Here is a 45,385-nt window from a genome sequence, read left to right as displayed (position 1 = left end):
TGGCTCTGGCTCTGGCTCTGGCTCTGGCTCTGGCTCTGGCTCTGGCTCTGGCTCTGGCTCTGGCTCTGGCTCTGGCTGAGGTTCGGATTCGGGTTCGGGCTCAGGTTGCGGCACAGGTTTTGGCTCCGGGGCAGGCTCTGACGATGCCTCGGCTGCTGGCGCCCCGGCCAGCTGGATCTTCAGGGCGGGTGCCGTGGTACTGGCGTTGCCTTCCGTGCGCAGTTCCAGGGTGGGAACACCGGGCAAGGCCAGCCACAGGGTCATGGCGGTCAGGGCGATGGCGACGGCGAGGATGATGGCCCTGGCGGTCTGGCTCATTCCGCGGGCTCCGTCAGCAGGATCACCTCGCTGTACCCCAGCTCTTCCAGTGCGCGGAACAGCGCTTCCAGGTCATTCATGGCGGTAACGCCTGCTGCCCCAACCCGGAGCGGCTCCATCACCTCATCAGGGGCAGGCAGTGCATCAGCCAGGGCCTCTCGGGTGACGGGCTTGTTGGCCACCAGGTACTGCCCCTGTTCATTCACCACCAGGTCCGCCTCGGGTTGTTCGTCGGTGTTTTCCGCCGTCATTTCCGGCAGTTCGGGCAAGACAGTATCGGTCAGCTGCCCGGCCACGATAAAAAACATCAACAGCAGGAAGACCAGGTTGATCAGCGGCAACAGGCTGTCTTCGACGCGCTCCAGCAGTGACTTGCTGTCTTCGAAGGGTTCCGGGGTCAGTGGTGTCATGGTTGTTGTGTAGTGGGGCTGTCCGGTGCGGTGCGTTTCCAGTGGGCCTTGATGCCGGCGCTGTCGAGGGTGCTCAGGGTCCGGGTGAACTGATCCAGGGGTACGTCGCCGTCGGTGGCCAGGCGTACCTCCTGTTGCCCCTGACTGGCGAGGCGTTCAGTAACCTCGGCAAGGCTCCAGTCCTGACTGTCCCACTGTAGCTGGCCATCCGCCTGGAGTTGTAGCTGGGGCAGGGGCTCGCCGTCACCACCTCGACCCTCTGCAGTGTCGTTCTCCAGCTCCAGGTACCCGGTGGGCAGCAAATAGCTGGTGACCATGAAGAACACCAGCAGGATGAACACCACATCGATCAGTGGTGTCATCCGGATGGGCATGGGGCGTGCGGGTCTGGGCTTAACCAGCGGCATGGGCGACACTGGCCGGCTGATAGGGGGGCTGGCTGCTGCTGTCGGCAGTCCGGGCGGTACTGCGGGGGGCGTCCACTACGGTTTCCGTCTGGGCCGCATTGAGGATGCCCAGCAGCCGTTCATTCATCTGGCTGTTCAGGCGACGCAGCCGGAACTCACACCAGGCGGCGATGGCTGCGAAGGGAATCGCGATCACCAGGCCGGCGGCGGTGGTGCTCAGGGCCTCGTAAATGCCGCCGCTGAGCTGGCTGGCGCTGGCACGCCCTTCCGTTGTCGCCATGGCGCTGAAGGCTTCCATCATGCCCATGACGGTACCGAGCAGGCCCAGCAGCGGGGCCAGGGCGGCGATGACTTCGATGATTTTCAGGGGCGCCTCAAATGGCTGCAGCGCCTTCTGAGCGCCCTGAGCCAGGTTCTCCCGCAGCATGTCGGCCGGTTCGCGCTGGGTGACCCCGCTCATTGCCCGGCGGGCCAGGCCATGCATCGGATTACAGCGAGCGAAAAAGCCCGCCGGCTGGTCCGGTATGTTTGTTCGTCCGGCCTGCTGCCACCGTTCCACATCTCGGCGGACGCGACCGCCTGAGCGGGGGGAGAAGAGTGTGCCGGTGATGATCAGGTAAAAAAATGTGAGCAAGCCCAGAACAGCCAGCGCGATCAGGACATACATGACCGGCCCGCCCGTATCGACCAGGGACGCCAGTGGGCTTTGTGCAGCAGAAAGTTGGGGAGATTCAGGCATGGTGTCAGTCCTGATGGATAATTTAACGCAAACGATAACAATTTTTATTAGTAAGATCCAGTGTTCGTGCAGTCCGCGCAGGGGCGGGGCTGGTCTGTTAGACTGTTGCAAAGTTGATGTAATTCAGAGAATTCCAAGGAGAGAAGGCCTGCCTTTAATGATGTATTTGGACAGGGGAGACTGCGCCAGCGGCAAGGGAGGCCCGGCTTGATCCGTTCCTGGTTTGACCGTCTGGCCAACCGTGGCCTGGCACTGTTTGTCAGCGCCATCGTGCTGACCGTGGTGGCGGTCAGCCTGGTGAACATGGCGATCAGCCGCCAGGAGCTCGAAGAGCAGGCCCGCAGCCAGGTGGCCACGGTGGCTGAAATGCTGGCCTATGAGCTGGACCGCAAGCTTATTGAGCGCTTCGGCGTGCTTACGGAGGCGGCCTCAGCGGTGAGCATGGATGCGGTCTCATTTCGCCAGTTCTCGGGACTGATCATGGAACGCCAGCGGCCGGTCTCCCACCTGTTTGAACACCTGTTTCTGTTCGACCCGCAGGGTCGGGTGCTGGAAAGCTATCCTGAAGTCGCCGAACTGGAGGGCGCGAACCTCTCCGGCAGGGCCTATTTCAGGGATACGATTGATCAACTGACTCCGCAGATTTCCGAACCTTTTACCTCCTATATCCGCGAGCTGCCCACCGTGGTTATGACGGCACCGGTTTTTGACCATAACGGCGCCCTGGTTGGCGTGCTCTCAGGCTCCATTGTACTGACCTCCAATAACTTCCTCAGTGAAATCAGCACCACCGGTATCGGGAATGAAGGTTATATTACGCTGGCCTCCCGGTCTGGCCTGGTCCTGGTGCAGGAAGGCTATCTCAGCGGCATACAGACGGTGGCCCCAGACAACCCGGCTGACCGGGCGGCGACTGAGGGCTTCGAGGGTGTAACCGAGGGCGTGTCGCGGGACGGCGAGCCAGCCATGGTGGCGGTGCAGCAGCTGAACATGGCGCCCTGGTTTGTCTCCGCCACCTGGCCACTGGACGACGCCTATGCGCCTGCCAACCGGCTGGGTGAGAACCTGGCCTGGATCGCCATCATGGTGGTACTGGTGATGCTGCCGTTCTCGTTTTTCCTGTTCCGGCGTTACCTGAACCCCCTGCGGGAGCTGGCCGACCAGATCCACGCCCGACACCTGGGCATCCGGGAACAGCCTGTGGAGGAAGTGGGCTACCAGGAAATCCGCGAACTGGCCGAGGCCTTCAACCGGGTCATGTCGGACCGTACAGAGGTGGAAGCCAGGTTACGGGCCGAACAGCAGCGGGGCGACAGCATTCTCGGTGCCCTGCAGGAAGGCGTGGTGATGACCGACACCCTGGGCAACATCCGCTATGCCAACCTGGCTGCAGGGACGTTCCTTGGTCGGGTGGATGACCTGGTGGGCGCCCATTTATTCGAGCTGGTGAGCTTCGAAACCGGACATGAGCAGTGGAGCGCCGCACACTTCCTCGACAGCGACGAGATCCATGGCATGGACGGGGTGCTTCGCAATCAGCGCGACCAATCGCTGGATGTGGAGATCACCGTGCTGCATGTGAGCCGGGGCGAGCCGGATGAGCGCCTCGTCTTCGTGATCCGCGATGACAGCGAGCGCCGGCGCCAGGAACAGCAATTGTCATGGCAGGCTACCCACGACAGCCTGACGGGGCTGCTCAACCGAAGGGCTTTCTCGGCCGAACTGGTCAAGTGGCTTGCGCAGGCTTCCACTCTGGAGGTGCCGACCGTACTGATGCTGATCGACCTGGACCACTTCAAGCCGGTAAACGATGAGGGCGGGCATTTGCTGGGGGATGAGCTGTTGCGGAAACTGGCCGACATCCTCCGCCAGGCGGTGCGCAAGACCGACGCCGTGGCCCGCTTCGGCGGCGATGAATTCGCCATCCTGCTGCCGGCCTGCGGCCTGGATCGGGGTACGGGCCTGGCTGAACAGGTGCGGTCGGACATCGAGAAACTGAAACTGGCGCAGCAAGGGCGTCAGTTCGGTGTGACCGCGAGTATCGGACTGACGGACCTTAGTGCCGGCGACAGCAGTCCCCGGGAAGCCCTGGCCCGTGCCGACGAGGGCGCCTATGCGGCCAAGGCCCGGGGACGGAACCAGGTGGTTGCGGTGCCGTCTGCCGACGCCTGAGCGGTAAACGGCGCAGAAGGTGCCGGCTGGCTGATTGGACCGGCTAACAGCAGCGATCAGTGATGGTCGACAATGTCCCCTTCGCTGTAGAGGAACTCCTTGAGGAAGCCGGCAAAGTCGTCATTGTTCCGGCGCAGCCATTCGATGACCATGGCGGCGTGTTCCATCTCTTCCCGCATATTGTGCAGCAGGATGGCTTTCAGGGATTCATCATCACAGTCGTCGGCCCGCTGCTGATACCAGTCAACCGCTTCCAGTTCTTCCATCAGTGACACGATGGCATGGTGCATGTGCAGGGTTTTCTTGGACAGTTTCTCGCGAGGGGCGTGCAGGTTATCGCTGGCCATGGGGCCTCCTGTGTTGGTCGGGTTGGGTCTTTGTGCTTAAGGTTATTCCTGACTGTAACAAGCATAGCCGGGACTGCTGGCCTCTGGCCAGCCCGCCCTGTAATCAGGGCCTATCCCGCCCATTGCAGCCAGGCCAGCCAGAGCAGTCGCAGTGCCAGCAGGGTCAGCAGCAGGTTGAATACACGCTGAAAGGCCTGGTTGCCCAATCGTCCCAGGACATGCAGCCCCAGCCAGGTGCCCAGGAAACCCATGCCAACCATGGCGGCCAGGAACCACAGCCAGTCACGGAACACAAAGCCGGCCAGGCCGAACACCAGGGCCTTGGGCAGGTGCTGCAGGGTCATGGCTGTGGCAAAGGTGGCCACGGTGGTGAACCGGTCGGTATGGATTTGCTTGATAAAGGCGGCTACCAGCGGGCCCGTGGCTCCAACGAACAGGGAGATAAAACTGGTAAGGGCCGAGGCTACGAAAATCCCGGTTCGCCCCATGGCCAGCGGTGGCAGCTTTGGCCCCCAACACAGATAGAGTACGAATACGGCGATGGTCACTTGCCACACCCAGGCTGGCAGGCGCACCAGCAAAAGGCTCCCGGCCACGGCGCCGAGAAGGACGCCGGGCACGAAGGCTGCAATTACTCGCCAGTCAACGTGGCGCCAGGTCATGCCCATGCGCCCCGCATTGGAGCCCAGCTGGATCATGCCCTGGACCGGTATAATGGCCGCCGGTGGCACCCACATGGCCATCAGGGCCAGCAGCATTACCCCGCCACCCGCGCCGAGGGCAGCCGTGATCAGCGAAGTCAGGGTAGAGCATGCCAGTAATATGAGGGCAATTTCCGGGGCCAGGCCCGGGGGCAGAAGTGACAGCAAGGCATTCTCCACAACGGTAATGGCGGACCGGGAACCCAGCGTCACGCAGTAGGTCAGCGAATTAACCAAACGGGACACTAGTACGTCAGGGCGTCTGGCAGAAGGGTGTTTGTGCCAGCGCGGGCTGGTTGCACAGGACCTGGGTTGCCAGTTCTACATCGGCCACATAATACAGCGATGCCAGCCCCAGTCGATCCCGCCCGAGGTTGTGGAACACCATGCCAAAGGCGATATCGCCGGCACTGAAGCGTTCATGGTGTTTGGCAAAGTAGCGGGCCGGGCCACGCAGGTCTTCGTTTTCCATCAGGCGCCCTATGCGGGCGGCACCGCCGTGGTACGCCTGGATCAGCAACAGGGTAAACAGACGCTGGCGCTTGCCTTCCGGCAGTTGCTGGAAGTGTTTGTTGATCACCGGTTCCAGCACCCGGGCATTGTGGTTCATCAGCTTCATGGCACAGTCGAGCTGGGCCAGCCGGTGCCAGTGGTTGCGCTCCGCCACGCCGCAATCCCGGAGCACGACGGGCATAAGCTGCATGATGCCCCGGGCACCCGCCGCTGAATGGGCGCGGGTTTGTCCCCCGCTCTCGATCAGCAGCATGCCGGCCAGGTAACGGGGAAGTTCCGCTGGCAGCGACAGGCGCTGTTGCTGCCGGCGCGTCTCGTAGACATAGGTAAGGGCTTCATGAAGGTTGCCGGGGCCGTCCTGGCTGGCGAAATCCAGGTCGTCCCAGCGTCCCCACAGGCGGTCAGCGGGCGCCTTGCCCAGGTAGCGATCCAGGGCCTCGTTAAGCCGTGCATGGGGCTGGTCACAGCCAAGGGCGAAGGGGTAGCCGGTGGTGTTGGCATCGCCTGGTGTCCAGCCGGTGGCGCGACCCTGGCGGGCAAGCTTTTCCCGCTGCTGGTTCAGCTTTTGCTGGGTTTCTGCGCTGGTCTTTCCATCGCTGATATAGCCGATGAACTGGCCGCGGTGACCGAACAACAGGTGGCGGTCGGAGTCCGAGCAATAAGCGGATTCTTCCAGCACCCAGCGACGGATATCCAGGATATTGCTGAAGACACCCTGACTGCTCCAGTAGGGCGCGCTGCGGATGATCGCCTGCCAGTCTTCCACAGGTGCTGGCGCTTCACTGCGGGCCACCGGGGGCAGAGCGCAAAGCATGAACAGCAGCACCTTCAGCATCGGGTTGCGAATGGGCCAGGCAGTCATGTGGTTCCTCTGGGCTGGTAACAGACCAACGGGATTGGTGCGTTGTGTACCGGATTCGTCGGCGTGTGAGTTTGGTGCTGCTAACCTCGTAACAGCAAAAGGATGTAACCTCGACTACCTATACCGCAACACCCCGAAGAATCAAAACGACAACGGATTAACACCATGAAAGTTTCGGACTATCTGCAATACGACGCCACCGGCCTGGCCGACCTGGTACGCCGGGGTGAGCTGCCTGCCTCCGAAGTAACTGAAGCGGCCATCGCCCGGGCCGAGTCAGTGAACCCCGCCCTGAATGCTATCTGCCTGCCCCAGTATCAAGAAGCCCGGAGCCAGGCGGTCCATGCGGGCCCGTTCACCGGTGTCCCGATGTTGCTGAAGGACCTGGGGCAGGAGCAGGCAGGCCAGCCCTGCACCATGGGTAGCCGGGGGTTGCGAAACCGGGTAATGCCGGAGGACTCCGACTATGTGGTGAAGGCCAGGGAGGCTGGCCTGGTGTTTATCGGTCGCACGGCGACGCCGGAATTCGGACTCAAGGCGGTCACCGAGTCAAAGCTTTGGGGGCCTTCCCGAAACCCCTGGAATACCGACCTGACGCCGGGGGGCTCCAGCGGTGGTTCCGGTGCGGCGGTGGCCGCCGGTGTAGTGCCAGTGGCCGGCGCCAACGATGGCGGGGGATCTATCCGTATACCGGCGGCCTATAACGGCCTGGTCGGACTCAAGCCGTCCCGGGGCCGGGTTTCCTGGGGGCCCTATGCCGGGGAGAGCTGGATCGGTGCGGCCGATAACCACGTGGTCACGCGCACCGTGCGGGACGCCGCTGGCCTGCTGGATGTTCTGGCCGGCGGTACGGCCGGTGAACCCTTCCGCATTGCCGCTCCGCAAAGGCCGTGGGCGGAACTGGCCGCTGAGGCGCCGGGCCGCCTGCGCATTGGTGTATTCACCCGTTCACCCTATGGTGGTGAGGTCCACCCGGACTGCGTGGCTGCGGTTGAACAAACCGCCCGGCAGTTGGAGGCCCTGGGGCACCACGTGGAAGAGGCCGCCCCGGAGCTGGACGGTGACGCCCTGGCCCGGTGCTACCTTGGCATTTACTTTGGCGAAGTGCCGGTATTCATGGATATGGCCAAGGCTGAGGGCGCCGGCAACGAGGATGTCGAGCTGGACACCCGTCTGCTTGCCATGCTCGGTCGCAGTTTTCCGCTGCCGGAGTACGTGGCTATGCGCCAGCAGTGGAACGGGTTTGCCCGCGCCCTGGGCCAGTATTTTGGTCAGTACGACCTGTACCTTTGCCCCACCACCGCCCAGCCCCCGGCGCGCATTGGTGAGCTGGACCTGCCCCCGGCCATGCAGATGGTCTCGAAACTGCTGGTGCGGGCCCGTGCCGGCAAGCTGATGCTCAAAACCGGCATTGTCGACCAGCTGGCCATGGAGAGCCTGGCCCACACGCCGTTTACCCAGCTGGCCAACCTGACCGGCACACCTGCCATTTCCCTGCCCCTGGGCTGGAGTGATGAGGGATTGCCAGTGGGTGTGCAGTTCGGGGCTCCCCACGGCGAGGAGGGTCGGCTGTTGCAGCTGGCAGCACAACTGGAGGAAGCCGCGCCCTGGTACAGCCGGTACGAAAGCCTCTGGAAACGCGGCGTTGATGAAGTTTAATGACGGGCTTGTGATCTGCTGCCTTCATTCCCACGTTTATTTTTCAGGGTAGAACAGGCTATGCTGTATCTGACGGACAGCCAGCCTGGCTGCCCGTTTTCTGGAGCTGGCACCCGCACCAGCTCCCCTTTCAGATGGCATCGAGGAGGCGAGTACCATGAACCAACCGATGGCAATCGAAGAACTGGTTTCAGTAGCACAGGCGGAAGCCATGGGTGAGCTGGATGCGCCGATCATGGCCATCGTACTGTCCAGTGAACAGAGCTACGACCTTCCCATCAACTCCCTTGAGACCGATGCCGACAAGGCCCGTTGGGCCCTGATCCTGCGCGCTGCCCGGGAACATGTGGAGGCCGACGCCGTGGCGCTGCTGTACCCGGCCTGGACCACCATTCGCCAGCGCAACGCCGAAGCTGAGGCAGAAGCACGCCGGGAAAAGGAAGACACCCCGGAACCCATCGACACGCTGTTCGTCCAGCTCCATACCCGCGACCGGATCTACTGGCGCGGATTTGAGCAGATCCGTGATCCTCGCCATCAGCGGATCATTGGCTTTCGCAGTATCGGTGCCCTGTCGAACGATTACGAGCGGGAAGAGGCGCCCTCAGTAACCTCGTGGCTCAACACCCTGTTCGAGCCACTCCCCGAAGAGGGGGAGGAAACCGAGGTGGACAGGGAGCTGGCAGACCTGCTGGAAGAGCCGGAAGTGAGCGCGGCGCTTTACCCCCGGCAGATGCGTGCACTGCACTGAGGTAGCCATCATTTCACCTGAAAACCTGCCTGCCAGTTAGTGAGTGGTCTCATTGACTGGACAGCAGCGTCAGGCATAACTGGGCATGCTGCAGGAAATGACTGAACGCCTGCAGGTGTTCATCCGTTGGCTCGCTACCGGTAGCCCCGAAATCGGCATAGAACATACCCAGCATCCGGCCATTGGCCAGCAAGGGCCCGGTGAGTGCCGGCACACGCCCCAGCCAGGGGTCGAAACCCTGCTCGACAGTGTTGCGAGGCGGATGGTAGATGGTGCTGCTACCCAGGGGCAGTAACTGGCCAAGAGGGCCACTGCCGTCCCGGTTGATATAGAACTCCTCACGCCAACTGTCGGTCTGCGGCCCCACGCACTTGCGCAATGTCAGCCGTCGTCCTTCACGGTCAGACATCAACAGGGCAACCCGGGTCAGGCCAATGCCCCGGTGGAGTCCTTCGAGCACTAACTGGAAAACCGTATTGAGATCCGGTTTCTCGGTGAGGCTTTGGGCCAGGTCCCTCAGTATCCGCAACTGCAGGCCAGCGTCGATGGCCGGTGGTGAGGGGGCCTCCAGGTCACCACTGCCACCGGGGAGCAGTGCCTGGATCTGGGGAATGCCCAGGGATACCGCCACCTTGCTGGCTTCACCGGCATTCAGCCGGGCCAGCTCGCTGGCCTGTTCGGTATCACAGGCCCAGAAGGCGAGTTCGCCGATGGTCATCAGCAGTGCGCCGATAAACACTTCTTCGAGGGCCTGTTCGTTGCGCTTCGGTAGCAGGCAGCGGGCCTGCACAGCGGCGTGGATAGCCCGGGCCAGGCATTTGAGCAGCTGGGGCGGGAGCTGCGACCAAGCAGTGAGTCGACGATCAGCGAAGAAATCGCCATGGACTTCACCGAATCGAAACCGATCAGGGTGATCGCCCGGCTGACGGTGCTGCTGTTGCTGTCGGTTAGTTCATTGATACGCTTGAGTGTATTGGCCAGTACCGGCAGTTCAACACGGCTGAGGTAGGAAACCCATGCCTGGGTGGATGTCATCCTTGAGCCTGGCGGTGTGGTATCAGTCACGGTGCACAGAGCCTCTGGATCAATGGTGGATCGGTAATGTCACAATTGATTCATGGTACTACACTTCCGGTTTGGCCCCAGCGCACCGCGCCCCGCGGATACAAAAACCAACATTCGGGTTTCCGTATTGATTGCGTTATAATCAGCGGCTTTTCGTGCCGCGCCCACAAGGCGTCGGCCAGTGCCTGACGGAAGGTTTGTGATTTGTGATTGAACTCGACCAGGTTCAGAAATCCTACCAGGTGGGCGATCGGGCGATCCCCGCGTTGCACCCCACCGATCTGACCATCGACACCGGCGAGGTGTTCGGCATTGTGGGCCATTCCGGCGCCGGCAAGTCGACCCTGGTGCGGCTGATCAACCTGCTGGAGCGGCCCACCGGCGGCCGGGTGCTGGTGGATGGCGAGGACGTTACACACTATGACGCCGCCGAGCTGCGGGCTTTCCGTCGCAAGGTGGGCATGATATTCCAGCACTTTAACCTGCTGTCGTCCCGCACCGTTGCGGACAACATCGCCTTTCCCATGAAGCTGGCTGGTATCTATTCGAAAGCGGAGATTCGCGACCGGGTGGCGGAATTGCTGGCACTGGTCAGTCTGACCGATCAGGGCAACAAGTACCCGTCCCAGCTTTCCGGTGGCCAGAAGCAGCGGGTAGGTATTGCCCGGGCGCTGGCCTGCCGGCCGACCATCCTGTTGTGCGACGAGGCCACCAGTGCCCTGGACCCGCAAACCACCCAGTCGGTGTTGCGCCTGTTGGCGGAGATCAACCGGGAGCTGGGGCTGACCATCGTGCTGATTACCCATGAAATGGATGTGGTGCGGCGTATCTGCGACCGGGTAGCGGTGATGGACGGCGGCCGGATCGTGGAGATGGGGGCGGTCACCGATGTGTTCCTGCACCCGGAGCATCCTACCACCCGGGACTTCGTGTTCGAGAGCGAGAATGTGGACCGGGATGAGCTGCAGCAGGACCTCCAGCATGCCCCCGGCCGGATTCTTCGACTGACCTTCAGGGGTGAGTCCACTTATAAGCCATTGCTGGGTCATGTTGCCAGGCAATCCGGGGTGGATTTCAGCATTCTCTCGGGGCGTATCGACCATATCAAGGATACGCCCTATGGCCAGCTGACGCTGTCGCTGGTGGGCGGTAACCTGGATCAGGCCATGGCCGAGTTTGAGGCGGCGGATGTCCATGTGGAGGTGGTGCGATGATGGATTCCCTGCTGACGAACGTGGACTGGGTGGAGATTGGCTGGGCCAGTTGGGACACCCTGGTGATGGTGGGCATGTCGCTGCTGTTCAGTGTGCTGATCGGTCTGCCGGTGGGGGTGCTGCTGTTCCTGACCGGCAAGCGGCAGTTGCTGGAGCAGCCGGTGGCCTATGCCATCCTGTCGTTTATCGTGAATGTGTTGCGGTCGGTGCCGTTTATCATCTTGCTGATCGTGATGATTCCGGTGACGGTGATGATAATCGGCACCTCCCTGGGTGTGGCTGGGGCGATTCCGCCGCTGGTGGCTGGCGGTGCCCCGTTCTTTGCCCGGTTGGTGGAGACGTCCCTGCGGGAGGTGGACCGGGGGATTATTGAGGCGACCCAGGCGATGGGGGCCAATGTGCGGCAGGTTATTTTCGGGGCGCTTTTGCCGGAGGCCCTGCCGGGTATCATCGCAGGTATTACGGTGACGGCGATTACGCTGGTGTCCTACGCAGCCATGTCTGGCGTGGTTGGCGGCGGTGGTCTGGGTGACCTGGCCATTCGTTTCGGTTATCAGCGGTTCCAGACGGACGTTATGGTGATTACTGTGGCGTTGTTGGTGGTGTTTGTGCAGCTGTTGCAGATGCTTGGGGATCGGCTGGTTTTGTATTTTAGCCGGAAGTGACTGTTACGGTTTTTGGTAAGTTGATTGGTGGCTTCGGTGGAGAAGCCTTCCAGCCGATAAGCTTTCCCCGGACACGCCTCGCAAGTACGTCCATGTAGGGCTCCGTCGCGCCATCCATGGCGCTCCAGGGTCCGGGGAAAACTTCTCAGCCGGAAGGCTCCCAAAGTTAGGAGTTGCCTTCGGGTTTGAACGAATTTTTGTCGTCAATTGGGAGAGTTTTATGAATTTCAAGAAAACACTGGTTGGTTTGACCGCGTTTGCGGCCTTTTCCGGCGCACAGGCGGAGGAAACGCTTTCTGTTGCGGCGACGGCGGTTCCCCATGCGGAGATCCTGGAGTTCGTGCAGCCGGCTCTGAAGGAGAACGGTGTGGACCTGCAGGTGAAGGTGTTTACCGATTACGTGCAGCCGAATATCCAGGTGGACCAGAAGCGGATGGATGCGAACTTTTTCCAGCATCAGCCGTACCTGGATGAGTTCAACGATGGTAAGGGCACGGATCTGGTGACCGTGACCGGTGTTCATATCGAGCCGTTCGGGGCCTATTCCCAGAAGGTGGACTCGCTGGATGCGCTGGAAGAGGGCGCTACCGTGGCGATCCCCAATGACCCCACCAACGGTGGCCGTGCGCTTCTGCTGCTGCAGGATGCCGGGCTGATCAAGCTGAAGGATGAAAGCAAGATTACCGCCACGCCGCGGGACATTGCCGAGAATCCGAAGAACCTGGACTTCAAGGAGCTGGAGGCTGCCACGCTGCCGCGTATCCTGAACCAGGTGGACCTGGCGCTGATCAATACCAACTATGCCCTGGAAGCAGGTCTGAACCCGTCGGAAGATGCGCTGGTGATCGAAGGTGCCAACTCTCCTTACGTGAATATCCTGGTGGCCCGTCCGGACAACAAGGACTCCGAGGCCATGCAGAAGCTGGCAGAGGCGCTGACGTCCGAGGACGTGCGTGCGTTTATCGAAGAGAAGTATGAAGGGGCGGTTGTGCCGGCGTTCTGATCCGGCCCGCTTTCTTCAGGTTCAAAAAAACCGGCCCGCGTAGAAACGGGCCGGTTTTTTTGTCTGCGAGCGCCGCACTGCACAGGCAGTGCGCGGTACGACGCTGGCGAGGTTTTAGTCGCCTGACCAGTTGGACTTGGGGTCCGGGGTCATGCGCAGGTAGGACTTCACGGCTTTGTAGCCCTTGGGGAAGCGCTGTTTGATTTCGTCCTCGTCCTGCAGGGACGGTACGATCACCACGTCATCGCCGCGTTCCCAGTTGCCCGGAGTGGCCACTTTGTGGTCGTCGGTCAGTTGCAGGGAGTCAACGACCCGCAGCACTTCGTTGAAGTTGCGGCCGGTGCTGGCGGGATAGGTGATGATCAGGCGAATCTTCTTGTTCGGGTCGATCACGAACAGGGAGCGCACCGTCAGGCTGTTGTCGGCATTGGGGTGGATCATGTCGTACAGCTCGGACACCTTGCGGTCCTCGTCGGCGATGATCGGGAAGTTCACCGAGCAACCCTGGGTTTCGTTGATGTCGCTGATCCACTCCTTGTGGGAATCCACCGGGTCGACGCTCAGGGCGATGGCCTTGACGTTGCGCTTGGCGAATTCGTCCTTGAGCTTGGCGGTCAGGCCCAGCTCGGTGGTGCACACCGGGGTGAAGTCGGCCGGGTGTGAGAACAGGATTCCCCAGCCGTCACCGAGCCATTCGTGAAAACGGATGGTACCTTCACTGGACTGCTGTTCGAAATCAGGTGCGGTATCACCAAGACGTAAACTCATACCTTCTCCTCCGTTGTCGGTACTGCGGCCTGCAGTGATCTGCAAGGCTCTGTTAGATGTCCGTAAGGCTGCCGGTAACCGTTGTCAGCCGGCAGCAGGGTCTTATACCCAACAGTTATGGGACCGAAGGCGCCACTCCACAAGGGGGCAGGCGCCCCGGTGTTATACGATTTCGTAATCGGGTTATGCCGACAGCGTCATCAGACCCCGATCTTTCTCTGGTTTTCAAAGTGCTCCCGGGTCAGGCGGAATACCACCGGGCTGAGCAACACCAGGGCCACCAGGTTGGGTAGTGCCATCATGGCGTTAAGGGTGTCAGCAAGCAACCAGACAAAGCCAAGGTTAAGGGTAGCACCGATCGGGATCGCCAGGATCCAGAGCACCCGGTAAGGCACGATCGCCTTGACACCGAACAGGAACTCCACGCTGCGCTCGCCGTAGAAGGACCAGCCCAGGATGGTGGTAAAGGCAAAGATCGCCAGGGACACCGCTACCACGTAGTTGCCGCCGGGGATGCCCAGGGCGAAGGCGTTGGAAGTCAGTGCAGCACCGGATTCGCCACTGCTCCAGGCGCCGGAGGTGATGATCACCATACCGGTGATGGTGCACACGATGATGGTGTCGATAAAGGTACCCAGCATCGCTACCATGCCCTGGTTAATGGGGTTGCGGGTCTGGGCGGCGGCGTGGGCGATAGGGGCGGAACCCAGGCCGGCCTCATTCGAAAAGACGCCCCGCGCCACACCAAAGCGGATAGCAGCCCATACGGCGGCGCCGGCAAACCCGCCCTCGGCAGCGGTGCCGGTGAAGGCATCGGTGAATACCATGGCAAAGGCAGCTGGCAGTTCAGTGGCATTGACCGCCAGCGCGACCAGGCCGATCACCACATAGGAAACGGCCATCAGCGGGACCAGGGCGCTGGCCACCTGGCCAATACGACGGATGCCACCGATCAGGACCAGACCGACCAGTACGGCAAGGATGACGCCGGTCAGCCAGTGGGGCAGGGCAAAGTTGGTTTGCAGGACGTCCGCCACCGAGTTGGCCTGCACGGTGTTGCCAATGCCGAAACCGGCGATGGCGGCGAAGATGGCGAACAACACGCCCAGCCACGCCCACTTCTTGCCCAGCCCGTTACGGATGTAATACATGGGACCGCCGACATAGTTGCCGCGCTCGTCCACTTCCCGGAAGTTCACCGCGAGTACCGCTTCCGAGTACTTGGTGGCCATGCCAACCAGGGCGGTCAGCCACATCCAGAACAGGGCCCCGGGGCCCCCCAGGAAGACGGCGGTGGCGACACCGGCAATGTTACCGGTACCGATGGTGGCCGACAGGGCGGTCATCAGCGCCTGGAAAGGCGGGATGTCACCTTCATTCTCTGCGTCACCACCCGTACGGCCTTTCCACATCAGGCGAAACCCTTCACCCAGCCGGAGGATGGGCATCAGCTTGAGACCCAGGCTGAGGAACAACCCCACCCCGAGAATCAGCACCAGCATGGGCGGTCCCCATACCAGGCCGTTAATGGCCGAAACGAGATTGCTTATGGCTTCCATGAGTGTCTCCGTCGCAAGCCCCTTCCTGCAGCGTCTGTTGCGCGGGGCTTATTGATTCTTTTTAAGGTCCGCTTGAAGTTTAGCCGGTCAGGCGTGTATGTAAATGTTTCAAATCAGTGAGTTGGGAACTTTCTTCGATTTTGGTGAGAAACTGAACATTTCGTTTCGCCAGCTTCTTGCTAAGGTTATAGGCAAGCCGGTTGTCCCGGGTGCCTCGCAACACGAAGCCGGTGCGGCCTGGACCGGTCAGCGAACTGGCCGGTGGAACACAAGGAACAGGAAGACGATCATGATGCGATCACTGAAAGCCTCGGACATCATGTGGAACCACATTGAACCCGTACGGCTGGGTACGCCGTTGCCAGCATTGGTAAAGCATCTGTTACAGAACCATGTAACCGGTCTGCCCGTAGTGGATAAGGACCGCAAGGTGGTGGGCTTTGTGTCAGAGCAGGACTGCATCCATGCCCTGCTGGTCAGTAACTACCACAGCGAAGGCGAGCCCTCGGTGGATGACGTGATGAAGGGAGAGCCGGTTACCATCAGTCCGGAGATGTCCGTGGTCGACCTTGCCCAGAACCTTGGTCACGGCAAGCCCAAGGTTTATCCTGTGGTGGATCATGGCCGGCTGGTGGGCATTGTCACCCGCACGTCCATTCTGGCGGAGCTGGCCCGGGTTGGTGCCGGTATTGATGTAGGCCGGTTTGCCGGGGCTGACTGACCGGGAATATTCTGTTCGGCCTGCCCTCCACCGGTTTATTCTGAAAGTCTATCGGAGGTTAGGTATGGAACTGTTGGCAAGCAATGTCTGTTTTGGTGGCGAACATCGCCGGTATCGTCACCGCTCTGAAGTGCTGGACTGCGACATGGAGTTTGCCGTTTTCCTGCCACCTGCGGCCGTCGCCCGGGAGCCGGCATCGGTTCCGGCGCTGTACTGGCTCTCCGGGCTTACCTGTACGGACCAGAACTTCATGCAGAAGGCCGGCGCCCAGCGCCGTGCCGCCGAGCTGGGGATGGCCCTGGTCTGCCCGGATACCAGCCCCCGGGGCGTGAACCTGCCCGGCGAAGACGACAGCTATGATTTCGGATCCGGGGCCGGGTTCTATATCAACGCCACCAGGGAGCCCTGGTCCCGTCATTACCGCATGTACGACTATGTGGTATCCGAGTTGCCGGCATTACTGGAGAGGGAGCTGCCGCTGACCGGCAAGCGCAGCATCAGCGGCCATTCCATGGGCGGCCATGGTGCGCTCATCTGTGCCCTGAAGAATCCGGGGCGGTACCAGTCGGTTTCGGCCTTTGCGCCTATCGCGAATCCCACCAACTGTCCGTGGGGACGCAAGGCCTTCAGCGGTTATCTGGGTGAGGATGAGGAAGCCTGGAAAGCGTGGGATGCCACCCTGCTGATTCCGGAAGCGGAAGAAAGGCTGCCGCTGCTGGTGGACCAGGGCACGGCAGATGATTTCCTTGAAGAACAGCTGTCACCGGAGGCCCTGGCGGATGCCTGTGAGAAGGCCCACCACCATATCGACCTGCGCATGCACCGGGGTTATGACCACAGCTACTTCTTCATTGCCTCGTTTATTGATGATCACCTGGACCACCACGCCCGGGGACTGGGGCTGGCGTGACCACCACTCAAGCCTGGTAGTCCCACAGCGCCTGGAAGTCCATGGGGGGCATCATGTCGACTACTTCAACCGCACGTATGTTGAACTCCAGTAAGTCCGTAGTGCGCCGGAAACCGGTCAGGTAGGCGCTGCCCCGAGGGTCGTTGATGGCTTTCACGACATGCCTGCTGCGTTCTACCGGACGGTGGGTGACCACGGCAATCTCGTTGTTGGCCAGGCGGACCAGCGCCCCTGGCGGGTAGGGGGTGAGCGCGTTAAGCAGGGCCTGGAAGAGTTTGGGGCGGGTGCTCTCCCGGGCGGCATCCGCGATGGCCTTGCGGGCCTGGGTGATGTTTCTCCGGGGCCGGTAGCCACGACGGCTGATCAGGGCCACGTAGTGCTCGGAAAGCGCCAGGATGCTGGCCTCCGGCAGGATGGTGTCACCCTCAAGCCCCTCGGGGTAGCCACTGCCGTCAGAGCGCTCATGGTGCTGCATGATGATCTTCAGTAGCAGGCGGTTCTCAATGCCCGCATCGTGGAGTGCGCGGGCGGCCAGCTGGGGATGGCGGTGGATGATCGTGCGCTGCTGATCCGTAAGTCCGTGGCTGGAGGCATTCAAACGGTCCAGGATTGGCATCAATGCCAGGTTAGCGGAAAGCGCGGCTGCCATCAGTACCACCCGCCGGCCCTCTTCCATGCCCAGTTCTGTGGCGGTGAAGTGGCAGACAATCGAGTAGAAAAGTGATTGCTCTGTGGCCGTGGGTTCCACCGAATACAGGTGAACCAGCGCCAGGGTGGGGTCCGGTGCTTCGCGGCAGATCCGGTCAATCAGCCGGGCCAGGCCCAATAGCTTGAGGCGGGCCTCCGGGTCGCGGGCCGAAATGGCCTGGTGTGTGCGCTTCAGGGTTTTCAGCAAGGCGCGGTAGTCCGAGAAGGGGTTGCGCTCACCTTCGGCTACATCTTCCTGGACTTCCTCGTCCGGGTTTTCCGCCTGGCGGGGATAGAACATGCCCCGTTTGTAGAGCTGCTCCAGCTGGGTGTCACTCTGAACAACGTAACCCTGGGCCAGCAGTACCTCACCCTGGTTGTCGAAGACCGGCCACGGCAGGGGTTTGCCCACAACCAGGACGCCCGGGGCGACCCGGACAAGACCCTGGCTGAGGTCGGCAGACTTACTCTCCGGCATGGCTGACCACGACACCCTGGCCGGCGGTGACCATCCGTTCACGGACGTCGTCGGGAAGGGTTTTCTTGCTGAGGGTAGCCGGGTCAATCATGACGTAGACTACGTCCGCCGTGGCGATGGGCGTCTCATCCGGGTATCGGACAAAGTTCACCTCAAGGGTAAACGAGGTATTGCCAAGCCGCTTCACACTGATGCGGGCACTGAGCACCTCGTCAAAGCGAGCCGGCGCGGACCAGTTGAGGGTCATACTGACCACCTGCATGTCCAGGCCGGCATCGAGCATATTCTGGTAGTGGCCGAATACGGCGCGGATGTATTCGTTAACGGCAATGTCCACATAATCGGCGTAACGGGCGTTGAACACTACCTGTTGGGCGTCGCATTCGCCGTAGCGGACCCGGAAGCGGAATTCCATAGGGGTATCACTCATGACCTCTCCTGTTGTTCCCGTAAGCTCACAGTGTAACCGGCCCGGACCGATTGTCATCCACCCGGCACTCACCTGAGTGCCGGGTGGAGCAGCAACGGGTTGTCAGAACTGGAACTTGCGCACCAGCTCGGACAACTCTGTTGCCAGCCGTGACAATTCCTCGCTGGAGGAGCGGGTCTGGTTGGCGCCGGTGGCAGACTGGGCGGCCAGGTCACGGATATTGGTCAGGTTGCGGTCCACGTCCCGGGCCACCTGGGCCTGCTCTTCGGCGCCGCTGGCGATACTGGCGTTGCGGTCGTTGATGTCGGTCACCGCCTGGGCAATCCTGGCCAGCGCCTCGCCGGCTTCCCGTGCGATGCCCAGGGCCTCATCGGAGCGTTCGCTGCTCCTGGTCATGGCGTTACGGGCGTTCTGGCTGCCGTCCTGGACGGCGCTGATCATGGTCTCGATCTCTGCCGTGGAATCCTGGGTGCGCTGGGCCAGGTTGCGCACCTCGTCGGCCACTACAGCAAAGCCGCGTCCCGCCTGGCCAGCACGGGCGGCTTCGATGGCGGCGTTCAGGGCCAGCAGGTTGGTCTGGTCGGCGATCTCCCGGATCACGTCCAGCACGGTGCCGATGCCGCTGGCCTTGCTGGCCAGTTCCTCGACATAGTGGACCGTCTGTCCTATGTTCTTCGCCAGGTCTTCCATGGCCAGCACGGTATCCGCCACTTTCTCGCGCCCACCCTGGGCCTGCTGGTTGGCTTCGCGGGAGGAGTCTGCGGCGGCACTGGCGTTCTGCGCCACGTCATCAATGGCAGCCGTCATCTCGTTAACGGCGGTGGCGGCCTGGTCCAGCTCGTCGCTCTGCTGGTTCATGCTACGGCTGGATTCGTCGGTAACGGCACTCAGTTCTTCGGAAGTGGATGCCAACCGGTCGGAGGAGCCGGCGATGGTGCTGATGGTGCCTCGCAGGTTGTCCTGCATGGTGCTGACTGCCTGCATCAGCTCGGCCATTTCATCCTTGCCGCGGGTATCGATGCGGGCGTTCAGATTACCGCCGGCAATGGTGCGGGCCACGTCGAGGGCATGGCGGATCGGACCAGTAAGGGAACGGGTGATCACCAGGGCCAGGAGCAGGGTGAGGGCTACACCCACCACTACCGCAATGATAACGCCGTTGCGAACGTTGGCGGCCTTGCGGTCTGCCTCAGTCGAGGCTTCCTGGACCCGCAGGGTCTGCAGGTCCATTAGCTGGTCAAGTATGCCGGTCATTTCCTCGGTTACCGGCTCCAGCTCGTCATCGCGAACCTGTCGGGCACGGTCGGACTGGCCTCGCTCAGCATAGGAAATCACATTGCTGTGGGCTTCCCAGAAGCGTTGTTCGGTGGCCAGGAACTGGTTGTAGATGGACTGGTTCTTCTCACTCTGGATCAGCCCCTCGTAGGTTTTCTGGGCCTTGTTGAGTTTGTCGCGGGTGTCCACGAGCCGACCGATCAGGGGCGCTCGGGTGGCCATGCTGTCGGCGCCAATCATGGCTTCGGTATGGATGCGAACCCGCTGGAACAGCTGGTTCATTCGGTTGACCGCCATGATGGTCGGCGCCCGGTGATCGGTTACCGCCTGCAACTCCTGCTTGAGCTGGCTGGTCTGGAATAGCGCGTAACCGCCCAGGGCCACCAGTATCGCCACAAGGAAGCCGAACGCCAGCGACAGTCGCAGGCCGACACGTAGATGTCTGAACATGGATTGAATCCCGTAGATTAATAGAGCGAATAAAAAAGGGTCGTCATCATACCGGTAAGTTTTATCGGCCTCTGTTCCAAAATGTTAACTGGTTCCGGTTTGCGTCTTCGGTCTCCCCGTCAGCCGATTAACCTTATCGATATTTGATATTTGTCACCGCCCGGGCAGCCCCTTATCATTGCGCCCTTTTTTGGTGCAGGGGTGCTCATGGGGGCAAGGAACGAACGACTACGCTGGCAGCTCACAGCCGGGGTGCTGCGGGCGCTTCACCTGGAGAGCCTGGCAACCCGCTATAGCCGCAAGGCGGTAATGGCCGGATTCAGCCTGATCAATGGCGGGGTGAGCATTGCGCTGGTGGCATTTGTGGCCCTGGTCACCCAGGAGGCGTTTATCTTTCCCTCCCTCGGGGCCACGGCGTTTATCCTGTTCCATGTGCCCATGGCGGAGCCGGCCTCACCACGCAACACCCTGTGCGGTCACTTCCTGGGGGCGGTAATGGGACTGTTGAGTCTGTACGTGTTCGGCCTGCAGAACCACCCCTCGGCCTTCCTGGAAGGGGTGGACGGTGCCCGGGTCGGGGCGGCGGCACTGTCCCTGGGCCTTACGGGCTGCCTGATGGTGCTGTTCCGGGTCCCCCATCCGCCGGCGGGTGCCACGGCACTGATCGTCTCCCTGGGTCTGATGCCCGACCCGGCCCAGCTTCCCATTCTGATGGCCGGGGTGCTGATCCTGCTGGCCCACGCGTTCATCATGAACCGGCTGTCCGGCATTCCCTATCCGCTGTGGCGTTCCCGGGGCAACGGGGCTGCCGGGGCGGCGCTGGCGAAGCCGCTGTGATCAGGCCCCATATTAAAGCCTGGGTTGAAGCTGGTCCTTTCAATCCCGCTCCTCCGCCTCCTCTCGTAGCGTATCGGCCACATTGAATGTTTTGCGCACCCGCTCGGCAATCCGGTTTTTTTCGCCGCTCAGGTCCAGTTGTTCCAGGACTTCTGCCAGGGGTTCTGCCAGTTCGGCGTGGCGGCGGTGGAGGTAGTGGTAAAGGGTGAAGCGGGTGACCGGTTCCGGAAGGATGTACAGATGGTCCCAGTGCTCATCTTGCAGGGGAGAAAAGCCCTCGACGCTGGATATTAGTGCGAGGTCGACGCGGCCCCAGTCGAGCATGGCCCGCATTTGCTGGTAGGTGTCAGCACGTACCGGCACCATGCCCAACGCTTTCGCCGTTTGTTCCGCTATGAGGACGCCTCGGCGGACCGCGACTCTCAGTTTCCTGTCACCGCTGTCTGCCTTCAGGTCCATGCCTGGAACGGCGGTCACAGCGAGTACTTCGCCTTCAAGGAGGGGATAGGGCACGCGCACCAGGTTCGGATAGCGATCGCCAACCTCGGCTATGCGAAAGAGGTCGCCGTCTACCTGACCGATATCGGCCATCATAAGGGCTCGGCGGGAAGGCACTTCCCTGGTGAATACATTGATTCCAAGGTCACCATAGGCCGCACGAAGCAACTGCTCCGCGAGCGCGGTGCTGGGAATGTCTGCAATGGTGGCAAAGCGCAATTCGACCGGCTTGTCGGTCGGGTCCCCGAGGACCGGGGGGGCGCTAGCCAGCAGCAGAGTGACAATGACGCTCTTCGCCCACATGGTGGTGTACCGAAAGAGAATGGGAATATTTCTTTCTAGCGTAGACAATAAGGGGCGAAATTTCCGTTCGGATTTGTAAGCCCCGTCAGATGCTGGCGTTACCAGGGCGGGTATACAGATACAACCGGGTACCCAGTAGAACGGCGGCGGTGGCCAGTCCGGCGGTGATGCCGACCCAGAATCCCGGCGCCCCCATGGCGCTCACGACGGCATCCGTGAAGGTGAGCACGTATCCCAGGGGCATGCCCACGCCCCAGAAGGAGAACAGCATGATGAACATGGGAATGCGGGTGTCCTTGTAGCCCCGCAGGGCGCTGATGCAGCTGACCTGGATGACATCCGCAATCTGGAACACGGCAGCGTATTTCAGCAGTAGGGTGGTGACCGCCTGTACCTGGGGATCACTGGTATACAGCCGGGAGATGGGGCCGGCGAACAGGAATAGGGTGACTGCAAACACCAGGGCGGTGGCAGAGGCCAGTAACAGGGAGCTGCGGGACAGCAGGTGCGCCGTGGCCGGGGTATTGGCGCCCATCAGGAAGGCAACCCGCAGCGTGAGCGCCATACCGATGCTCAGGGGCAGCATGAACAGCAGAGACGTTACATTGAGGGCGATCTGGTGCCCGGCCACTACCACTGGCCCCAGTGGCGCCAGGAACAGGGCGATCACCGAGAACATGCTGGCTTCCACAAAGATGGTGAAGCCAATGGGCAGGCCGATGCGCAGGATGTAACGGATATTCGCCGGGTCTGGCCTCACCCAGTCAGCCACCAGGTGGAAGTGTTTGTAGACCGGACTGCGATTGAGGTAGAGCACCATGGCCACCGCGGCGATGGCGTTGGAAATGGCGGTGGCCCAGCCACAGCCGATACCGCCCATCTCCGGCAGGCCGAACTTGCCATAGATCAGTGCCCAGTTCAGGGGCAGGTTGATGAGCGTGCCCAGTACAGAGAACGCCATGATCACCCGGGTGTGGCCCAGGCCGTCGGTGAGGCCTCGCAGCGCCACCATCAGCAGCATGAAGGGCACGCCCCAGGCGAAGGCGTCCAGGTAACCCTCGGCAATATCCGAGGTCTGCTGGTCCAGGTTCATCAGGTTGAACACCGGGCGCACATTCACCACCAGCACAATCATGATCACCGCACTGATAGCACCGATGTACAGCCCCTGCCACGTTGCCGGCATGATCTTCTGCACCGCGCGGGAACCGTTGTAGCCGGAAATAATGGGTTGCAGTGCCCCAAGCAGTCCCATAAAGAACAGGAACAGGGGCATCCAGATGCTGCTTCCGATACCGACCGCTGCAAGGTCCTCGGCGCTGGCATGGCCGGCCATCACGGTATCGATGACGCCATTGGCCATCTGGGCAATCTGCGCCACCAGGATGGGCCCGCCCAGCAGGGCGAGGGTGCGCCATTCCCCCAGTATGCGAGGGATCAGTGGCGCCCGGGTGTCGGGGACTGGCTGGTGTTCGTGGTCGAGCATGGTGCAGCGGGTAATCCGGCGGGTCGGGAAAGCGCCCTACTATACACCTTCCGGTGGTAAGTGTGGCCTGCCTGGGTCATTCGTTAACGGTGACTGACCAGCACCGGTACGGGCCCGGCAGTGTCAGCCAGGCATGGTGCAGGCGAGGGCCGTAACGTCCTTTTTCAGGCTGGCGATGCTTTCCTGCAGGGTTTCCCAGTGACGGTCGTCAGCAGCCTGCAGCAGGTCGTGGGTCAGGCGGGTCAGGTCACGGGTGTTAGTTTCCAGCATGTTTCTGTAGGCCTCGCCCTGATAGTCCGGTGCGTTCAGGATCAGGTCCCGCAGGCGGGGCTGGAAACCCTGCTGGTCACGGTCCTCGAGCAGCTTCGTCAGGGCCTGCTGCCAGCGGCCGCGCCCATCCAGCCAGGTCCGGGTCTGTTCCTGGCGGCCCTGTGTCCACTCCTTAATGATGGTTTGTTGGCGCTCGTTGAGTGAGCCCAGCCAACGTTCAGTCCGCTCGGCTATACGCTCGGCGGATTTTTCCTGGCTATCTTCGCCCAGATATTCCTGTTTTCGCTCTTCCTGCTCGCGATCCATATTGCCGGTAAGCTCAGTAACCTGTTCATCGCTCAGGCTGCCCAGCAGGCCAGTGGCCAGGGGTACGATTCGTGCGGCAAGGGGTTCTGCAAAGTCAGCGACCTGCTTGCGATGGTGTTCAATACGTTCCGGGGGCAGTTCACCGGCGGCCATCTCGCGGCGTAGCTCGCCCAGCCAGTCAGAATAACGGGGTAGTTCCTGTTCACAGTGCCAGTCCTTGAGAACCGCCAGTTCACGCTTGAGCCTGGATTTTTGAACACGGGTCAGGGTTACGTAGTCCTCCACCCACCACAGGATTCCCTGATCCGCAAAGCGATAGGCCAGGCGTGTGGAGCTGCAGGCCCCCAGTACACTGGCGATCAACAGGATGCAGGCTATACGGAGAACGTAAACAGGTATGAGTGCTTGCACTGGCGGACGTCCTTTTGATAATTCGCTACCCTGTGGATTCCATGGCGGAGGGCGACGGGCGTTCCGATCATGGTAGTTCAGGATGTACCCAAGAGAAACTGCGGCCCTGTCGGGCAGGCGGATCCATAAAACAGCAGGAGATGATGCTTGGCCAACCAACCTTCGATGAAAGTCCAGCAGCTGGTTTTCGCGTTCTACATGTCAGGGCTCATGTCGCTGCTGATGTCCGGTGTGATCACCGCTATCAATACGGGCCTGGCCGACGGGTTTGTGCAGCGGTGGCTGCCGGCGTGGGTTGTGGCGTGGGCGGTGGCGTTTCCACTGGTGGTGCTGGTGGCGCCCCTTGCGCGTCGGATGACAGACGGGACTATCCGGGTACTGTCGCGACTTCGTGGACGGGGCGCCCGGTGAGACTGGCCCTGCTGGCGGTCCTCTGGCTGGTGCTGACCAACGGTGATCCCTCGGGCTGGGGTTATGGCCTGGTTGTCGTGCCCCTGGTCTGGATACTTGTGGTGAGGATATTCCCGCCGGGAGACCATCGGGTGCAGCCGTTGTACCTGCCCCGGTTCGCGGCATGGTTCCTGGTGCAGTCACTGGCGGCGGGCTGGGACGTAAGCCGCCGGCTCCTGGCGCCACGACTTGACGTTGCGCCGGGTGAGCGGGAGGTGTCCTTTACGCTGCCGGAGGGTAGCCCCCGCTGGCTGGCGGCCAATATGCTGTCGCTGATGCCCGGCACCTTGAGTGTGGAGGTGCATGGCGAAACGCTGTTGCTCCATTGCCTGGATACAGCGCAGGATGTGGACAGGGAGGTGGTAGAGACCGAACAGCAGGTTGCCCGCCTTTTCGGCATTACGCTGCCAGCCAGGGAGGGTCAATGACACTGGCACTGCAACTCACCGTCATCTGGCTACTGCTGACGCTGCTGCTGGGGCTGGTGCGCATCTGGCAGGGGCCGCGTCCGGCCGACCGCATCCTGGCGGCCCAGTTGTTTGGCACAACCGGTGTCGCTGTTTTGCTGGTGCTGGCCACTGTACAGGAGATGCCCGCCCTGAGGGACGTGGCCCTGGTACTGGCCTTGCTGGCGGTCCTGGCGACCGCGGCCTTCGTTACCCGGGAGGTCCGTCTGGACAAGGAGGAAGGCAGTGACTGATTTTCTGCCCTGGTTACAGGTTCCCTTGCTGGTGGCCGGGTGTCTCTTCTTCGCCATCGGTACCCTGGGGCTGTTTCGCCTGTCCGACACCCGGGACCGCCTGCACGCACTCACCAAGGTGGACAACCTGGGCCTGGGACTGATCGCGCTGGCCCTTCTTCCATCGGCGCCGACCCTGGGCGACGGGGCAAAGATTGTTCTGGTGTGGCTGGTGGTACTGATGGCCAGTGCAACGTCGGCCCACCTGATCGCCCGCGCCGCAGGCCGGGATACCGGGCAGGAGGAGCCGTGACCGCCTGGCTGCTGGACGGTTTGCTGGCCGGCATGCTGGTGGTTACGGCGGTATCGGTGCTGGTATCGCAAAGCCTGTTCCGGGCGGTGGTGATGTTCATTGCCTTTGGAATGCTGATGGCCCTGGCCTGGATGCGCCTGCAGGCGCCGGACATCGCCCTGGCTGAAGCAGCCATCGGTGCCGGCCTGACCGGGGTTCTGTTACTGGATGCCGTGGCCCACTTCCGGCGAGGTGGCGGCACCGATAGCGGCGGAGATCAGGGATGAGGCGCTGGGCCACACCAAGCCTGCTGGCTGTTTGTTTTGCCCTGGTTTGCGTGCTTGGGCTCGGCCTCTGGTCCATTGCATTCGATCCTGTGGGGAAGTCGTTACCGGAGCGGGTCCGCGATGCCATGGGCAGTAGTGGTGTGGATCACCCGGTTACTGCGGTGCTGCTGAACTTCCGCAGCTACGACACTCTACTGGAGATCGGTGTACTGGTTATTGCAGCCATTGCGGGCATATCCATGGCCAGGCTTCCCTCGCTGGAAGATCCCGCCTTCCGTACCCATGACGCCCTGTTGGGCGCCCTGCAGCGCTGGTTCGTCCCCCTGATGTGGCTGGTGGCGGGCTACCTGGTCTGGGCCGGCGCCAAACAGCCCGGCGGTGCCTTCCAGGCCGGTGCGGTGCTGGCGGCAACTGGCGTATTGATGCGGCTCGGGGGTATGCCCATGGATTTCCTGCAACCGGGCCGGTTGCTCCGTGTAGGCCTGGTGCTGGGGTTTGCCGTATTCCTGCTGGTCGCCTTTGTGACAGCGCTGGTGGGAGATGCCTTCCTGGCCTATCCGGAAGGGATGGCCAAGTCCCTGATACTGCTCATCGAGGTATCCCTCACCCTGTCCATTGCCATGGTGCTGCTGTCGCTGTTCGTTGCCGCGCCGGTGACGGATGCTACCGGCAATCAGGAGGGTGGCCATCGATGACACCCCACCTGCTGTACGCGTTTACCGGCCTCTTGCTGTTTGTCACCGGGCTGTTCGGCATGATTGCCCTCGATCACCTGCTGCGCAAACTGCTGGCGCTCAACCTGATGGGGTCCGGCACCTTCCTGGTGCTTGTAGGGCTGGCCCAGCATCGCAATGGTGTCGACCCGGTCGTGCAGGCGCTGGTCCTTACCGGCATCGTCGTGGCCATCGCCGCAACGGCCCTGGGTCTGGTGCTGATCCGCCGCTATTACCATCTGAGTGGCCGGTCATCGTTGGAGCCCGACACAAATGATGAGGCCGGCCCATGATGGCCTGGTTGATGGCCGGCCTGCTGTTTACGCCACTGGCCTGGGCGGTGATGTCGCTGATGGCGGGTTTTCGCGCCGGCTGGCGCCTGGCCTGGCTGGGCATGGCGGTGCAGGGACTGGTGTCCGTGCTGCTGTGGCTGGCCATTGCCGACCAGGGCGGTTTCTACTATGCACTGGGCGACTGGCCGGCGCCGCTGGGCATCGAGCTTCGGGTGGACGGCCTGGCGGTCACGTTCATTTTACTGACGGCTACCGTGGCAACCGCCTGTGGACTGCATGCCGGGGTCTACCTCGACCCGGACAAACCCTGGCAACGCTATTTCTGGCCTTTGTTCTGGTTTCTCTGGGCCGGGCTCAACGCAGTGTGGCTGGGCGCGGACCTGTTCAACCTCTACGTGGGGCTCGAACTGATCAGCCTGTCGGCGGTTGGTCTCGTGGCCCTCGGGGGCGCCGGGGATGCCCTGCGCGCCTCCCTCCGTTACCTGCTGGCGGCGCTGGTCGGGTCCCTGTTCTATTTGCTGGGGGTGGCACTGATCTATGGGCAGTTTGGCACCCTGTCACTGGGTGGCGTTGCACAGCTGGCTGAAGACCATACCGCGCTGGCAGGCGCCGGTATCGCCCTTGCCCTGATGCTGGCGGGCCTGGCCCTGAAAACCGCTTTGTTCCCACTTCATGGCTGGCTGCCCCCGGCCCATGGCATTGCCCCGTCACCGGTGAGTGCGTTGCTGTCCGCCCTGGTGCTGAAGGCGTCCTTCTACATTGCCGCCCGTCTCTGGCTGGCGCTGGGCGAGACCCAGGGCAGTTATGGCGTGGCGCAACTGGCGGGGGCACTGGGTGCAGCTGCCGTGTTGTGGGGCAGCTGGATGGCGTGCCTGCAACCGAGACTCAAACAGGTGGTGGCCTATTCGACCGTGGCGCAGGTCGGGTATCTGTTCCTGTTGTTCCCGCTGACCTGGCAGGTATCCGACCAGATATCGCAGCAGGCCCAGGAGGGTATGACCCTGCAAGTGATCAGTCATGCACTGGCGAAGGCGGCCATGTTCCTGGCGGCGGGCAACCTGGTTCTCTCCACAGGTAGCAGCAAGGTGGAGGACCTGGCCGGGGTCGGCCGGTTCCTGCCGTTTTCCCTGTTCTCTTTCGGCCTGGCGGGCGTGTCGTTGATGAGCCTGCCACCCAGCGGCGGCTTTGCCGCCAAGTGGCTGTTGCTGCAGGCAACCATTGGCAGCGGCCAGTGGTGGTGGGCCCTGGTGCTGATCGCCGGTGGTCTGCTGTCCGCCGCCTATGTGTTCCGCATCTACCGGGCGTCGTTCCAGGAGGCCTCCGGGCAGGATGATTTCCACCATCCGCCCCGGCGGCTGGAAGCGATTCCCATGGCCCTGGCGCTGTTGTCCCTGGGGCTCGGGCTGGCGGGTGAGCCGGTACTGGCGATCATGGGGCTGCCCTTTGAGGAGGACGGTTGATGGCCGAGGACTTCTGGCTGAATCCCTGGCTGCTGGTGATGGCGCTGGCCACCTCCATGGTTGCCGCACTGGGGATTTTCATGCTGCCCGAGGAGCGGCATGGCCTGCGCACAACGCTTAACCTGGGGGCGGCTGCCCTGAAGCTGGTGCTGGTCATTGTCATGGTTTGGGGGGTATTCCAGGGGCTGGAGTACCAGCTGTCTTTCACCATGCTGCCGGGTATCGAATTCGAGCTGAAGGCAGACTCCCTGTCGATGATGTTTGCCGGGCTTTCTTCGGTGCTGTGGCTGCTCACCACCGCCTATGCAGTGGGCTACCTCGAGAACTCGCCCAATCGTAGCCGGTTCTTCGGTTTCTTCAGCCTCTGTGTGGCCAGTACCACGGGCATTGCGCTGGCGGGTAACCTGTTCACCTTCTTCCTGTTCTACGAAATGCTCACCCTGTCCACCTATCCGCTGGTGGTGCACCGGGGCACGGCGAAGGCCCTGAAAGCAGGGCGGAGCTATATCATCTATACCCTGTCGGGCGGCGCAGTTTTCCTGCTGGGTATGGCCTGGCTGTACGCAGAGACCGGAACCCTCGACTTCGCTCCCGGTGGCGTGGTGGAAGGTGAACCGACGCCGGTCCTGGCGGCAATCTTTGTGTTGCTGGTGGCTGGCCTCGGCGTAAAGGCCGCGCTTTTTCCCCTGCATGGCTGGTTGCCCCAGGCCATGGTGGCGCCGGCCCCGGTGAGTGCCCTGCTGCACGCAGTAGCGGTGGTCAAGGCGGGGGCGTTCGGTATTGTCCGGGTAATCAGCGATGTGTTCGGGATGGGTTTTGCGAACGAGGCGGGCCTGTTGTTACCACTGGCCGGGCTGGCTGCCTTTACCATCCTCTTCGGCTCGGTGAGGGCGTTGTTCCAGCAGGACCTGAAGCGGCGACTGGCCTATTCCACCATCAGTCAGGTGTCCTACATTATCCTGGGCATTTGCCTGGCGGGCCCGCTGGGTATGGTGGGCGGCCTGGTACACCTGCTGCACCAGGGCATCATGAAAATCACCCTGTTCTTCTGTGCCGGCAACTACGCCGAGACACTGGGAGTACACCGGATCGATGAGCTGGATGGTGCCGGCCCGCGCATGCCGGCGACGTCAGTGGCATTCACGATCGGCGCCTTCGGCATGATCGGTACGCCACCCCTGGCCGGTTTTATCACCAAGTGGACCCTGGGGCTGGGGTCGCTGGAGGCTGAGTTGCCCTGGGTGGTGGCTGTCCTGCTGGCCAGCAGTATTCTGAACGCGGCCTATTTCCTGCCGATTGTTCACCGGCTCTGGTTCCGGGCCCGGTCCGATGCCTGGCCTGAGGAGGTGCGCTGGGGCCGCCTGGAGACTTTGAGCTGGCTGCTGTGGCCGCCAGTGTTGACGGCGGTCGCCGTGGTGCTGATCGGGGTGTTTGCGGCGGTACCGTTCAGTCCCCTGTCCTGGGCCGAGCTGGTGGTGAACCGGGAGTATCGGCCATGATGCCTGTCTTGCCGTTTCTGGTGATCGCGACCGTGGGTCTGCCGTTGCTCTGGTTACTGACGATGCCCTTCGCCGGTCGCTGGCAACGATTCGGCTTGCCGATATTGCCGCTGCCGGCCCTGATACTGGCATTGGCATCCACGTCCGGCTGGCAGTGGTCGCTGCCCTGGCTATTGATGGACAGCCAGTGGCTGCTGGATGACCTGCGCCGTACCTTCCTGACCCTGACGGCGTTGCTCTGGAGTACTGCCGGGGTTTTCGCCCTCGGTTACCTGGACAATCGGAACCTCAATCGCTTCCTGGTGTTCTGGTGCCTGACCCTGACAGGCAACCTTGGCCTGGTAATTGCCGGAGATGCGGCCAGCTTTTACACCTTCTTCGCGCTGATGACCTTTGCCAGTTACGGGTTGGTAGTGCATGACGGTACCGCCGAAGCGCTCCGGGCCGGCCGGGTTTACATGGTAATGGCGGTGGCTGGGGAAATGCTGCTGCTGGCCGGGCTGATGCTGGCGGCGGAGGAAGCGGACAGCCTGTTACTGACGGAGTTGGCGAGCGCTGTGGCGACGGCGCCCCGGGCCCAGCTGATCATCGGTCTGCTGATCACCGGGTTCGGGGTCAAGGCGGGCCTGCCGCTCCTGCATTTCTGGTTGCCGCTGGCGCATCCCGTGGCGCCGACCCCCGCCAGTGCGGTACTCAGTGGTGCCATGATCAAGGCGGGCCTGCTGGGTTGGGTGTTGACCTTGCCCCTGGGCCAGGCCTCACCAGGAAACTGGGGCGACCTGATGGTTGTTGCCGGTGCCGTGGCCTCGCTCGGTGGTGCGCTTGCGGGCATTTGCCAGCAACAGACCAAGGCGGTACTGGCCTACTCCAGTATCAGCCAGATGGGGCTGGTGATGTTGCTGGTGGGCGCGGCACTGGCAACGCCGGACCGGGCGGCGGTAATCGTCCCGGTCATCGCCCTCTACGCGCTGCACCATGGCCTGGCCAAGGGGGCGCTGTTCCTGTCTACGGCGGTGCATCCGCCAGCCGCGGGCCCTGTCCGGTGGGCGTATTGGCTGCTACTGGCCTTGCCCGGTTTCTCTCTGGCCGGGCTGCCATGGACCAGCGGTGCCCTGGCAAAACTGGCCATGAAGGAAGCGCTGGCCAGTGATCAACTCACCATGGCCACGGCGACCTGGCTGTCCCCAATGATGACGGCCGGTGCCGTGGCCACCCTGTTACTGATATTGCGCTTTTTATGGCTGCATCACACGCAGGCAGAGCCCTCAGCCAATCCTCGCTGGCGCATAGCCGGTTGGCTGCTGACGGTAGCGGGTTCAGGGCTGGTGTTCTGGGTATTGCCCTGGCAGGCAGGAGACCTGGTGGAACAGCCTTACTGGCTGCCGAAAGCCTACCAGTACCCTGCGCTACTGGCGCCGATCGGGCTGGCATTAACGGCAGGTGTCCTGGCGGCGTTGCTGGTGCGCCGCGCACCGGCCGTTCCCCCCGGTGATCTGCTCGCACTGTGGCCATCGCGAAGGCCGTTTCCGGGGGCAGTTCGTGTGCAACCGGCCCCACCCGGGGAAAACCTCCGGCGCTGGGCCAATACGGTGTCAGCGCTATCGGTGGGCGCTGAAACCCATATGCGCTCCGGTGGCCTGCTGGCCCTGGCGGTCGTTGTGCTACTGGTTGCCCTGATCAATCAGGTTTCATAAACGGCTGACGATTACTGTTAAGAGTGCGAGTTGCCATTTTTATGACATAAGTGGTCGGCTGTGGGTTGCTTGCAGGAATAAGTGTCAAAAAATGTCAAACCATTCGCATCCGTTTTTGTGTCCTCCGCGTAAATCGCTCTGACGCATAGTTCATGGAATGAAATTATGCAGGTTCGAACCACTTATTTCAGGTCTTCACTAATGTCTGCACGATGAGGAGCAGAGCTATGAACCGTTTTGTGGTTTTACCGATGGTGGTTGCGGGAGCAGTGGCGCTCTCGGGTTGCTTTGATGGGGACTCCGACAGTTCCGATGACGTGGTTCGTTCGGAGGTGAGGATTATCCATGCCTCACCGGATGCACCGCCCGTGAATATCCTGGTCAATGGCGATGCGGTCGTTGAAGGGGCTGACTACAAGCAGGCTGCCGTGCTGACGCCGGAAGTGGGCGGTTACGAGATTGCGGTCGAAGGTATTATCCCCGGAGGAAATGCCACGGTCATAGGGCCGGCGGATTTCACCTTTGAAGAGAATGTTCGTTACAACGTCGTGGCGGTAGATACCGTTGCGAATATTGATGCGGTTGTCTTCCAGGACGAACCGGGTTTCAGTTCCAGTGACGAGGTGCGGGTGCGCATCGGCCACCTTGCGCCCAATGCGCCCAATGTCGATATCTATGTCACCGCTGCGGGCGAGGGAAATGACCTGTCTGCCATAGACCCGCTGCTTTCAGATGTTGCCTTTGAAACCGTGGCGGAGCCCCTGGAAGTCCCTGCCGGTGAATACCGTATCCAGATAACCGCAGCCGGCGCCTCAACAGCGGTATTCGACAGCGGTGATGTGGCTCTGATGGCCGGCGCTGACCTGTTCGTGGGTGCGGTGCAAAACACCGGGGCCAACGCCTCCGTTGACGGTGCCAGCCCGGTGAGCCTGATGGTAGTGAATGGTGCCGATGTCGCCGAGATCTATGATGCCGACCAGGGCGCCGGTGTGCGGGTGGCGCATGCATCCGGCGATGCGCCGGCTGTGGATGTGTTGGTTGACGATGCGGCTGCGCTGACCAACATCACCTTTGGCCTCGCTGCACCGTCGGCTGCATTTGACGAGTATGCTGTGCTGGCTGGCGGTAACTATAACGTCAAGGTGGCCGCCACTGCAGACAACTCGATCGTAGCGATTGATACCGACCTGAGTCTGACCAATGGCCAGGGCTACTCGGTCCTGGCGGTAGGTTTGCTGGGTGGTGATCCGGCCATCGAAGCCCTGGTGCTGGAAGACAGTGTCCGCAGCATTGCCACCCAGGCGACCCTGCGCGTGGTGCATGCCTCCACCCAGGCGGGTAACGTCAATATCTACCTGCTGCCTGGGGACGACACGGATATCGGTAATGCCGAACCGGCCCTTGCCGATGTGCCTTACAAGGCGGTCACTGACTATCTGGCTATTCCTGCGGGCACCTATAACCTGCGGGTAACAGACCTGGATGGTAACGTGGCTATCAGCGCTGACAGTGTTGTTGTGGCCAACGGTGGTGTTTACACGGTGGTTGCTCGTGACGGTGAAGATGGCAATGGTTCAGTACTTGAGGATTTGGGGCTGATCCTGCTGGATGACTTCGCAGCTCTCTAATCCAACAATAACCAGATATGCCTGCAGGAACGCCGGCATATCTGCTTTCATGCCTACTCCATCAACGCCGCTGACTTCACCAGCGCGACGACGGCATCTCCGGGCGTCAGTCCCAGTTCTTCCACAGATTGCCGGGTAATACGGGACAGCAATAGCTGGCCGTCTGCCAGTCGGCAACTGATGGTGCACCGGTGTTCATCGCTTTGTTCGAGACGCTCGATTTTCACCGGCATCATGTTGCGGATGCTGATGCCCTCCGGTCGTGTCAGGGCCAGGCTGACATCGCTGGCCAGAATGCGCAGGCGGTGCAGGCTGGTGTGGTGGGCGGACTGGCCGCTGACCTGGAAATGAACCGGAGGCCGGCCATCACCTCCGCGGGTGACAAACTGCCATTCTCCTTCGCCGGTCTCCTGCAGATGACCTTCAAGCACTGCCGCCGGCCCTTCATCGTTGAACAGCGGGGAGTCGGGTCGGGTCAGGGCCTCCCGCAAGGGTTCGATACGTTCAATCCGGCCCTGTTCCATAAAGGCGACCTGGTCGGCCAGTTGTTCAACCTCGCGGGCCGAGTGGGTGACCAGCAGCATGGGCACGCCGGTGGACGTGGACAGGCCCGACAGAAACGGCAGGATTTCCCGCTTGGCGGCGGTATCCAGCGCCGACAGGGGTTCATCCAGCAGCATCAGTTGCGGACTTGTCAGCAGGGCACGGCCGAGGGCGACCCGCTGACGCTGGCCGCCGGACAGGGTATGGACGGCCTGACCAAGCAGGTCATCCAGCGCCAGCAGTGAACGCACGGTGTCAGGATGGAGACGGCGCAGGCTTGCCGGCGTGCGGCGGTAGCCATACATGAGGTTTGCTTCCACCGAGAGGTGGGGCAGCAGGCTGGACTCCTGGAACACCAACCCGAGCCGGCGTCGGTTTACCGGAAGGTTCCGGCGCCCCGCCTGCCAGGTCTCACCGTTGAACGAGATCTCGGCATCCTTCACGTTCTCCAGTCCGGCGATCAGCCTCAGCAGGGTCGTCTTGCCGCAGCCGGACCGCCCGAAGAGCGCGGTAATGCCCTGGGTTGGCAGACTGTCGTTGACGGCGAGGGTAAAGCCTCCCCGGCGTACCCGGGCTCTGACCTGGAGCGTCATGGCCGCACCCCGTCAAACCGCCGGTTGAAGCTGTACACCGTCACCAGCACCACAAAGGCGAAGATCAGCAGTCCCAGCGAAAGGCGATGAGCCGCTGCGTAGTCCATGGCCTCGGCGTAGTCATAGATCAGTACAGACAGCACCTGGGTTTCGCCGGGAATGCTGCCGCCGAGCATGAGGATGACGCCGAACTCACCCAGGGTGTGGGCGAAGGTGAGGGTGGCGGCAACGATAAAGCCACCCCGGCATAGCGGAAGAATAACGGTGAACAGGCGGTCCAACGGGCCAGCGCCCAGAGAGGCGGCCACTTCCACCGGCCGGGCCCCGAGATGCCGGAAAGCTTCCAGCAATGGCTGGACGGCGAAGGGCAGGGAGTAGATGACCGAAGCCACCAGGATACCCTCGAAACTGAAGGCCAGGTGGGTCAGGCCCATGGCCTCGAGGGTCTGCCCCACAGGGCCGCGGGGTCCCAGGGCGATCAGCAGGTAGAACCCCAGCACGGTTGGGGGCAATACCAGGGGCAGGGCTACCAGCGCCTGCACGACGGTGCGCGAAGGTGATTGCCGGTGGGCCAGCCACCAGGCCAGGGGCGTGGCAAGTACCAGCAGGATGGCCGTCGTCAGGGCGCAGAGCTTGAGGGTAACCGCTATGGCCTGCCAGTCCTGGGGAGAAAGCTCGGGCATGGGGTTTCAGTTCCTGGTCGGCGCTTCGAAGCCGTACCGGACCAGGATGGCCTGTGCCTCGGTGGACAGCATGAAATCGTGAAAACGACGGGCGTCCGGCAAGTCAGCACCCTCACGGGTGATTACCATGGCCATGGTCAGCGGACTATGCAGCCTCTGGTCAATCAGTGTGTAGGGTCGGCCTGAAAGTCCCGGTGTAAAGGTCAGTGACCAGGCAATCAGGCCGGCGTCAGCAGCGCCGGACTCTACCATGCCAGCGGTCTGGCCAATGTTCTCGCCATAGACCAGGCGGGGTTGGAGCAGCTGCCACAGGTCCAGCGCCTGGAGCACCTCGCGGGCGCGCAGACCATAGGGTGCATGGCGGGGCTGGGCAATGGCAATTTTGTGAATATCGCTACCGGCAAGCTCTTCCGGCATTAGCGCGGGGCGCTGTGGATCCCCCTGCCAGAGTGCGAGCCGGCCCACGGCGTAGGGCTCCGGTTCAGTTGCGCCTGCTCCTTGCTCGGCGAGACGTCGGGGATAGGTGTCGTCCGCCGAGAGGAAAAGATCATAGGGCGCACCGTTCAGAATCTGGGTGGCCAACTTGCCTGATGCGCCATGGATCACCCGGATCGGGGTATCCGGATGTTGCTGTTCGAACGCGGCTTCAAGTTCTGGCATGACCTGCCGCAGGCTGGAGGCGGCAGCGATGGTGAGGGCATGGCCCGGAAAGGCAAGAACAAGCAGGCCGAAAAGCAGGGCAAGGCGCATAGTCAGGGGAGATCTCATGGATTTTCCTCAGGTTATCCTATTTGGCTCGGCGTTCAAATCTTCAGACTGCCCGGTGACGGGCCACCGTTGGATCAGTTGCTGGGCGCAGTACCACGCTTGCCTGGCCAGTGCGGCCTCAGGAAGTTCTACTTTGGTTCTGGCTATTCTCGCTCTGGCAGGCAATAGCTTGAACTTATTGGCGAATATCCCTAAATGCTCTAGGGTTATTAAAAACAGTACTCAGGGAGTTTTCTATGGCCCAAACCCATCAAGATGGTGCTGAATCGACCAGCCGCAAAAGTTCCGAGTTGCGCCTCTTTATTTTCCTGGTGGTTTTCCTGTTCCCCATCCTGGCGGTTGCCGTGGTGGGTGGTTACGGCTTTCTGATCTGGATGACCCAGGTTTTCCTTGGGCCTCCCGGGCCACCGGCCTGAATGGGTCTCCGGCCAGTAGAGCCTGGCCTGCCTGGGTCAGAGGAGTGGTCTGATGGGTGTTGTTGAATCCCGCCGAGCCCTGTTTCTGGGGCGGAACCGAGCCGTGGCGAGTCGCAACCGGCCGCCGTGGACCGGAGACGACTTTACCGATGCCTGTACCCGCTGCGGTGACTGTGTCACAGCCTGTCCGGAACAGGTGCTGGCGCCTGGTGATGGCGGCTTTCCGCAGGTCGTGTTCAGGGGTGAGGGTTGTACGTTCTGTGGGGAGTGTGCTGCGGCCTGTCCGGAACCGGTATTTGACCTCACGGCCGTGGCTTTTGAGTGGAAGGCCCAGGTGGAGAGCCAGTGCCTGGCCCATAGCGGAGTGCATTGCCAGAGTTGCCAGGATGCCTGTGAACCCCGGGCGATCCGTTTCCGGCCCCGGCTTGGGCGTCCACCGGTGCCGGAAATTTCAGAAGAAGCCTGCACCGGCTGTTTCGCCTGTGCGGCGATCTGTCCACAGGACGCAATCGCCCTGCAAAAACCAACAGCAGAAACGGAGATCGGGTATGACTGATGTGGGCCCGCCTGAAGTTCATATTGCCAGTTTCATTGTTCACTACCAGCCTGATCAGGACGAAGCGCTCGAGCTGGCGCTTAACGGGATCGAGCAGGTTGAACCCCAGCCTGCAGACCCCGCCGGTCCTGGTAAGAGGATAGTGATCTGCGAGGGGCCACACCAGGGCTATATCCTCGATCAGATGGAAGTCATTGAAAGCCTTCCGGGCGTTTACGGCTGTTCAATGGTCTACCACGAGGTTATGAACACCCGTGAGGCGGACCAGCAGATGATCACCGAAGTAAAGAGCGCCTGAAGCGTCAAAAAACCTGCCCATGAGGGCAATAGAACAACAGGATTATCACCATGAAACTGACCCGACGAGAATTTGCCAAGGCAAACGCCGCTGTGGCTGCTGCGGCCGCCGCCGGACTGTCAGCCCCGGCGGCAGCCAGCAACCTGGTGACCAACCGGGAGCTCACCGAGCTCAAATGGAGCAAGGCCCCCTGCCGGTTCTGTGGCACCGGCTGCAGCGTCATGGTTGCCACCCGGGATGGACGCATCGTTGCCACCCATGGCGATAGCCAGTCAGAGGTTAACCGCGGGCTCAACTGTGTAAAGGGCTATTTCCTGTCGAAGATCCTCTACGGGCAGGACCGGCTCACCAGGCCACTTCTGCGCAAGCGCAACGGAGAGTTCCACAAGGAAGGCGAATTCGAGGAAGTCAGCTGGGACGAAGCCATGGATGTCATGGCAGAAAAATTCACCAGCGCCATCCGGGATTATGGCCCTGAAAGTGTAGGCATGTTCGGCTCCGGTCAGTGGACCATCTGGGAAGGCTACGCCGCGAGCAAGCTGTTCAAGGCAGGGTTCCGCAGCAACAATATCGACCCCAATGCCCGCCACTGCATGGCCTCGGCGGTGGCCGGCTTCATGCGGTCGTTCGGTGCGGATGAGCCCATGGGGGTCTATGACGACATCGAAAGTGCAGACGCCTTTGTGCTCTGGGGCTCCAACATGGCGGAAATGCATCCCATTTTGTGGACCCGGGTAACCGACCGTCGGCTGTCCAACCCGAACACGGAAGTGGCCGTGCTTTCCACCTATGAGCACCGCTGCTATGACCTCGCCGACCTGCCCATGACCATGCATCCCCACGCGGATGTGGCCATCCTCAATTTCATCGCCAATTACATCATCAGTAACGATGCGGTGAACCACGATTTCGTGGACAAGCACACCAACTTTGTCAAAGGCGCAGCCGACATCGGTTATGGGCTGCGGCCGGAGGACCCGCGCGAACAAAACGCCGCCAACGCCACTAATGCCAACAGCTGGGAGTCGATGGATTTCGATGCGTTCGCCGAGTTCGTCAAGCCTTACACAGCGGAACGAGCTTCAGAAGTGTCAGGCGTGTCGGTAGACAAGCTCAACCGGCTGGCCGCCATCTACGCTGATCCGGACAAACGGGTGACCACTTTCTGGACCATGGGGGTAAATCAGCACACCCGTGGCGTCTGGGTGAACAACCTGATCTACAACATCCACCTGCTGACCGGCAAAATCGCCACCCCGGGCAACAGCCCCTTCTCGCTCACCGGCCAGCCCTCAGCCTGTGGTACCGCCCGGGAAGTGGGGACCTTTGCGCACCGACTGCCGGCGGACATGGTTGTCACCAATCCGGAACACCGGGCCAAGGCTGAAAAAATCTGGAAGCTGCCGGATGGAACCATTCCCGGGAAGCCGGGCTACCACGCGGTCCTGCAGAGCCGAATGCTCAAGGACAGCAAACTGCGGGTCTACTGGACCCAGGTGACCAACAATATCCAGGCCGGCCCCAACACCATGCAGGAAACGCTGCCGGGCTGGCGCAATCCGGACACCTTCGTGATCGTTTCTGACATCTATCCGACCGTTTCAGCCCAGGCGGCCGACCTGATCCTGCCGGCTGCGGGCTGGGTCGAGAAAGAGGGCGCCTATGGCAATGCCGAGCGACGGACCCAGTTCTGGCACCAGTTGGTGGCGCCGCCGGGCGAGGCCCGGTCGGACCTCTGGCAAACGGTGGAGCTGTCCCGGCGTATCCGCGTGGCGGACGTCTGGCCCGAAGAGCACCTGGCCAGGGCGCCGGAGTTCCGGGACAAGACCCTGTTCGACATCCTGTTCCGTAATGGCAACGTCGATCAGTATCCGGTGGAGGACATTAACAGCGATTACGAAAATCATGAATCCGCGGATTTCGGATTCTATCTGCAAAAGGGCCTGTTTGAGGAGTATGCCCGTTTCGGCGCAGGCAAGGGCAAGGACCTGGCAGATTTCGACACCTACCATCGGGTGCGAGGCCTGCGCTGGCCTGTGGTCGACGGCCAGGAAACCCTGTGGCGTTACCGGGAAGGCTCCGACCCCTACGTGGCGGAGGGCACCGGCTTCCAGTTCTACGGCACGCCGGACAACCGTGCGCGTATCTTTGCGGTACCCCATGAGCCACCGGCGGAATCGCCGGACGACGAGTACCCCTTCTGGCTATGCACCGGACGTGTGCTGGAGCATTGGCACACGGGCTCCATGACGCGGCGGGTGGGTGAACTGCACAAGGCCGTCCCCGACGCCTTGCTGTATATGCACCGGGACGATGTGCAGCAACGCGGTTGGCGCCGGGGCAGCGAGGTACGGGTGATCAGCCGCCGTGGCGAGGTCAGCATGAGGGTGGAAACCCGGGGGCGGGTGAGTGTGCCCCGGGGCATGGTGTACGTGCCTTTCTTCGATGCTGGCAAGCTCATCAACAAGGTGACCCTGGACGCGACCGACCCGATTTCCAAACAGACCGACTTCAAGAAGTGCGCTGTCCGTCTGGAACTGGTACGCCTGGCCTGAGGAGTAATGCTGATGAATACCCTGATTGTGCGGATCGCCGCTATCGCCCTGGCCGGAGCCCTGTCGGTCACCAGCGCCTCTGCCCAGGATCAGTCCCTGGCAGCGCCGGCGCCTGATGGTTTACGCAAGGGGGGAACCCTCCATGAGGACTTGCCTGCCCCGCCCATTGCCGGTGACCCCCGGGATGTAAATCGGGAAGTGCGAAACTACCCTGAGCAGCCACCAGTGATTCCCCACGTAATCCGCGATTACCAGGTAGACCGGCGCTTCAACAAGTGTCTTGACTGCCATAGTCGCGAAGCCGCGCCAGGTGCGGGTGCTCCCATGGTGAGTGTGACCCATTTCATGGACCGCAATAACCAGGTGCGGGCCGATGTGACCCCGGGGCGCTATTTCTGCACCCAGTGCCATGTGCCGCAGACCGATGCCGATGAATTGGTGGAAAACAACTTCCTGCCGGTGAACGAAGTCATCCGACGTATGCGGGAGGATAGCCAATGAAGTCCTGGCTGAAACGCTATTGGAACTTGCTGCGCAAGCCCAGCGTGCATTTCAGTCTGGGCTTTCTGACTCTGGGTGGATTCATAGCGGGCATTATATTCTGGGGGGGCTTCAATACCGCCATGGAGGTGACCAATACCGAGCAGTTCTGCATCGGATGCCACGAGATGGAGTCCAACGTCTACCAGGAGCTTCAGGGCACCATTCACTGGAGTAACCGCTCCGGTGTACGGGCGACCTGCTCGGACTGTCATGTGCCCCACGGCTGGACCCACAAGGTTGCCCGCAAGATGGAGGCTTCGAAAGAAGTCTGGGGCTGGATATTTGGCACCATCAATACCGAGGAGAAGTTTGAAGCGAAGCGACTGGAGCTGGCCCAGCGCGAATGGCACCGCCTGAAGGCCAATGACTCGCTGGAGTGTCGTAACTGCCACGAGTTCGACTCCATGGACCTGACGGTACAGGACGAACGGGCAGCTCGGGCTCACTCCACATCGTTGGCGGATGGTGACAAGACCTGTATCGACTGCCACAAGGGTATCGCACACGAGATGCCGGATATGTCAGGGGCTGCCGGCAGCTACTGATCGCCCTGCTGGCAGGACGCCAGCAGGGCCTTCATGGTCGCGAGGCCAAGTCCCTCTACGCGCTGGATGTTTTGTTCCGGGATGTCGGCTGTATTCGGATAGCCGGCTATGGCGTGTTCCAGGCTAGATTCCCGGAGCAGGTGCAGCATCGGCCAGGGCGAACGGTTGGTGTAGTTCTCTACTGCATCCTCGGCCGTACCGGCAAACTGATATTGCGGGTGAAAACTGGCGATCTGTAGTAGCCCTTCCAGGTCCAGCACCTGCACCAGTCCGTCTGCCACATCGAGGAAATCGTTGTAGTCCTGGAAGTCGTTCAGCATCCCGGGGTGGATCAACAGGGTGGTCTCGAAGCTGTCGTCATCGGCCAGCTCTATCAGTTCCCGCTGCAGTGCCAGCAGTAACTCTTCCTGGGTCTGCGCGTCTGTTACGGCGAAACGTATCCGCTCATTGACCAGTTCGCGGCGGGCGAAGGGGCAAAGGTTGAGGTCGATGACCACCTTCTCCACCCATTGGCGGGTGGACTCGATAACGGCTTGTTCGTTCATGGGCTGGTGTCCCGGGTATAAGGTCAAATCACTGGCCGGCTATGATACAGTGCCCGCCCTCGAAAAGGGTGGGTGGATTCATGGCACTACTGGTTCTGGTAACGGTTCTCTGGGCTTTTTCCTTCAGCCTGATCGGCGAGTTCCTGGCCGGTCATGTGGACAGTGACTTTGCCGTGCTCAGTCGCGTCTTGCTGGCGGCTTTGTTATTCCTGCCGCTAACCCGCTGGGCCGGTGTGCCGGGCCGGTTGAAGCTGGGCATCATGGTCACCGGTGCGCTGCAGTTCGGTATCACCTACCTGTGCCTGTACCGCTCCTTTGCGTATCTCACGGTGCCCGAGGTGCTGTTGTTTACGGTCTTCACGCCCCTGTATGTGACGCTGATCGATGACGCCCTCTATCGCCGTTTCTCGCCGGTGGCGCTGCTGGCCGCTGCAGTGGCTACAGTCGGCGCCGGGATCATCCGGTATGACGGCCTGAGCCAGGATTTCCTGACCGGGTTCCTGTTGTTGCAGATGGCCAATATTACCTTCGCCGCCGGCCAGGTGGGCTACAAGCACCTGATGCAGGCCTTCCCGCTGCCAGTGCCGGCCTGGCGCACCTTTGGCTATTTCTTCTTCGGTGCACTGGTGATTGCCGCGCCGTCCTTCCTCATATTCGGTGACGCCAGCCGTCTGCCGTCAACCGGGTTGCAGTGGGGTGTGCTTGCCTGGCTCGGCGCAGCTGCGTCGGGCCTGGGGCTGTACCTGTGGAACCGGGGGGCCTGCCAGGTGGATGCCGGCACCCTGGCGGTGATGAACAATATGCTGGTGCCTGCCGGATTGCTGGTCAACCTGTTGATCTGGAACCGGGAGGCTGACCTGTTGCGGCTGTTTATCGGGGGCACTGTCATTGCCCTTTCGCTCTGGCTGAACGCCCGCTTTCACCCCCGGGCCAGGCTGAACCTTGCGACTTGACGCGGGGGTTGGGGCCAGGCAGGCGTTCCAGTGACATTTTCTTACATTCTGTGTGCTTTCTAATTGTTAATATTCGTCTCTGTTGACTAAAGTCAACAAAGTCTGAGCCGATAAGCAATCAGTCCATCAACGGTCTTCTCCGTTACCTCTACGAGTCAGGAACCTTATCCGCCATGCGAAATAACGGCCCCGTCACCCAGCGCGAAGCAAAGATGAAGCCCGGTAGCCGGCTGATCAGTACCACAACGCTGAAGGGCGTGATTACGCATTGTAACGATGACTTTGAGGAGATCAGCGGGTTTACCCGTGACGAGCTGATTGGCCAGGCCCATAACATTATTCGCCACCCGGACATGCCCCAGAGTGTGTTCAAGGCCATGTGGGACACCATCAGTGCCGGCAAGCCGTGGATGGGCGTGGTGAAGAACCGTTGCAAGAACGGTGACCATTACTGGGTCAGCGCCTATGTCACGCCGATCCTCGAAAACGGAGAGATGACCGGTTTCGAGTCGGTGCGGGTAGAGCCCACCCGGGAGCAGGTGGCCCGTGCTTCCCGCTTATACAGCCGGATCTCCGCCGGCAAGCAGCCCTTGTCCGCCGGCACCCATATCCGTTCCATGGCCCGGGCCGGCTGGCCCCTGGCTATCCCGTTGGTTACCAGCCTGGTTGCCCTCGGCTGGGGTGCGTTCTGGCCCGGTGTCGCGTTGATTGTCGGCGGCATTGTTGCCGGCGGCTTCATACAGATGGCGTCGGTTAACGCACGCCTTCGGTCACTGATCGACCTGCGCCCGGACGCGTTCCGCGATCCGCTGGTGGCCCGTACCTATTCCGACGAGAGCGGGCAGTTCGCCCAACTGGGTATGGTGTTGATGAGCGAGCAGGCCCGCATACGCACTGCCCTGGCCCGTATCGAAGACCGGGCGGACGACCTGATGCGCACCGCCCGTGAAGGCTATAACCAGATTGCCGAAGGTGCCAATGCCATCGAGCAGCAGCGCCAGGAAACCGACCAGGTGGCCTCCGCCATGAATGAGATGAGCGCATCCATCCAGGAAGTGGTGGATACGGTCAATCGCAATGCTGACGGCGCCCGCCAGGCCAATGAACAGGCTCACAACGGTGGCGCGCTCAGTGGTGAAGCGCTTCAGGCGATTGAGCAACTGGTGAGCCAGGGCGCCACCATCGGCGAGTCTGTTGGTCGGCTGGGCGAGTCCACTGACAAGATTGGCGATGCGGCGCAGCTGATCTCGGATATTGCCGAGCAGACCAACCTGCTGGCCCTGAATGCTGCCATCGAGGCTGCCCGGGCCGGTGAACAGGGCCGTGGCTTTGCGGTGGTGGCCGATGAGGTACGGTCCCTGGCCCAGCGCACCCGCCAGTCCACGGTGTCCATCCACGAGGTGATCGAAAACTTCCGCGCCCAGGTGGACGAGGTGGTCGCTGCCACCCGTCAGGGCGAGGAAATCGGTAATCAGGGCCTGGCCAAGGTGCGGGAAACCGAAGCGGCGCTCAAGGATATTGTGCAGAACATCGAGGGCATCTCGGACAGCTTCATGACCATGTCGGCGGCATTCGAGGAGCAGAGCCAGGTCTCGGATGAAATCAACCAGCAGGTGGACCGAATCGCCGGGCTGGCGGATTCGTCGACTGAAAAGGCCGAGGGTGCCAAGAGCGCCAGCGAAGGCATCAGCAGCCAGGCTCGCGGTCTCAACGACCTCGTGTCGCGTTTTATCAGCCGCCAGTAAGCCCTTTCCCGTGAACGGGCCGGCTTTCGCTGGCCCTTCAAGCCTGTCCTCCCCAGGAATTGCTCACGATCTCACCATTCCTGCTGGCATCAACGGCGCCAGACTGGCAAAATTAGCCGCCAATTGCTGGTAACAGGCAGGGAATGCCCGGAATAGTCAGGGAAAGCCACGGCCAGTGAACTAATCTATTCATACGCTTGCGTTCCACTGAACGACGACAGGGTTTCACTATGTCTGACACTAACCTGGCCAGCCGCGGCAACTGGTCTTCCCGCATGGCCTTCATCCTGGCCGCCGCGGGGTCCGCCGTAGGCCTGGGCAATATCTGGAAGTTCCCCTACATGACCGGGGAAAACGGCGGCGGTGCCTTTGTACTGATCTACCTCGCCTGTATCGCCATCATCGGTATCCCCATCATGATGGCGGAAGTGTTTGTAGGCCGTAATGGTCGTCGCAATCCGGTCGCCAGCATGCGCCTGGTAGCCGAGCGTAACCTCAGCAACCCGGCCTGGCGTATCTCCGCCATCATTGGTGTGCTGGCGGCGTTTATTATTCTGTCCTTCTACTCCGTAATCGGAGGCTGGTCGGCTTCCTACGTCATGCACTCTGCTGTTGGCGACTTCGCCGGTCAGGATGCCGATGCCGTGGGCGCCATCTTCGGTGACCTGCTGGCGAGCCCGGGCATCCTGTTGTTCTGGCACACAGTGTTCATGGGCCTGATCATTTTCGTGGTCTCCCGCGGCCTCAAGTCTGGCCTCGAGCGTGCGGCGAAGATCCTGATGCCGGCGCTGTTCATCCTGCTGCTGCTGGTCGTGGCCTATGCCACCACCACCGGTCACTTCGGCCAGGCCCTGGACTTCCTGTTCACGCCGGACTTCAGCAAGGTCACCTGGGATACGGCCCTGCAGGCCCTGGGCCAGGCATTCTTCACCATGAGCCTGGGTATGGCCATCATGATGGCCTACGGTTCCTATCTGGGTAAGGACGTGTCCATCGGCCGCGCCGCCGTAGGTGTGGGCATTATGGATACCCTGGTAGCCCTGCTGGCGGGCCTGGCGATCTTCCCGTTTGTATTCGCCAACGGCCTGGAAGCCGGTCAGGGCCCTGGCCTGATCTTCGTTACCCTGCCGCTGGCCTTCGGTCAGATGCCTCTGGGTGTGGTGTTCGCGACCGCGTTCTTCGTTCTGTTGCTGTTCGCCGCGTGGACCTCCGGTATCTCCCTGCTTGAGCCGGTTACCGAGTGGGTCGAGGAAAAGTTCGCCATGTCCCGCACCGGTGCGGCCATACTGGCCGGTGTTGCCTGCTGGCTGCTGGGCATCGCGTCCATCCTGTCCCTGAACGTGTGGTCCGATGTCTATCTGCTGGGCATGTTCGATCGCTTTGCGGAAACCGGCATCCTGGATCTGCTGGACTTCTTCACCGCGAACATCAT

General features: G+C 61.7%; 50 protein-coding genes (1 of these 50 only partly in view). 29 read left to right on the top strand and 21 right to left on the bottom strand.

Translation table 11 applies throughout. The features are described from left to right. From MLC59_RS08180 to MLC59_RS08165, 4 genes are all read right to left on the bottom strand, one after another. Positions 1–318, bottom strand: a 318-nt coding sequence (locus tag MLC59_RS08180) for a hypothetical protein (RefSeq protein ID WP_427901708.1), incomplete at its 3' end; no start/stop codon positions are given. Continuing rightward, positions 315–728: an ExbD/TolR family protein gene (locus tag MLC59_RS08175; protein WP_091851701.1), complete on the bottom strand. Its 414-nt coding sequence runs from the start codon at positions 726–728 to the stop codon at positions 315–317. The genes MLC59_RS08180 and MLC59_RS08175, both read right to left, overlap by 4 nt. After that, positions 725–1,135 (bottom strand): ExbD/TolR family protein, encoded by a 411-nt coding sequence (locus MLC59_RS08170; RefSeq protein ID WP_248233230.1) that lies wholly within the window; start codon positions 1,133–1,135, stop codon positions 725–727. The genes MLC59_RS08175 and MLC59_RS08170 overlap by 4 nt, the downstream gene beginning before the upstream one ends. Beyond that, positions 1,122–1,874, bottom strand: coding sequence for a MotA/TolQ/ExbB proton channel family protein (locus tag MLC59_RS08165; RefSeq protein WP_248233228.1), 753 nt, complete (start codon positions 1,872–1,874; stop codon positions 1,122–1,124). The genes MLC59_RS08170 and MLC59_RS08165 overlap by 14 nt, the downstream gene beginning before the upstream one ends. 207 nt (positions 1,875–2,081) lie before the next feature. On the opposite strand from MLC59_RS08165, the gene MLC59_RS08160 reads away from it, so the two are divergent. Beyond that, positions 2,082–4,046, top strand: a complete 1,965-nt coding sequence (locus tag MLC59_RS08160; protein WP_248233226.1) for a sensor domain-containing diguanylate cyclase — start codon at positions 2,082–2,084, stop codon at positions 4,044–4,046. 56 nt (positions 4,047–4,102) lie between these two features. Here MLC59_RS08160 and MLC59_RS08155 read toward each other — a convergent pair whose 3' ends face one another. The 3 genes from MLC59_RS08155 to MLC59_RS08145 form a co-directional block, all read right to left on the bottom strand. Further along, complete coding sequence (locus MLC59_RS08155) at positions 4,103–4,393, bottom strand: ferritin family protein (protein ID WP_248233224.1); 291 nt, start codon at positions 4,391–4,393, stop codon at positions 4,103–4,105. Positions 4,394–4,503: 110 nt separating this feature from the next. Then, the gene (locus MLC59_RS08150) at positions 4,504–5,274 is read right to left on the bottom strand and encodes a sulfite exporter TauE/SafE family protein (protein WP_248233237.1); all 771 of its coding nucleotides are present in this window, start codon (positions 5,272–5,274) and stop codon (positions 4,504–4,506) included. A gap of 73 nt (positions 5,275–5,347) precedes the next feature. Beyond that, positions 5,348–6,469, bottom strand: coding sequence for a lytic transglycosylase domain-containing protein (locus MLC59_RS08145; protein WP_248233223.1), 1,122 nt, complete (start codon positions 6,467–6,469; stop codon positions 5,348–5,350). 165 nt (positions 6,470–6,634) lie between these two features. Between MLC59_RS08145 and MLC59_RS08140 the strand changes: the two genes are divergently transcribed. Both MLC59_RS08140 and MLC59_RS08135 read left to right on the top strand, forming a co-directional pair. Continuing rightward, a complete protein-coding gene (locus MLC59_RS08140) occupies positions 6,635–8,128 on the top strand; it encodes an amidase (protein ID WP_248233219.1) in 1,494 nt (497 codons plus the stop codon). A 157-nt stretch (positions 8,129–8,285) separates the two neighbouring features. After that, positions 8,286–8,879 carry a hypothetical protein gene (locus tag MLC59_RS08135; RefSeq protein ID WP_248233217.1) on the top strand — a complete coding sequence of 198 codons (594 nt, stop codon included), beginning with the start codon at positions 8,286–8,288 and terminating at the stop codon, positions 8,877–8,879. A 49-nt stretch (positions 8,880–8,928) separates the two neighbouring features. Here the strand turns inward: MLC59_RS08135 and MLC59_RS08130 are convergent, their stop codons facing one another. Together MLC59_RS08130 and MLC59_RS08125 are read right to left on the bottom strand one after the other, a co-directional pair. Continuing rightward, on the bottom strand, positions 8,929–9,669 hold the full coding sequence (locus tag MLC59_RS08130; RefSeq protein ID WP_248233215.1) for a GAF domain-containing protein: 741 nt from the start codon (positions 9,667–9,669) through the stop codon (positions 8,929–8,931). Then, positions 9,597–9,914: an HDOD domain-containing protein gene (locus MLC59_RS08125; protein ID WP_248233213.1), complete on the bottom strand. Its 318-nt coding sequence runs from the start codon at positions 9,912–9,914 to the stop codon at positions 9,597–9,599. The genes MLC59_RS08130 and MLC59_RS08125 overlap by 73 nt, the downstream gene beginning before the upstream one ends. Positions 9,915–10,150: 236 nt before the next feature. Here MLC59_RS08125 and MLC59_RS08120 point away from each other — a divergent pair, with 236 nt between their 5' ends. The 3 genes from MLC59_RS08120 to MLC59_RS08110 all read left to right on the top strand — a co-directional run bounded on the left by MLC59_RS08120 (position 10,151) and on the right by MLC59_RS08110 (position 12,826). Then, positions 10,151–11,158 carry a methionine ABC transporter ATP-binding protein gene (locus MLC59_RS08120; RefSeq protein WP_248233212.1) on the top strand — a complete coding sequence of 336 codons (1,008 nt, stop codon included), beginning with the start codon at positions 10,151–10,153 and terminating at the stop codon, positions 11,156–11,158. Continuing rightward, positions 11,158–11,823 (top strand): methionine ABC transporter permease, encoded by a 666-nt coding sequence (locus MLC59_RS08115; RefSeq protein WP_248233236.1) that lies wholly within the window; start codon positions 11,158–11,160, stop codon positions 11,821–11,823. The genes MLC59_RS08120 and MLC59_RS08115 overlap by 1 nt, the downstream gene beginning before the upstream one ends. Before the next feature lie 220 nt (positions 11,824–12,043). Then, a complete protein-coding gene (locus MLC59_RS08110) occupies positions 12,044–12,826 on the top strand; it encodes a MetQ/NlpA family ABC transporter substrate-binding protein (protein ID WP_248233210.1) in 783 nt (260 codons plus the stop codon). A 114-nt stretch (positions 12,827–12,940) separates the two neighbouring features. Here MLC59_RS08110 and MLC59_RS08105 read toward each other — a convergent pair whose 3' ends face one another. Next, the gene (locus MLC59_RS08105) at positions 12,941–13,594 is read right to left on the bottom strand and encodes a peroxiredoxin (RefSeq protein ID WP_248233208.1); all 654 of its coding nucleotides are present in this window, start codon (positions 13,592–13,594) and stop codon (positions 12,941–12,943) included. A gap of 200 nt (positions 13,595–13,794) precedes the next feature. Then, complete coding sequence (locus MLC59_RS08100) at positions 13,795–15,153, bottom strand: alanine/glycine:cation symporter family protein (protein ID WP_248233206.1); 1,359 nt, start codon at positions 15,151–15,153, stop codon at positions 13,795–13,797. Between the two features lie 292 nt (positions 15,154–15,445). On the opposite strand from MLC59_RS08100, the gene MLC59_RS08095 reads away from it, so the two are divergent. Beyond that, entirely contained in the window at positions 15,446–15,874 is a 429-nt protein-coding gene (locus MLC59_RS08095; protein WP_248233234.1) for a CBS domain-containing protein, read from the top strand. 64 nt (positions 15,875–15,938) lie between these two features. After that, on the top strand, positions 15,939–16,784 hold the full coding sequence (gene fghA / locus MLC59_RS08090; protein ID WP_248233204.1) for an S-formylglutathione hydrolase: 846 nt from the start codon (positions 15,939–15,941) through the stop codon (positions 16,782–16,784). 7 nt (positions 16,785–16,791) lie between these two features. Here the strand turns inward: fghA and MLC59_RS08085 are convergent, their stop codons facing one another. The 3 genes from MLC59_RS08085 to MLC59_RS08075 form a co-directional block, all read right to left on the bottom strand. After that, complete coding sequence (locus tag MLC59_RS08085) at positions 16,792–17,949, bottom strand: HD-GYP domain-containing protein (protein WP_248233202.1); 1,158 nt, start codon at positions 17,947–17,949, stop codon at positions 16,792–16,794. Continuing rightward, entirely contained in the window at positions 17,936–18,379 is a 444-nt protein-coding gene (locus tag MLC59_RS08080) for an acyl-CoA thioesterase (protein ID WP_248233201.1), read from the bottom strand. Before MLC59_RS08080 ends, MLC59_RS08085 begins: the two co-directional genes overlap by 14 nt. A 102-nt stretch (positions 18,380–18,481) precedes the next feature. Then, a complete protein-coding gene (locus MLC59_RS08075; RefSeq protein ID WP_248233199.1) occupies positions 18,482–20,104 on the bottom strand; it encodes a methyl-accepting chemotaxis protein in 1,623 nt (540 codons plus the stop codon). Positions 20,105–20,311: 207 nt separating this feature from the next. Here MLC59_RS08075 and MLC59_RS08070 point away from each other — a divergent pair, with 207 nt between their 5' ends. Next, the gene (locus tag MLC59_RS08070) at positions 20,312–20,941 is read left to right on the top strand and encodes an HPP family protein (protein ID WP_248233197.1); all 630 of its coding nucleotides are present in this window, start codon (positions 20,312–20,314) and stop codon (positions 20,939–20,941) included. A 39-nt stretch (positions 20,942–20,980) separates the two neighbouring features. Here the strand turns inward: MLC59_RS08070 and MLC59_RS08065 are convergent, their stop codons facing one another. From MLC59_RS08065 to MLC59_RS08055, 3 genes are all read right to left on the bottom strand, one after another. Then, complete coding sequence (locus MLC59_RS08065) at positions 20,981–21,742, bottom strand: type 2 periplasmic-binding domain-containing protein (RefSeq protein WP_248233194.1); 762 nt, start codon at positions 21,740–21,742, stop codon at positions 20,981–20,983. A gap of 85 nt (positions 21,743–21,827) precedes the next feature. Then, positions 21,828–23,228, bottom strand: a complete 1,401-nt coding sequence (locus MLC59_RS08060; RefSeq protein ID WP_248233192.1) for an MATE family efflux transporter — start codon at positions 23,226–23,228, stop codon at positions 21,828–21,830. Between the two features lie 123 nt (positions 23,229–23,351). After that, positions 23,352–24,215 (bottom strand): DUF6279 family lipoprotein, encoded by an 864-nt coding sequence (locus tag MLC59_RS08055; RefSeq protein ID WP_248233190.1) that lies wholly within the window; start codon positions 24,213–24,215, stop codon positions 23,352–23,354. A gap of 147 nt (positions 24,216–24,362) precedes the next feature. Between MLC59_RS08055 and MLC59_RS08050 the strand changes: the two genes are divergently transcribed. From MLC59_RS08050 to MLC59_RS08000, 11 genes are all read left to right on the top strand, one after another. After that, positions 24,363–24,626 carry a DUF2798 domain-containing protein gene (locus tag MLC59_RS08050; RefSeq protein WP_248233188.1) on the top strand — a complete coding sequence of 88 codons (264 nt, stop codon included), beginning with the start codon at positions 24,363–24,365 and terminating at the stop codon, positions 24,624–24,626. Beyond that, positions 24,623–25,093: a Na+/H+ antiporter subunit E gene (locus tag MLC59_RS08045; RefSeq protein ID WP_248233186.1), complete on the top strand. Its 471-nt coding sequence runs from the start codon at positions 24,623–24,625 to the stop codon at positions 25,091–25,093. The genes MLC59_RS08050 and MLC59_RS08045 overlap by 4 nt, the downstream gene beginning before the upstream one ends. Next, the gene (locus MLC59_RS08040; RefSeq protein WP_248233184.1) at positions 25,090–25,365 is read left to right on the top strand and encodes an MrpF/PhaF family protein; all 276 of its coding nucleotides are present in this window, start codon (positions 25,090–25,092) and stop codon (positions 25,363–25,365) included. The genes MLC59_RS08045 and MLC59_RS08040 overlap by 4 nt, the downstream gene beginning before the upstream one ends. Further along, on the top strand, positions 25,358–25,657 hold the full coding sequence (locus MLC59_RS08035) for a cation:proton antiporter (RefSeq protein WP_248233182.1): 300 nt from the start codon (positions 25,358–25,360) through the stop codon (positions 25,655–25,657). The genes MLC59_RS08040 and MLC59_RS08035 overlap by 8 nt, the downstream gene beginning before the upstream one ends. Next, positions 25,654–25,923, top strand: a complete 270-nt coding sequence (locus MLC59_RS08030) for a hydrogenase subunit MbhD domain-containing protein (RefSeq protein ID WP_248233181.1) — start codon at positions 25,654–25,656, stop codon at positions 25,921–25,923. The genes MLC59_RS08035 and MLC59_RS08030 overlap by 4 nt, the downstream gene beginning before the upstream one ends. Then, positions 25,920–26,618, top strand: a complete 699-nt coding sequence (locus tag MLC59_RS08025) for an MnhB domain-containing protein (RefSeq protein ID WP_248233180.1) — start codon at positions 25,920–25,922, stop codon at positions 26,616–26,618. Before MLC59_RS08030 ends, MLC59_RS08025 begins: the two co-directional genes overlap by 4 nt. Then, complete coding sequence (locus MLC59_RS08020) at positions 26,615–26,929, top strand: NADH-quinone oxidoreductase subunit K (RefSeq protein WP_248233178.1); 315 nt, start codon at positions 26,615–26,617, stop codon at positions 26,927–26,929. Before MLC59_RS08025 ends, MLC59_RS08020 begins: the two co-directional genes overlap by 4 nt. Next, positions 26,926–28,389: a complex I subunit 5 family protein gene (locus tag MLC59_RS08015; protein WP_248233176.1), complete on the top strand. Its 1,464-nt coding sequence runs from the start codon at positions 26,926–26,928 to the stop codon at positions 28,387–28,389. The genes MLC59_RS08020 and MLC59_RS08015 overlap by 4 nt, the downstream gene beginning before the upstream one ends. Then, a complete protein-coding gene (locus tag MLC59_RS08010) occupies positions 28,389–29,888 on the top strand; it encodes a complex I subunit 5 family protein (RefSeq protein WP_248233174.1) in 1,500 nt (499 codons plus the stop codon). Before MLC59_RS08015 ends, MLC59_RS08010 begins: the two co-directional genes overlap by 1 nt. Continuing rightward, positions 29,885–31,582, top strand: coding sequence for a complex I subunit 5 family protein (locus MLC59_RS08005; protein ID WP_248233172.1), 1,698 nt, complete (start codon positions 29,885–29,887; stop codon positions 31,580–31,582). Before MLC59_RS08010 ends, MLC59_RS08005 begins: the two co-directional genes overlap by 4 nt. A 227-nt stretch (positions 31,583–31,809) precedes the next feature. Further along, a complete protein-coding gene (locus MLC59_RS08000) occupies positions 31,810–33,210 on the top strand; it encodes a DUF4397 domain-containing protein (protein ID WP_248233170.1) in 1,401 nt (466 codons plus the stop codon). Between the two features lie 53 nt (positions 33,211–33,263). Here the strand turns inward: MLC59_RS08000 and modC are convergent, their stop codons facing one another. The 3 genes from modC to modA are packed head-to-tail and all read right to left on the bottom strand — an operon-like array spanning position 33,264 to position 35,797. After that, on the bottom strand, positions 33,264–34,346 hold the full coding sequence (gene modC, locus MLC59_RS07995) for a molybdenum ABC transporter ATP-binding protein (RefSeq protein WP_248233168.1): 1,083 nt from the start codon (positions 34,344–34,346) through the stop codon (positions 33,264–33,266). Then, positions 34,343–35,029 (bottom strand): molybdate ABC transporter permease subunit, encoded by a 687-nt coding sequence (gene modB, locus MLC59_RS07990; protein ID WP_248233166.1) that lies wholly within the window; start codon positions 35,027–35,029, stop codon positions 34,343–34,345. Before modB ends, modC begins: the two co-directional genes overlap by 4 nt. Before the next feature lie 6 nt (positions 35,030–35,035). Continuing rightward, positions 35,036–35,797 carry a molybdate ABC transporter substrate-binding protein gene (gene modA / locus MLC59_RS07985; protein WP_248233164.1) on the bottom strand — a complete coding sequence of 254 codons (762 nt, stop codon included), beginning with the start codon at positions 35,795–35,797 and terminating at the stop codon, positions 35,036–35,038. A 236-nt stretch (positions 35,798–36,033) separates the two neighbouring features. On the opposite strand from modA, the gene MLC59_RS07980 reads away from it, so the two are divergent. The 6 genes from MLC59_RS07980 to MLC59_RS07955 are packed head-to-tail and all read left to right on the top strand — an operon-like array spanning position 36,034 to position 40,710. Beyond that, complete coding sequence (locus MLC59_RS07980; protein WP_248233163.1) at positions 36,034–36,213, top strand: periplasmic nitrate reductase, NapE protein; 180 nt, start codon at positions 36,034–36,036, stop codon at positions 36,211–36,213. Between the two features lie 52 nt (positions 36,214–36,265). Continuing rightward, positions 36,266–36,769 (top strand): ferredoxin-type protein NapF, encoded by a 504-nt coding sequence (napF, locus tag MLC59_RS07975; RefSeq protein ID WP_248233161.1) that lies wholly within the window; start codon positions 36,266–36,268, stop codon positions 36,767–36,769. Next, positions 36,762–37,067, top strand: coding sequence for a chaperone NapD (locus MLC59_RS07970; RefSeq protein WP_248233159.1), 306 nt, complete (start codon positions 36,762–36,764; stop codon positions 37,065–37,067). The genes napF and MLC59_RS07970 overlap by 8 nt, the downstream gene beginning before the upstream one ends. Positions 37,068–37,117: 50 nt before the next feature. Then, positions 37,118–39,622 (top strand): nitrate reductase catalytic subunit NapA, encoded by a 2,505-nt coding sequence (napA, locus tag MLC59_RS07965; protein ID WP_248233157.1) that lies wholly within the window; start codon positions 37,118–37,120, stop codon positions 39,620–39,622. Positions 39,623–39,634: 12 nt separating this feature from the next. Beyond that, complete coding sequence (locus MLC59_RS07960) at positions 39,635–40,123, top strand: nitrate reductase cytochrome c-type subunit (protein WP_248233155.1); 489 nt, start codon at positions 39,635–39,637, stop codon at positions 40,121–40,123. Continuing rightward, on the top strand, positions 40,120–40,710 hold the full coding sequence (locus tag MLC59_RS07955) for a NapC/NirT family cytochrome c (RefSeq protein ID WP_248233153.1): 591 nt from the start codon (positions 40,120–40,122) through the stop codon (positions 40,708–40,710). The genes MLC59_RS07960 and MLC59_RS07955 overlap by 4 nt, the downstream gene beginning before the upstream one ends. Here MLC59_RS07955 and MLC59_RS07950 read toward each other — a convergent pair. Then, complete coding sequence (locus MLC59_RS07950) at positions 40,704–41,255, bottom strand: DUF1415 domain-containing protein (protein ID WP_248233151.1); 552 nt, start codon at positions 41,253–41,255, stop codon at positions 40,704–40,706. The genes MLC59_RS07955 and MLC59_RS07950 overlap by 7 nt on opposite strands. Positions 41,256–41,335: 80 nt before the next feature. Between MLC59_RS07950 and MLC59_RS07945 the strand changes: the two genes are divergently transcribed. The 3 genes from MLC59_RS07945 to MLC59_RS07935 all read left to right on the top strand — a co-directional run. Continuing rightward, positions 41,336–42,208 carry an EamA family transporter gene (locus MLC59_RS07945; RefSeq protein WP_248233149.1) on the top strand — a complete coding sequence of 291 codons (873 nt, stop codon included), beginning with the start codon at positions 41,336–41,338 and terminating at the stop codon, positions 42,206–42,208. Between the two features lie 173 nt (positions 42,209–42,381). After that, positions 42,382–43,953 carry a methyl-accepting chemotaxis protein gene (locus tag MLC59_RS07940; RefSeq protein ID WP_248233145.1) on the top strand — a complete coding sequence of 524 codons (1,572 nt, stop codon included), beginning with the start codon at positions 42,382–42,384 and terminating at the stop codon, positions 43,951–43,953. A 230-nt stretch (positions 43,954–44,183) separates the two neighbouring features. After that, positions 44,184–45,385, top strand: the 5' portion of a protein-coding gene (locus MLC59_RS07935; protein ID WP_248233141.1) for a sodium-dependent transporter. Its footprint extends 172 nt past the window's final position; the window shows 1,202 of its 1,374 coding nt (coding positions 1–1,202); its start codon is at positions 44,184–44,186; the stop codon falls past the right edge of the window.

The sequence above is a fragment of the Marinobacter bryozoorum genome (assembly GCF_023156245.1).
Classification (GTDB): Bacteria; Pseudomonadota; Gammaproteobacteria; order Pseudomonadales; family Oleiphilaceae; genus Marinobacter; species Marinobacter bryozoorum.
Note: the sequence above shows the minus strand (reverse complement) of the source record. Positions and strands in the feature narration are given on the sequence as shown.

What these genes read in the sequence shown, in the direction of transcription:
- MLC59_RS08175 (WP_091851701.1), bottom strand. Translation starts at nt 728, where the DNA reads ATGACACCACTGACCCCGGAACCCTTCGAAGACAGCAAGTCACTGCTG.
- MLC59_RS08170 (WP_248233230.1), bottom strand. Translation starts at nt 1,135, where the DNA reads ATGCCGCTGGTTAAGCCCAGACCCGCACGCCCCATGCCCATCCGGATG.
- MLC59_RS08165 (WP_248233228.1), bottom strand. Translation starts at nt 1,874, where the DNA reads ATGCCTGAATCTCCCCAACTTTCTGCTGCACAAAGCCCACTGGCGTCC.
- MLC59_RS08155 (WP_248233224.1), bottom strand. Translation starts at nt 4,393, where the DNA reads ATGGCCAGCGATAACCTGCACGCCCCTCGCGAGAAACTGTCCAAGAAA.
- MLC59_RS08145 (WP_248233223.1), bottom strand. Translation starts at nt 6,469, where the DNA reads ATGACTGCCTGGCCCATTCGCAACCCGATGCTGAAGGTGCTGCTGTTC.
- MLC59_RS08140 (WP_248233219.1), top strand. Translation starts at nt 6,635, where the DNA reads ATGAAAGTTTCGGACTATCTGCAATACGACGCCACCGGCCTGGCCGAC.
- MLC59_RS08135 (WP_248233217.1), top strand. Translation starts at nt 8,286, where the DNA reads ATGAACCAACCGATGGCAATCGAAGAACTGGTTTCAGTAGCACAGGCG.
- MLC59_RS08125 (WP_248233213.1), bottom strand. Translation starts at nt 9,914, where the DNA reads ATGACATCCACCCAGGCATGGGTTTCCTACCTCAGCCGTGTTGAACTG.
- MLC59_RS08115 (WP_248233236.1), top strand. Translation starts at nt 11,158, where the DNA reads ATGGATTCCCTGCTGACGAACGTGGACTGGGTGGAGATTGGCTGGGCC.
- MLC59_RS08110 (WP_248233210.1), top strand. Translation starts at nt 12,044, where the DNA reads ATGAATTTCAAGAAAACACTGGTTGGTTTGACCGCGTTTGCGGCCTTT.
- MLC59_RS08105 (WP_248233208.1), bottom strand. Translation starts at nt 13,594, where the DNA reads ATGAGTTTACGTCTTGGTGATACCGCACCTGATTTCGAACAGCAGTCC.
- MLC59_RS08100 (WP_248233206.1), bottom strand. Translation starts at nt 15,153, where the DNA reads ATGGAAGCCATAAGCAATCTCGTTTCGGCCATTAACGGCCTGGTATGG.
- MLC59_RS08095 (WP_248233234.1), top strand. Translation starts at nt 15,446, where the DNA reads ATGCGATCACTGAAAGCCTCGGACATCATGTGGAACCACATTGAACCC.
- fghA (WP_248233204.1), top strand. Translation starts at nt 15,939, where the DNA reads ATGGAACTGTTGGCAAGCAATGTCTGTTTTGGTGGCGAACATCGCCGG.
- MLC59_RS08085 (WP_248233202.1), bottom strand. Translation starts at nt 17,949, where the DNA reads ATGCCGGAGAGTAAGTCTGCCGACCTCAGCCAGGGTCTTGTCCGGGTC.
- MLC59_RS08080 (WP_248233201.1), bottom strand. Translation starts at nt 18,379, where the DNA reads ATGAGTGATACCCCTATGGAATTCCGCTTCCGGGTCCGCTACGGCGAA.
- MLC59_RS08075 (WP_248233199.1), bottom strand. Translation starts at nt 20,104, where the DNA reads ATGTTCAGACATCTACGTGTCGGCCTGCGACTGTCGCTGGCGTTCGGC.
- MLC59_RS08070 (WP_248233197.1), top strand. Translation starts at nt 20,312, where the DNA reads ATGGGGGCAAGGAACGAACGACTACGCTGGCAGCTCACAGCCGGGGTG.
- MLC59_RS08065 (WP_248233194.1), bottom strand. Translation starts at nt 21,742, where the DNA reads ATGTGGGCGAAGAGCGTCATTGTCACTCTGCTGCTGGCTAGCGCCCCC.
- MLC59_RS08060 (WP_248233192.1), bottom strand. Translation starts at nt 23,228, where the DNA reads ATGCTCGACCACGAACACCAGCCAGTCCCCGACACCCGGGCGCCACTG.
- MLC59_RS08040 (WP_248233184.1), top strand. Translation starts at nt 25,090, where the DNA reads ATGACACTGGCACTGCAACTCACCGTCATCTGGCTACTGCTGACGCTG.
- MLC59_RS08025 (WP_248233180.1), top strand. Translation starts at nt 25,920, where the DNA reads ATGAGGCGCTGGGCCACACCAAGCCTGCTGGCTGTTTGTTTTGCCCTG.
- MLC59_RS08020 (WP_248233178.1), top strand. Translation starts at nt 26,615, where the DNA reads ATGACACCCCACCTGCTGTACGCGTTTACCGGCCTCTTGCTGTTTGTC.
- MLC59_RS08015 (WP_248233176.1), top strand. Translation starts at nt 26,926, where the DNA reads ATGATGGCCTGGTTGATGGCCGGCCTGCTGTTTACGCCACTGGCCTGG.
- MLC59_RS08010 (WP_248233174.1), top strand. Translation starts at nt 28,389, where the DNA reads ATGGCCGAGGACTTCTGGCTGAATCCCTGGCTGCTGGTGATGGCGCTG.
- MLC59_RS08005 (WP_248233172.1), top strand. Translation starts at nt 29,885, where the DNA reads ATGATGCCTGTCTTGCCGTTTCTGGTGATCGCGACCGTGGGTCTGCCG.
- MLC59_RS08000 (WP_248233170.1), top strand. Translation starts at nt 31,810, where the DNA reads ATGAACCGTTTTGTGGTTTTACCGATGGTGGTTGCGGGAGCAGTGGCG.
- modC (WP_248233168.1), bottom strand. Translation starts at nt 34,346, where the DNA reads ATGACGCTCCAGGTCAGAGCCCGGGTACGCCGGGGAGGCTTTACCCTC.
- modB (WP_248233166.1), bottom strand. Translation starts at nt 35,029, where the DNA reads ATGCCCGAGCTTTCTCCCCAGGACTGGCAGGCCATAGCGGTTACCCTC.
- modA (WP_248233164.1), bottom strand. Translation starts at nt 35,797, where the DNA reads ATGAGATCTCCCCTGACTATGCGCCTTGCCCTGCTTTTCGGCCTGCTT.
- MLC59_RS07980 (WP_248233163.1), top strand. Translation starts at nt 36,034, where the DNA reads ATGGCCCAAACCCATCAAGATGGTGCTGAATCGACCAGCCGCAAAAGT.
- napF (WP_248233161.1), top strand. Translation starts at nt 36,266, where the DNA reads ATGGGTGTTGTTGAATCCCGCCGAGCCCTGTTTCTGGGGCGGAACCGA.
- MLC59_RS07970 (WP_248233159.1), top strand. Translation starts at nt 36,762, where the DNA reads ATGACTGATGTGGGCCCGCCTGAAGTTCATATTGCCAGTTTCATTGTT.
- napA (WP_248233157.1), top strand. Translation starts at nt 37,118, where the DNA reads ATGAAACTGACCCGACGAGAATTTGCCAAGGCAAACGCCGCTGTGGCT.
- MLC59_RS07960 (WP_248233155.1), top strand. Translation starts at nt 39,635, where the DNA reads ATGAATACCCTGATTGTGCGGATCGCCGCTATCGCCCTGGCCGGAGCC.
- MLC59_RS07955 (WP_248233153.1), top strand. Translation starts at nt 40,120, where the DNA reads ATGAAGTCCTGGCTGAAACGCTATTGGAACTTGCTGCGCAAGCCCAGC.
- MLC59_RS07950 (WP_248233151.1), bottom strand. Translation starts at nt 41,255, where the DNA reads ATGAACGAACAAGCCGTTATCGAGTCCACCCGCCAATGGGTGGAGAAG.
- MLC59_RS07945 (WP_248233149.1), top strand. Translation starts at nt 41,336, where the DNA reads ATGGCACTACTGGTTCTGGTAACGGTTCTCTGGGCTTTTTCCTTCAGC.
- MLC59_RS07940 (WP_248233145.1), top strand. Translation starts at nt 42,382, where the DNA reads ATGCGAAATAACGGCCCCGTCACCCAGCGCGAAGCAAAGATGAAGCCC.